This is a genomic window from Pseudoalteromonas gelatinilytica (assembly GCF_001641615.1).
In the GTDB taxonomy this organism is placed as follows: domain Bacteria; phylum Pseudomonadota; class Gammaproteobacteria; order Enterobacterales; family Alteromonadaceae; genus Pseudoalteromonas; species Pseudoalteromonas gelatinilytica.
In genome coordinates this window covers 1-57671 of sequence record NZ_LRRU01000020.1, presented here as the reverse complement: position 1 = coordinate 57671, position 57671 = coordinate 1, and the positions used below count along the sequence as shown (strand labels likewise).

At 41.5% G+C, this 57671-nt stretch carries 54 protein-coding genes and 1 rRNA gene (1 of these 55 running past the window's edge); 21 read left to right on the top strand and 34 right to left on the bottom strand.

The genetic code is table 11. The features are described 5' to 3' along the window. Positions 1–1549 carry the 5' portion of a bifunctional isocitrate dehydrogenase kinase/phosphatase gene (gene aceK, locus NH153_RS13145; RefSeq protein ID WP_063704598.1) on the bottom strand. The gene continues 281 nt to the left of window position 1, outside the view, so 1549 of the gene's 1830 nt are visible here — the first part of the coding sequence; it begins with the start codon at positions 1547–1549; its stop codon lies beyond the left edge, outside the window. Positions 1550–1654: 105 nt separating this feature from the next. Here aceK and NH153_RS13140 point away from each other — a divergent pair, with 105 nt between their 5' ends. Further along, on the top strand, positions 1655–2602 hold the full coding sequence (locus NH153_RS13140) for a LysR family transcriptional regulator (protein WP_063704596.1): 948 nt from the start codon (positions 1655–1657) through the stop codon (positions 2600–2602). A 111-nt stretch (positions 2603–2713) separates the two neighbouring features. After that, a complete protein-coding gene (locus NH153_RS13135) occupies positions 2714–3157 on the top strand; it encodes a hypothetical protein (protein WP_063704594.1) in 444 nt (147 codons plus the stop codon). 5 nt (positions 3158–3162) lie between these two features. Here the strand turns inward: NH153_RS13135 and icd are convergent, their stop codons facing one another. The 6 genes from icd to NH153_RS13105 all read right to left on the bottom strand — a co-directional run bounded on the left by icd (position 3163) and on the right by NH153_RS13105 (position 13449). Next, complete coding sequence (gene icd / locus NH153_RS13130) at positions 3163–4428, bottom strand: NADP-dependent isocitrate dehydrogenase (protein WP_063704592.1); 1266 nt, start codon at positions 4426–4428, stop codon at positions 3163–3165. Positions 4429–4520: 92 nt separating this feature from the next. Further along, positions 4521–7202 (bottom strand): 7TM diverse intracellular signaling domain-containing protein, encoded by a 2682-nt coding sequence (locus NH153_RS13125; RefSeq protein ID WP_063704590.1) that lies wholly within the window; start codon positions 7200–7202, stop codon positions 4521–4523. Positions 7203–7239: 37 nt separating this feature from the next. Further along, a complete protein-coding gene (locus NH153_RS13120; protein ID WP_240494375.1) occupies positions 7240–9504 on the bottom strand; it encodes a TonB-dependent receptor in 2265 nt (754 codons plus the stop codon). Positions 9505–9646: 142 nt separating this feature from the next. After that, on the bottom strand, positions 9647–11878 hold the full coding sequence (locus NH153_RS13115) for an NAD(P)-binding protein (protein ID WP_063704588.1): 2232 nt from the start codon (positions 11876–11878) through the stop codon (positions 9647–9649). Positions 11879–11880: 2 nt separating this feature from the next. Next, a complete protein-coding gene (locus NH153_RS13110) occupies positions 11881–12828 on the bottom strand; it encodes an acetoacetate decarboxylase (protein WP_082874067.1) in 948 nt (315 codons plus the stop codon). Between the two features lie 45 nt (positions 12829–12873). Beyond that, positions 12874–13449: a dienelactone hydrolase family protein gene (locus NH153_RS13105; RefSeq protein WP_063704584.1), complete on the bottom strand. Its 576-nt coding sequence runs from the start codon at positions 13447–13449 to the stop codon at positions 12874–12876. 362 nt (positions 13450–13811) lie between these two features. Between NH153_RS13105 and NH153_RS21860 the strand changes: the two genes are divergently transcribed. Both NH153_RS21860 and NH153_RS13095 read left to right on the top strand, forming a co-directional pair. Next, complete coding sequence (locus NH153_RS21860) at positions 13812–13979, top strand: hypothetical protein (protein ID WP_165381452.1); 168 nt, start codon at positions 13812–13814, stop codon at positions 13977–13979. 113 nt (positions 13980–14092) lie between these two features. Then, on the top strand, positions 14093–14956 hold the full coding sequence (locus NH153_RS13095; protein WP_063704582.1) for a TIGR02285 family protein: 864 nt from the start codon (positions 14093–14095) through the stop codon (positions 14954–14956). Between the two features lie 61 nt (positions 14957–15017). Here NH153_RS13095 and NH153_RS13090 read toward each other — a convergent pair whose 3' ends face one another. The 8 genes from NH153_RS13090 to rnm all read right to left on the bottom strand — a co-directional run bounded on the left by NH153_RS13090 (position 15018) and on the right by rnm (position 20729). Then, positions 15018–15596: a YceI family protein gene (locus tag NH153_RS13090; protein ID WP_063704580.1), complete on the bottom strand. Its 579-nt coding sequence runs from the start codon at positions 15594–15596 to the stop codon at positions 15018–15020. 1 nt (position 15597) lies between these two features. After that, positions 15598–16152 carry a cytochrome b gene (locus tag NH153_RS13085; protein ID WP_063704578.1) on the bottom strand — a complete coding sequence of 185 codons (555 nt, stop codon included), beginning with the start codon at positions 16150–16152 and terminating at the stop codon, positions 15598–15600. A gap of 279 nt (positions 16153–16431) precedes the next feature. After that, positions 16432–17283 (bottom strand): GNAT family N-acetyltransferase, encoded by an 852-nt coding sequence (locus NH153_RS13080; protein WP_063704576.1) that lies wholly within the window; start codon positions 17281–17283, stop codon positions 16432–16434. Positions 17284–17336: 53 nt separating this feature from the next. Continuing rightward, positions 17337–17708 (bottom strand): hypothetical protein, encoded by a 372-nt coding sequence (locus NH153_RS13075; protein ID WP_063704574.1) that lies wholly within the window; start codon positions 17706–17708, stop codon positions 17337–17339. Between the two features lie 114 nt (positions 17709–17822). After that, positions 17823–18185, bottom strand: a complete 363-nt coding sequence (locus NH153_RS13070; RefSeq protein WP_063704572.1) for a hypothetical protein — start codon at positions 18183–18185, stop codon at positions 17823–17825. 229 nt (positions 18186–18414) lie between these two features. After that, positions 18415–19218, bottom strand: a complete 804-nt coding sequence (locus tag NH153_RS13065; protein ID WP_063706122.1) for a segregation and condensation protein A — start codon at positions 19216–19218, stop codon at positions 18415–18417. 41 nt (positions 19219–19259) lie between these two features. Further along, on the bottom strand, positions 19260–19880 hold the full coding sequence (locus tag NH153_RS13060; protein ID WP_063704570.1) for an L-threonylcarbamoyladenylate synthase: 621 nt from the start codon (positions 19878–19880) through the stop codon (positions 19260–19262). Between the two features lie 9 nt (positions 19881–19889). Then, the gene (gene rnm, locus NH153_RS13055) at positions 19890–20729 is read right to left on the bottom strand and encodes an RNase RNM (RefSeq protein WP_063704567.1); all 840 of its coding nucleotides are present in this window, start codon (positions 20727–20729) and stop codon (positions 19890–19892) included. Between the two features lie 524 nt (positions 20730–21253). On the opposite strand from rnm, the gene NH153_RS13050 reads away from it, so the two are divergent. The 6 genes from NH153_RS13050 to trpA are packed head-to-tail and all read left to right on the top strand — an operon-like array spanning position 21254 to position 27814. Next, positions 21254–22822 carry an anthranilate synthase component 1 gene (locus NH153_RS13050; protein WP_063704565.1) on the top strand — a complete coding sequence of 523 codons (1569 nt, stop codon included), beginning with the start codon at positions 21254–21256 and terminating at the stop codon, positions 22820–22822. Then, on the top strand, positions 22822–23427 hold the full coding sequence (locus NH153_RS21755) for an aminodeoxychorismate/anthranilate synthase component II (protein ID WP_063704563.1): 606 nt from the start codon (positions 22822–22824) through the stop codon (positions 23425–23427). The genes NH153_RS13050 and NH153_RS21755 overlap by 1 nt, the downstream gene beginning before the upstream one ends. Positions 23428–23436: 9 nt before the next feature. Next, positions 23437–24456, top strand: a complete 1020-nt coding sequence (gene trpD, locus NH153_RS21750; protein WP_063704562.1) for an anthranilate phosphoribosyltransferase — start codon at positions 23437–23439, stop codon at positions 24454–24456. Continuing rightward, positions 24449–25813 carry a bifunctional indole-3-glycerol-phosphate synthase TrpC/phosphoribosylanthranilate isomerase TrpF gene (trpCF, locus tag NH153_RS13035; protein ID WP_063704560.1) on the top strand — a complete coding sequence of 455 codons (1365 nt, stop codon included), beginning with the start codon at positions 24449–24451 and terminating at the stop codon, positions 25811–25813. The genes trpD and trpCF overlap by 8 nt, the downstream gene beginning before the upstream one ends. Before the next feature lie 7 nt (positions 25814–25820). Continuing rightward, positions 25821–27005, top strand: a complete 1185-nt coding sequence (trpB, locus tag NH153_RS13030; RefSeq protein WP_063706120.1) for a tryptophan synthase subunit beta — start codon at positions 25821–25823, stop codon at positions 27003–27005. Then, complete coding sequence (trpA, locus tag NH153_RS13025) at positions 27002–27814, top strand: tryptophan synthase subunit alpha (protein WP_063704558.1); 813 nt, start codon at positions 27002–27004, stop codon at positions 27812–27814. Before trpB ends, trpA begins: the two co-directional genes overlap by 4 nt. Before the next feature lie 60 nt (positions 27815–27874). On the opposite strand, the gene NH153_RS13020 is transcribed toward trpA, so the two are convergent. After that, positions 27875–28447: a type 1 glutamine amidotransferase domain-containing protein gene (locus tag NH153_RS13020; protein ID WP_063704556.1), complete on the bottom strand. Its 573-nt coding sequence runs from the start codon at positions 28445–28447 to the stop codon at positions 27875–27877. A gap of 137 nt (positions 28448–28584) precedes the next feature. Next, the gene (locus NH153_RS13015) at positions 28585–28854 is read right to left on the bottom strand and encodes an HU family DNA-binding protein (protein ID WP_054561225.1); all 270 of its coding nucleotides are present in this window, start codon (positions 28852–28854) and stop codon (positions 28585–28587) included. 193 nt (positions 28855–29047) lie between these two features. Here NH153_RS13015 and NH153_RS13010 point away from each other — a divergent pair, with 193 nt between their 5' ends. Further along, positions 29048–29635 carry an inner membrane-spanning protein YciB gene (locus NH153_RS13010; protein WP_054561224.1) on the top strand — a complete coding sequence of 196 codons (588 nt, stop codon included), beginning with the start codon at positions 29048–29050 and terminating at the stop codon, positions 29633–29635. A 58-nt stretch (positions 29636–29693) separates the two neighbouring features. Beyond that, the gene (locus NH153_RS13005; RefSeq protein WP_054552911.1) at positions 29694–30332 is read left to right on the top strand and encodes a CPBP family glutamic-type intramembrane protease; all 639 of its coding nucleotides are present in this window, start codon (positions 29694–29696) and stop codon (positions 30330–30332) included. Between the two features lie 61 nt (positions 30333–30393). Here the strand turns inward: NH153_RS13005 and NH153_RS13000 are convergent, their stop codons facing one another. Continuing rightward, positions 30394–31818 carry a sodium-dependent transporter gene (locus NH153_RS13000; protein ID WP_063704554.1) on the bottom strand — a complete coding sequence of 475 codons (1425 nt, stop codon included), beginning with the start codon at positions 31816–31818 and terminating at the stop codon, positions 30394–30396. Positions 31819–31993: 175 nt separating this feature from the next. On the opposite strand from NH153_RS13000, the gene NH153_RS12995 reads away from it, so the two are divergent. The 5 genes from NH153_RS12995 (at position 31994) to NH153_RS12975 (ending at position 35107) form a co-directional block, all read left to right on the top strand. Further along, the gene (locus NH153_RS12995; protein ID WP_063704552.1) at positions 31994–32293 is read left to right on the top strand and encodes a YciI family protein; all 300 of its coding nucleotides are present in this window, start codon (positions 31994–31996) and stop codon (positions 32291–32293) included. A 151-nt stretch (positions 32294–32444) separates the two neighbouring features. Beyond that, positions 32445–32696, top strand: coding sequence for a PepSY domain-containing protein (locus NH153_RS12990; RefSeq protein ID WP_063704550.1), 252 nt, complete (start codon positions 32445–32447; stop codon positions 32694–32696). A gap of 2 nt (positions 32697–32698) precedes the next feature. Next, the gene (locus tag NH153_RS12985) at positions 32699–33373 is read left to right on the top strand and encodes a response regulator transcription factor (protein WP_063704548.1); all 675 of its coding nucleotides are present in this window, start codon (positions 32699–32701) and stop codon (positions 33371–33373) included. Then, positions 33367–34704, top strand: a complete 1338-nt coding sequence (locus NH153_RS12980) for an ATP-binding protein (RefSeq protein WP_063704546.1) — start codon at positions 33367–33369, stop codon at positions 34702–34704. The genes NH153_RS12985 and NH153_RS12980 overlap by 7 nt, the downstream gene beginning before the upstream one ends. Continuing rightward, a complete protein-coding gene (locus NH153_RS12975) occupies positions 34691–35107 on the top strand; it encodes a hypothetical protein (protein WP_063704544.1) in 417 nt (138 codons plus the stop codon). Before NH153_RS12980 ends, NH153_RS12975 begins: the two co-directional genes overlap by 14 nt. 210 nt (positions 35108–35317) lie before the next feature. On the opposite strand, the gene NH153_RS12970 is transcribed toward NH153_RS12975, so the two are convergent. Then, positions 35318–36355: an AI-2E family transporter gene (locus NH153_RS12970; protein ID WP_063704542.1), complete on the bottom strand. Its 1038-nt coding sequence runs from the start codon at positions 36353–36355 to the stop codon at positions 35318–35320. Between the two features lie 152 nt (positions 36356–36507). Between NH153_RS12970 and NH153_RS12965 the strand changes: the two genes are divergently transcribed. The 3 genes from NH153_RS12965 (at position 36508) to NH153_RS12955 (ending at position 38669) form a co-directional block, all read left to right on the top strand. Continuing rightward, the gene (locus NH153_RS12965) at positions 36508–37098 is read left to right on the top strand and encodes a hypothetical protein (protein WP_063704540.1); all 591 of its coding nucleotides are present in this window, start codon (positions 36508–36510) and stop codon (positions 37096–37098) included. Positions 37099–37161: 63 nt separating this feature from the next. After that, positions 37162–38067 (top strand): M14 family metallopeptidase, encoded by a 906-nt coding sequence (locus NH153_RS12960; protein WP_063706118.1) that lies wholly within the window; start codon positions 37162–37164, stop codon positions 38065–38067. Between the two features lie 185 nt (positions 38068–38252). Further along, a complete protein-coding gene (locus NH153_RS12955) occupies positions 38253–38669 on the top strand; it encodes a hypothetical protein (RefSeq protein ID WP_063704538.1) in 417 nt (138 codons plus the stop codon). A 37-nt stretch (positions 38670–38706) separates the two neighbouring features. Here NH153_RS12955 and ccoG read toward each other — a convergent pair whose 3' ends face one another. The 9 genes from ccoG to NH153_RS12910 all read right to left on the bottom strand — a co-directional run bounded on the left by ccoG (position 38707) and on the right by NH153_RS12910 (position 50363). After that, complete coding sequence (gene ccoG, locus NH153_RS12950) at positions 38707–40089, bottom strand: cytochrome c oxidase accessory protein CcoG (protein ID WP_063704536.1); 1383 nt, start codon at positions 40087–40089, stop codon at positions 38707–38709. A 151-nt stretch (positions 40090–40240) separates the two neighbouring features. Beyond that, the gene (locus NH153_RS12945; protein WP_054553081.1) at positions 40241–41647 is read right to left on the bottom strand and encodes a sigma-54 interaction domain-containing protein; all 1407 of its coding nucleotides are present in this window, start codon (positions 41645–41647) and stop codon (positions 40241–40243) included. A 111-nt stretch (positions 41648–41758) separates the two neighbouring features. Beyond that, positions 41759–42316, bottom strand: coding sequence for a YceB family lipoprotein (locus NH153_RS12940; protein WP_063704534.1), 558 nt, complete (start codon positions 42314–42316; stop codon positions 41759–41761). Positions 42317–42371: 55 nt separating this feature from the next. Then, on the bottom strand, positions 42372–45053 hold the full coding sequence (locus NH153_RS12935; protein ID WP_063704532.1) for a DUF349 domain-containing protein: 2682 nt from the start codon (positions 45051–45053) through the stop codon (positions 42372–42374). Continuing rightward, positions 45043–45324 (bottom strand): YeaC family protein, encoded by a 282-nt coding sequence (locus NH153_RS12930; RefSeq protein ID WP_063704530.1) that lies wholly within the window; start codon positions 45322–45324, stop codon positions 45043–45045. Before NH153_RS12930 ends, NH153_RS12935 begins: the two co-directional genes overlap by 11 nt. 1 nt (position 45325) lies before the next feature. After that, on the bottom strand, positions 45326–45652 hold the full coding sequence (locus NH153_RS12925; protein ID WP_063706116.1) for a hypothetical protein: 327 nt from the start codon (positions 45650–45652) through the stop codon (positions 45326–45328). 151 nt (positions 45653–45803) lie between these two features. Continuing rightward, positions 45804–47306, bottom strand: coding sequence for an alanine/glycine:cation symporter family protein (locus NH153_RS12920; RefSeq protein WP_063704528.1), 1503 nt, complete (start codon positions 47304–47306; stop codon positions 45804–45806). Positions 47307–47591: 285 nt separating this feature from the next. Further along, entirely contained in the window at positions 47592–48719 is a 1128-nt protein-coding gene (locus NH153_RS12915; protein WP_063704526.1) for a M14 family metallopeptidase, read from the bottom strand. 201 nt (positions 48720–48920) lie between these two features. Beyond that, positions 48921–50363: a glyceraldehyde-3-phosphate dehydrogenase gene (locus NH153_RS12910; RefSeq protein ID WP_063704524.1), complete on the bottom strand. Its 1443-nt coding sequence runs from the start codon at positions 50361–50363 to the stop codon at positions 48921–48923. A 174-nt stretch (positions 50364–50537) separates the two neighbouring features. On the opposite strand from NH153_RS12910, the gene NH153_RS12905 reads away from it, so the two are divergent. After that, positions 50538–51344 carry a DUF2989 domain-containing protein gene (locus NH153_RS12905; protein WP_063704522.1) on the top strand — a complete coding sequence of 269 codons (807 nt, stop codon included), beginning with the start codon at positions 50538–50540 and terminating at the stop codon, positions 51342–51344. Between the two features lie 56 nt (positions 51345–51400). On the opposite strand, the gene ihfA is transcribed toward NH153_RS12905, so the two are convergent. The 6 genes from ihfA to rrf form a co-directional block, all read right to left on the bottom strand. Continuing rightward, entirely contained in the window at positions 51401–51700 is a 300-nt protein-coding gene (ihfA, locus tag NH153_RS12900) for an integration host factor subunit alpha (RefSeq protein ID WP_002960690.1), read from the bottom strand. A gap of 2 nt (positions 51701–51702) precedes the next feature. Further along, positions 51703–54090 carry a phenylalanine--tRNA ligase subunit beta gene (gene pheT / locus NH153_RS12895; RefSeq protein WP_063704520.1) on the bottom strand — a complete coding sequence of 796 codons (2388 nt, stop codon included), beginning with the start codon at positions 54088–54090 and terminating at the stop codon, positions 51703–51705. Positions 54091–54105: 15 nt separating this feature from the next. Next, positions 54106–55086 carry a phenylalanine--tRNA ligase subunit alpha gene (gene pheS / locus NH153_RS12890; protein WP_062568835.1) on the bottom strand — a complete coding sequence of 327 codons (981 nt, stop codon included), beginning with the start codon at positions 55084–55086 and terminating at the stop codon, positions 54106–54108. 76 nt (positions 55087–55162) lie between these two features. After that, the gene (gene hda / locus NH153_RS12885) at positions 55163–55873 is read right to left on the bottom strand and encodes a DnaA regulatory inactivator Hda (protein ID WP_171038282.1); all 711 of its coding nucleotides are present in this window, start codon (positions 55871–55873) and stop codon (positions 55163–55165) included. After that, positions 55873–56928, bottom strand: coding sequence for a DUF2066 domain-containing protein (locus NH153_RS12880; protein WP_063704518.1), 1056 nt, complete (start codon positions 56926–56928; stop codon positions 55873–55875). Before NH153_RS12880 ends, hda begins: the two co-directional genes overlap by 1 nt. A 550-nt stretch (positions 56929–57478) precedes the next feature. Further along, positions 57479–57593, bottom strand: a 5S ribosomal RNA gene (rrf, locus tag NH153_RS12875). Between the last annotated feature and the right edge of the window lie 78 nt (positions 57594–57671).

Below are 57671 nucleotides of genomic sequence, written 5' to 3'. Positions count from 1 at the left end.
TGGGCAGCTCTCTAAATTGGCACTCTGTCATAGGGCAAATTTCATCGTAGTCGTAGAACACCACTCTTCCCCAACGAGTTACACCAAAGTTTTTCATCAGCATATCACCGGGAAAGATATTAGCGCCCGCAAGCTCTTTTATTGCTTTACCGTAATCAACCATTACTTGCTGCAGTTTTCGCTCATCACAGTCGTTGATGTACAAATTAAGCGGTGTCATTTTGCGCTCTACATACACATGGCGCAAAATAAGTGCATTACCCGAAATCACAAGGCTGTCACCAATTTGCTGTTGCATTGTTTGTATGAGCTCTTCACTAAATCGGCTCAAATCAAACGCTAAATAGCGAAATTCATGGGTATCGACTAGCCGGCCAACTCGGTCAGCTTGTTTGACAAAATCGTATTTAGCCATCACCTGCTGTTTGGTAGCCGTTTTTGGCGCACTAAATTTATCTTTTATTACCTTGTACACATAATCTGAGCCTGGGGTGGTAAATACCAGCATCACCATACCCGGCGTCCCCGGCGCAAGTGTGTATTTATCGTCAACGGGGCTATTACGCGTAGTATCAACTTTGTAACGATAAAACTCGGTTTTCGCGTGTTTGATAAAGCCTATGGCATTGAACAATTCAAAGCGTTGCTTATGAGGCATTAAAACACTGAGGTAATCAACGTATCGGGCGGGTTGGTCAGTGTCGACCATAAAATAAGTACGCGCAAAGCCAAACAACAAGCTGAGTTGATCAGCTCCCATCATCACGGCATCAATGTGCAACCCTTTTTCACTGTTTAATAGCGCAATCGCAAATGGCATGTTATCGCCGTTTTTAGCAATACAGCGGCCTATGATGTAGCAGGCTTTATTTCTAAAAAACAAAGAATTAGCGTATTCAATATAGCCATCGTTGAGAGCTAGCAGCTCATAAACTTGTGGGCATTGTTGTTGTGCTCCAGCAATCAAGGTGCGCTGTAACATGGCCACATCATCAGCAAAGTTAGCGTATTGTGAGCGAAACACATGGCGTTTAATCAAGCTGCTGATGGCACTTTCAAAGCCATTTTGCAGGGAAATGCGGCTAACCAGTGAATCAAAGGGCCTTGGCCCCAGTTGATAGCGCGCTTTTAGTACAAACAAGTGCACATTGCGGATTTTTCGTGAGTCCCAAATTGCGCCGAAGGTTGAATTAAAAAACGTATGAGCAATGGGCTGGTTTTCGTGGCTTTGCACCATTTCTGCGTATATTTGTTTGGCTAATAACCAAAGCGCTGGGTCGTCTACTTCGCTATAAGCAATAATTTTTACCGCTTGGCTTACCTTTTTGACTTGCCCTTCGTAAACTTGCAATCGCGATTTCATAGCCCCTTGAACTTGATGCCATTGGCGCTGCTCAAAGCGACTTTGAGCGCCGAGAGTTATATTTAAAAACTCTGCAAACATAGCCTCAAAGCCAGCATACACCGCACGGGCAAGCTTAGTCGCTACGACCTGATTTAACTGTTCGCTGTGTGATTTAACAGCCAAATGTGAACTCTGCTGTGGCATTATTTTTATCGCTTATGCTGATTATTTTAGTCGCCTTGTTTACACACAATAGCAAGCGCGCTTTAATTTAGGTAATTAATAAAGATAATAAATAAGATTGATCAAATGAATATTAGGCACGTCGACCTCAACCTATTGGTGTATTTAAATGTCCTCATTGATGAACAAAGTGTGTCTAAAGCCGCCAACAAACTGGCTTTGACTCAACCTGCAATGAGTAACGCCCTGAAGCGTTTGCGAGATTTGTTTGATGATCCATTGTTAGTGAGAGCCGCTGGCACAATGACGCCAACAGCAAAAGCGCTCAGCCTTAAACCAGAGATAGAATCACTATTAAAAATGGCCGAAGAAATTACTCAGCCAAGTGAAGTATTCGACCCGAGTACCGCGAATATAACGTTTCGGATCATGGCAAACGACTACCTTGAATCAACGCTTATTGCGCCGTTTATCACCCAGCAGCTAGCAAAGAACCCGGGGCTTAATTTTGATATTTTGAGCCCAAGTGATGTTAACCTTCAAGATATGGAAAAAGGCACCATCGACCTTGCCATTAACCGCTTTAACGGCCTGCCCCGCTCATTCCACCAAGCCAGTGTATGGCGCGACAATTACTGCTGTTTAACACACCCAGACAACCCTTACTTACAACGGCAAGACCTTGAAGGCTACCTTGCTCAAGAACACATTTGGGTGAATCGGGCTGGTTGGGGCGTAGAAGCGGCCGTAACGAATAAATCCGGCAGCCAAAAACTCGGCTGGGTCGACGAGGCATTATGGCAACTAGAACAAACCCGCAATATTCGTGTATTTACCCGCCATTACATGGTGGCAAGTTTGCTGTGCCAATCACCAAAACTTATCGCTACATTACCTCGTCGCCAAGCCATGTTATTAGCAAAACACACTGATTTGGTAATAAGTCCAGTGCCATTTCAAATCGTGCCTATTGAAGTAAAAATGTTATGGAGCCCTTTGCTACATCACGCAAACCCGCACCAATGGCTGCGCAGAGAGCTACTCGCCTTTGCCGGTACGGTGGCTGATCGCTAAAAACAACATAATATTGATTAAATCAATATCAGTTATTGAAAACAACAATTTCATAAATAATGAGTGAAGGGCTAGAGTGAAGTTAAGCACATAAACAAAGAGAAAATGATTATGGAAACTTCAGCGCAATTCACTCAACAGGACGGCCTTTACATCAATGGTCAATTACACTCATTTATCGAGCAGCAGCTTTGTAAAAAAAGCAATTTAGCTTGCGAAGAAATTTACCAAACGCTGGCAACAATGGTTGATGAGTTTGGCTGCCAATGCCGTAAAACCAAACATCAAGATGATGATGTTTTACAAGCAGACACGCTGTTAAAAGCATATAGCTCAGTACGCACTCACCCGCATTGTCATGTTGATGCACAAACAACAACCGCAGTACTTGATGAATACTGCTGCCAAGTTCCGGCTATTTTAGTGGTTGCGTTAATGGACACATTAACAGGCATGACAAGCAACGAGCCTGGTGCAGAACACATTTATCAACGTGCAGCACAACTAACAGGCAAACCATGTGTCTACGCTGTTAAAAGCGCCAATGCCGCTTAATATGGTTAATTATTTGAGTTACTTATTCGAGCGATGATGCTTTTTGCAAAATCACTGCAACTAAGCATCGTCGCACCGGCTACTAGGTTAGCCAAATCAAACGTCATTTCATTTGCGCTAAGCGTCTGTTCTAGGGCTTTTTCTATTTTATTCGCCGCTTCGTGCCAGCCCATAAAACGTAGCATCATGACCGCACTTAAAATGCTGCTTGTTGGATTTGCAGTGTCTTCCCCGGCAATGCGATTAAATGTGCCATGAGTCGGTTCAAAAAAAGCCACTTCATTATTTAAGTTTGCCGCAGGCATTATACCTACCCCACCAACTTGTGCGGTTAGCATATCAGCTAAGTAATCGCCGTTTTGATTGGTTGTTACCACCACATCAAATTGCCCTGGGGTGAGCAATGCTTGTTGTAGCATGTTATCGGCAATGACTTCTTTGATGATTAAATCATCTTGATCGTCTCGTTTGATCACTAACCAACGACCATTTTCATGCGCTACAGCGTTAAACTCTTGCTCAGCAAGGGCAAATGCCCAACGTTTAAAGGCGCCATCGGTAAATTTAAGTACATTGCCTTTGTGCACCACCGTCAGTGATTCACTGTGCTCTTTAAGGGCGAAGTTGAGGGCATAGCGCATTAGTCGCTCTGCCGCCTCTTTCGAGCTATTTTTTATGCCAATGCCACATTGGTTATCAAAACGAAGTCGAGTGACCCCCATTTCTTGGCACAGAAAATCAAGCATACGTTCGTTGTCAATACTGCCAGCCTGCCACTCAATGCCCGAGTAAACGTCTTCTGAGCTGTCGCGTATTACGGTGATTTGGGTTTTTTCAGGCTCTTTTAAGGGCGATGGTAAATGCGGATAACTGCGAATGGGCCGCATGTTAACGAATAAATCCATCTCATGACGAAGAGCCACATTTAATGAGCGAAAACCTCCGCCAAGGGGGGTTGTTAACGGCCCTTTGATTGCAATTTTATACTGTCTAACGGCATGTAGGGTTTCTTGCGGGAACCAGTCGCCATCGTAAAGCGCTGCTGCTTTTTCGCCATTGAATACTTCCATCCAATGTATTTGTTTATCACCTTGATAAGCATGTTTCACCGCAGCGTCGACAATATCACGCATCACCGGACTTATATCTTGACCCACACCATCGCCTTCAATGTAAGCTATAACCGGGTTATCAGGAATATGCCATTGGCCCTTACTATTAATCGTAATTTGCGCGCCATTCGAGGGTACTGAAATATGTTGATACTGCATCATGCCTTCCCAGCAAGGTGTTTTGACAATATTAATATCAAGAAATAGCTAATTTGTCTGTGCTTACAAAGAAATAGCCGCTATTCAAGCAATCAATGCGTTACCTTGGTTATTTCGTCTTGCATAGCACAAAATAAGGAAGCAATAAGCTGCGTATCGAGCGTGACGGTATCTTTTTTAAGCGCAGTATCTACTGCAACGGCTTTAACATAGAGCATTTCACACTCAAACATATTCGCAGCACCTTTGAGCATATGAACATTTCTGCTTAAGCCATCTATATCCATATTTTTGTATTGCTCGCGCATTTCTCGATACTGTTCTTCAAGACCTTTTATATAGTCATCTTTAAGCGCCTGAAACTCTTTTTCAGGTAACTTGATATCGGCCAACTCATCACAATCTAAGTAACTGGCAATTTTATGACTAAAGCCATTGCGATCAATTGGTTTGGCTATTAAATCATTAAAGCCTTGCTTCATATAACGGGCAATTTCATGCTTCATGGTATTCGCTGTCAATGCAATAATTGGCGCGCTAACCCCGGTTGCTTGCATCATTTTTAATGCCTCTTGACCGTCCATAATGGGCATTTGAATATCGAGCAAAATAAGGTCAAAGCTGTCTTCGAGGGTTGCTTGCACTGCGTCTTTACCATTTTCGACGGTGGTCACTGTCAGCCCCATCCGCTCTAATATTCGCGCAATTAAACGTCGGTTGTCTGGATGGTCTTCGGCAAGTAATACCCGTCCCTTCAAATTTTGAGGCGCATCAAGCTTACTAAACGGTGAGGTTTCAATAAGCTTCACTTCGCTCATGTCATTGAGCCAACGTGTGTTATCTGTGGTGTACACCGACATAGTGAAAATAAATTCACTGCCAGAGCCGACATTACTTTTAACGCTGATATCCCCATCCAATTTTTGCGCAAGGCTCTTTGAAATGTTAAGGCCAAGCCCGGTACCGCCATACTGGCGAGAAATACTAGAATCCGCTTGATAAAAAGCACTGAACAAAGCTTGTTGCTCTTTGTCTGTCATGCCGATACCGGTGTCTTTTACGCTTATCGACAACTTATCGTTATGACAGCTCACCGTTAAAGTTATACGCCCCACTTGAGTGAACTTAAGGGCATTAGTGGTCAAGTTTAATAAGATTTGCCTTAAACGACTCGGATCGGTGATCAAGTAGTCTGGCAATGGGAACTGGTAATCAACACTGAACTTTAAGCCCTTATCGCGAATTTGCTTGCCGATAAGTGACTCAATATTGGCAATCGTGGCAAACAAGTCTGTTTCGACTAAATCAATCTCGAGCTTGTTGGCTTCAATCTTCGACATATCAAGTATATCGTTTATTAAGCCAAGAACATGACGGCTATTTTGCAAAATAACCCCAATCCCATGGTTGCGCTCATGAGGCTTAATGTCCCCGAGCATAATGCCATCTGCATAGCCAATGATTGATGTCATTGGAGTACGAATTTCATGACTGATATTCGCTAAAAAACGGCTTTTAGCTTCATTGGCATCGCGAAGCTCTGAGGCGAGTTCTTCAAGCTCCAACGTTCTTAAATGGACTTTTTCTTCAAGGTTTTTGTTGAGCTCTACGTTGTCATCGTGAAGCAACCTAAACTTATCGGCAACAGCAAAAGCCAGCAACATGGCGTCCATGGCAGTGCCTATCAAACCCAATAAATATAAATTAATGGAGGTTGCAGGCAGCAAGCCTAAATTAGTTAAATTTCCGACCATATTCGGTAGCATCATGGCAATGTAAGCAAGCACAAAATAGCGTGCTGGCTTAAAGCCAATGAGCATACAGCGTATACCTATGTATAAGCCTAAACATAAAGCGACACCGGTGACTAACGTTGACCAATAAAAACCAAAGCTTGGCCATAAAATACAAAACGGAATACCCAGAGTAGCGATTACACCCACCGTCAGGGATAATTGCGCCAGTTTGGGAAATGTCTCTTTAAGTTTGAGTAGGTTGTTGTAAAACAGAATATTGGTTAAGGGTGTGAGGGCAAAGCCGAGCCAATGAAGATGAGGATTATAGTAACCAAACAGCTGATCAGAAATATGGAAAAAATGGCTCCAAGCAAACACCCAGGATGCAGTAAATAGCGCGTAGTAAAGGTGTGTGACATCACGAGAAACCAAGTAAATTAATAAGTTATATAAACCAAGTGCAATACCCACCCCAAAGCAAAGCATCATGATCATATTTTCAATGGTTATGTTTTGAAAATAATCTTGATAAGGCGTTAATACCAGTTTTGCGGGAGTATAAAAGTAGTCACTCTCAAAATAAGTGATAAGCGTATATTGCTTACCTTTTTCAAGAGATAAGCGATTACCATAGTGAAAAGCAAATTGATTCGCCTCGACCCCACCGGTTACAAAGTGCTGTATCGGGGCTGTTGGATCAGTTATATCGTAAATGCGGCTTTCTATTTTCGAAACCAAGGTGTTATACGGATAAAGCACTAAATCTTCGATATCACTTAGATTTTCAATTTCAACAATTAACCAATAACTACCGCCAACCGAGCTTATTCGAGATTGCGGTTTTTTGCTTGCTTGCCAAGCATCAATCGCAGCCACCGATTGCGGAAACATATTATCGTTTGCCGTAAACACTTCACCAACATCATGAAGGTTTTGATCAGCCACAGCATCAGTGTAGACAAACGTCTGTTGTGCATTAGCCGAAACACTCAATAGCAATAAAAACAGCAGAGTACTTAAATACAGCTTTAACCGCATTCACAAAACCCCTGTACCATTTTGGAGATGGCAACGACTAGAATTGCAGTGAAACATCAAAGCCATAGCGACGCCCTTCCCCTTTAAAGTCTTCAAGCATGCCTAGGAACGAGCTTAAATCGAACTTTAACTGACTGTATTCAGTATCAAATAAATTTTTGCCCCATAAAGTAAATGACCAATTTTCAACATCGTATTTTAGATTCGCATTAACAATGCTAAAGCCGTCTTGGCGGGCATATGGGTTCATGTTCTGGTCAAAATAAAACTCAGACTGATAATCGTAAATGATGTTGGCCGATAACGGATACGACGCCAAGCTGGTATCGTATTTTAATCCCGCTGATACATTCCATTTAGAGGTAAACGGCAGTTGGTTATCGGTAATACTGTTGCCAAGTGGGTCAACGTATTCTTCAAATTCAGCATGAGGGATATAGCCAACTGAAAGTAGCATGGCTAATTGTTTAGTTGCTTGGTAATTAATTTCAGTTTCAAGGCCATAAATAGTTGAGTCAGCCACATTTTCAAGTAATTGCACTGGGGGCATTTGCGGTGTTTCTGAGGCTTGATTCATAAACACTTGTTGGTCGTTATAGTCATAGTAAAACGCCGCCCAATTAATTCTAAGTTGCTTCCCTGGCCAGAACGACTTTAAGCCAATTTCATGGGCATTTAAGCGCTCTTTGCCATAGTTTGCCAAGATTGCTTGTTCTTCAGATGACAAAAAGCCACCATTGTAGCCGCCACTTTTACTACCATTTGCAAAACGATAGTAAAGATTGCTTGTATCTGAATAGCGATAATTAACGGCAAATTGGCCGCTAAAGCCGTTATCTGATTGCTCATCGGTAACGCGATAAAATGGTACAAGCACTCCGTCTAAGTCGTTCACATCAACCACCGCATTTAACGTGGCGATTGAGTCATAATCAAGTGACTCATAGTCATATCTAAGGCCTGCTGTAATCATCCATTTATCTGCGACAGGCACTTCAATTTGGCTAAATACTGCCAAATTTTGCATCTTGATTTCGTTATCGTAGATAAAGGTCGCGGTTAAGTTTGTCGGTAAAATGCCGCGGAAATCGCGCAAAATATCATTTAAATTATCTTGCTCAATCGTCTCATCGGCAAAATAAACACCACTGGTGAGTGTGTAATCAGCAAATTCGTTTAATAATCTGAATTCTTGGCTAAAAAGTTGAGTATCTAACCCTAATACCCCTTCGCACAAACGAGCTGGCGAGCCATCGCAGTTAAAAGCGTGGCTTCTTTCGAGATCGTTAAAGCTCGAGAGAGAAGTAAAAGTACTTTGCTCGTTTAAATGCCAATTCAGTTCAGCAATAAAGCCATAACCATCAGATTTATGAGGTGAGTCATTGTTAACGCTCACTGCAAAAAAATCATCACTGCCGTCATTAAAACCAAAGTTATCAAAACAGCGCGTTGACCCTGCATCTGCAGGTGAACACAACTCACCCGTTAAAGGGTTTGCGACAACACCAATATTGCCTACAGGCTGGGCAATACCATCCCAATCTTCAATATGTGCTTGCAGGTAAAGATCAACGTTATCCCACTCAGACAAAAAAGACACACGGGCATTTTTTTGCTCCATGCCTGCTGTTGGCGAGTCTGCATAGATATTATTTGTTGAGTATTCGTAGTCTTGATAGTTAACCGCAATTCGCAATGCACTAGAATCTGATAGTTGTTGGTTCCACACACCATCAACGCTGGTGGCGTTGTTATTGGCAACACCTAATGTCAACGCGCCATAGCTATAAAACTCAGGGCGATTTGAGCGTATAAGTATTGCACCACCGGTAGAATTACGACCAAACAAGGTACCCTGCGGGCCCCGTAAAATATCGAGCTGTTCAATATCGTACAAGTTAACAATTTGATTATTAGCAGACCCCACCGCAACGCCATCAAGATACATGGCAACAGGTGAAGTATTCGCCGTATTATAATCAAGTAACCCCACCCCACGGATGCTCACAGCGGGAGGCGTCCCCTCTGCAGCGTTTTGGGTAATTTTAACGTTTGGCGCAAACAAACCAATTTCAGTTGAATCTTTAAAATGCTGAGCTTTTAAAATTTCGCCATCCACTTGGCTTACCGCTACACTCACGTCTTCAATTGCTTGCGGACGCTTTTGTGCATAAACGCTAATAACTTCCATGTCTTTTTCAGTCTCAGCTCCTTGTGCAACAGCGCTTGCCATTACACATGCCGCCAAGCTGGTGCTCGACAACATCATAAGCTTAGGATCTTTAAGAAAAGGACGCTTCATTGGCTTTTAGACCTTAAAAGAGGGAAACTTGTTAAATTGTTGTAATTTAGTGGTAAGTATAGACCAAACAATAGATTAAAGTCGCATATAAATCATGAAATTTCGTGACTTATACGCATACTTTTTTACACCTTTATTCACACTAACCTTTTTCGAATGCATGCTCTCCGCTGATTTCGCTTGGCCAACCACATATTGCCCGCGCTGTTTGCATACCGGCCATCACAGCAGCCTCAACACAGCCTGCATTAACGCCGGTTTTTATCCAGTCGCCAGTGATGCGCAAATTGACAAACTGACTGCCATCTGTAGCCAGGCGGTATTTACTCGAATCAACCACAGATAAGACATAGCGCTCACTAGGATCGACATTAACGCGCCAATATTGCTGCTCAAGAACTGGTAAAATGCTATGCGGATCACTGTAAAAAACCTGCCAATCAAACTTGTTATCAATATAGGCTTCAGGCCAAAGTGGCCGCATATCTGCGCTAAACAAATTATGCATATTCAATTTTACTTCGGCTTTCATTTGCTCTGGGAATTGATGTGCACTGGCAGGTGGGTAGTTTTCGCAGCTAAACGCACTGCAAAAATAGGCAATGTTCACAGGCGCATTTTCACTTGGCCAATCTTCTTTATCGAGTAAGTTACCCATTGCCGCCCAGGTATCAAACGGCTCGACAAAGCCACTTAAAATAGGCCCTTCGTGAGCAGCATTAGTTTGCGTAAAGCCAAGTTGTGGGTCGGTTTTATTCAACCATACTTGGCAAGCCTGAGTCGCCACACTTTGCACTTTTGTTGCTTGTTGAGAAAGCGCGTAATCTACAGCTAAAAGTTCAGAGGCAACGTGTTCAAGTGAGGCAACCGACACACCTAAAATCAATGTATCAAAATCAATACCATGGCGAAGCGTCACTGTTGGCAATGGAGTACTAAAGTGTTCTTGATACACCTCGGGCCAATTACTCCAAAATGACTCTAAATTGATTTGATATTCTTGCAATAAGTGCGCTTGTTCAGGGCTGATTTGCTCATACAGGGGTTCACTTGGCCAGCATGGCAGCTGTTTTACATCTATGAGCGGTTCATAGTCTTGGCCAACTAAACTGACCTGTTGGCAAAGCTCAATCTCACTTACCTGCGGCTCACCTTGGTCAGTTTGCCCAGCAGATAAGTTAGTTAACTGATGGAAAAACTTAAACTTAACGCCGCGCTGCTTTAAAAGCTCATAAATTGGACCGAAAATGACATCGCCCATGCCTGCTTGCATTTTCCACATCACGCCGCCTTTATAGCAAAGCCCTATACGTAACATAGCAAGGGCGGCAACGCCGGCTTCAACATTAGGTTTATTAAAGTCACCTTTCGGGTAAGCAAACACCAAATCATAAAAGCCGCGCACTGGCGCTGAATCGACACTGTAAGTTTTGTTAGCACCATTTTTTTCGAGCCACTGACGAAAATCGTAGCAATTAATGACACCAAAACCGTCGCGATATACTTTGTCTTTAATCAGTCCTGTGAGCATTGCAATCGCAAGATCGGCACAAATATAAAGTCTGCGCAGCTCTGGGTTGTCATCGAGTAAATCAATAACTTGGTCTTTAAACCACCGTTTTAACTTTCTGACGATATACCAAATAACCAGTCGATCGGCCTGTTTATCTGTATGGGTGGCCTGCTTTTCGGTGAACTGCAGCAAATGAGTTATCAATGTTCGTGGGTTCGAGGCAATTTCAGTTGCGCCTGCTTCAATATCATCGATGAATTGCTTTGCGCCACTTAAATGGGTATCAATGTCTGCTTTGATTTCTTGATACATGTGTTTGAGTAACGATTGATCCCGTGACTTTTTAGTCACTAAAGTGGTTTTAGCGTCTTGCTGCTGACAAACATGTTCAATGCCTTCGGTCCATTTTTTTAGCCATGCTAATGTCATGGTGACAAAGTCCCACACTGTTATATCGAGGCTGCCATCAGCGGGGTTCCCTTCAACGGTAGGAAAATCTATCGGCCAAGTTTGCCATTCGTTATCAATAAACTCTTGTAAGGCAATAAAACTGTGTGGTTTAAATGCCTGCTGCCAAGTAGCCAATGAACAACTAGCAGGTCGATTGAGTGAGTTATACACCCCTTCTAAGGTGCGAAAGCTATTCACGTAGGCGCCAAACCAAACATGCAAACCATGCTCTTCGATTCGCTGTCCAAAATGGGCGTTTCGGCCACTCGCCCCTTTACCGCCAAGGCGCCAACCCTGTTGATAAACGGTAATCTCGCGCTGGCTTTGCCAATTAGCTTGCTCGGTTAGATACACTGCCGCAGTCATCGCTGCAACACCGCCACCGACAATGGTGATTTTTTCTTTTTCCATGGTTACCCCTGTACTGGTAACAGTTGTGTTGCGCCAAGCTGATCAAAGTCCATATTGACGTAAAAAGGTAAATGAACCGCTTGTTTGCCAAGTGCAATGCCAAACATGTCATTCAGAGGAAAGCTCGCAAGAGCTTTTACATCCAAACTAAAATCATTGTGTAAAAGTTTTAATTGGTGAATTTTTTTGATTAACGATGGTGAGTGAACCACGCTTTGATAAACGGCTTTATCTCCTTGGCCATCGGGAAATTGTTTAAACAAAATCTGATCCATCTGCGGATGAATAAACCCGTCTAACAATTGTTTAAGAAGCGATAAATCAATGCCTTTAATTTGCGCATCAAACAAATCGGTAACGTGTTTAGAAAAATGCGATAAGTTATCGAGTAGGTTTTCCTTGGTACTTGCCTGTGTTTGCTCAATGGTTAATAGCTCATGCATTGCTAATTTAGAGTCTGGGTTAAACACATCAAAACATTCTAAAGAAATACTAAAGGCGCCCGCATCACTCACAGTCGCAGGCATTTGATATTCACACAGGTATTTATTGTAGCCCCAGGCTTCTCGGCCATTAATCAAAGCATAAATGTTATTGACGCTAATAAATGCCGGATACCAATATAAATGACTAATATCTCCACCTTGCATTTTTGCTACTGGGAGCCAAATAATAATATCAGTTTCTTGCATCCAGCCATGCTCTGAAAACGGTGGCGTTAACGAAGAAATTTTTTCGATATCAGTGAAGGTAAGTAAACACGTGCTCCCTAACACATTAAACGAGGTTGATTCGGTTGCTAATAAATTTAAAGTTGCATCAACATACTGCTGCATTTTTTGCTCACACCCAGCAACAAAAAATCCGTACATTTGCGCATTGATCATTCGACAAGGTGGTTTAGCAACCGGGTTAGATAAGAAGTGGCTGTAATTTGATTGGTCCGTCATAGTCATTACTTATATTATTGTTTAGTAATGACTATAGACTAGTTTTTAATGGTTGGTGGCAACTTCTAGATGACAACTTTCTTTTAACAGTTGTTCTGTAAATTGCTGATAGCCAAGCTGATTAAAATTTTCAGATAATGGATTCATAAAACCATGTCCAAAGTCGGCTATTTCACAGCTCACCTTCGCTTTACTTTTTAATGTTGCAATCACAGGCTTTATATCAAAATGTTCTTCACTGTGAGGAAAAATAAATCGGCAAGGGACTTTGGCTTCAAGCTCAAGATGATGCCTGACTTGGGATGGATAAAAGGCAATAATTTTTTTAATGAATGAATTTTTTAACTCTGCTTGAGCTCGCCAAACAGCCGCTGCGCCTGCACTAAATGCAATAATGGTGGTTGGCTGACGAATAGCGGCCATTTTGACATGCACCCGTTCAAAATAACTATCATGACCGCAATGAGTAATAAAATGCTGATATTGAAACTGCTCGTTTATAGGGAGCTGAATTTCTCCTAAATAGGGATCGCAAAGACTCACTTTACCGCGAAGCTGCTGAGCAAGCAGCGATAAATGCGCTGTTTTACCAAATATATCTGACACCAAAAGGTAATTCATAAGCATACTTCTTATTGTTATTTTGTGCCTAATCACAATACGCCTGTTTCTGTTAAACATCCAGAAATTATTTTTGATGTTTAAAAAATAAACCTTGCGCTTAGTTAATTCTTACAGTAATCTACTTGTCTGGTTTTTAGAAACCACGCGGTTAACCCCTTACCTTGATCCAGTAATTCCCGCATATTCGTATAAATACTTGCAGCTTGTTTGCTAAATGACATTTCGATGAATTTTCAAATCATCACCAAACTGTCACAAACTTAGTCAACACTGTTAGCAAGACAACAAATGTCGGTCTGTATTTTTAAATGCCTTTTAAAGCTCTACAGACACTGACAAAAGAAAGAGTGAGTTTTATTATGTCATATAAATACAACGGATCTTTGATCCAGATCGCACATCCAGTGCAATCAATCTCGGTAAATAAACAGCGTGTAATTTTTAGTGACACGCAGGGCTTAAAAAATGCCATCTTCCAAAAGGCCAGTGATGCACGCCAATTTGTGAAGTGGTTAAAAGCCAACTAAACCCTACCGATAAACGCCAGCCAACAAGCTGGCGTTTTAGTTTTCACCACCAGCCTGCATATAGCTAAATTCCTGCTACACTTATATTTTTAGCCCATAAATAGGTAGTAAAAATGCGTTGTGTGTGGTCTATTTTACTATTACTTTTTTGCCTGCCCGTTGCTGCAACCAAGCAACCGAAGACCATTGAGTGGATCATGGTCGATTTTGCCCCCTACTACATCATGAATGATAAGTACGAAGGCACAGGTCGTGATGAAAGTGTGATCAAATTACTAGAAAAAGCACTCCCTGAAGTGTCATTTAAACGCACTTTATTGCCGGCTAGTCGTGCCGTGCATGAACTATCAAACCCGCACAACAATTACTGTATGCTGTCGTTGTATCAAAACGAACACCGTAAGCAGCATATTCAGTTTACGAAACACTCATCAACAGTGGGTTTATCACCCTCCATTGCCATACGTAAAGAGTTAGCCGCAAAGCTTGAGTTAGACGTCACAAAACCAGTGTCCTTAAAATCGTTATTAGACGATAAACACTTGGCATTAGGGGTATCAATGAGCCGCTCTTTTGGCGCCGATATTGATAGCGTGATTAACGAAAGCCATGATTCAAATATCATCTCACGCCCTGGTAGAGACACCCTCGCAAGCTTGACTTATATGCTACAAAAAAAGCGTATTGATATATTACTTGGCTACCCAAGCGAGCATTACTATTTGGCGCATTCTATGGGCTTTGAAGATGAATTGACCCAACTGTCACTCACTGAAGCACCTGCATTAAGTGTTGGTTACATAGGTTGTACAAACAACGAACAAGGTAAAGAAACAGCAAAATTATTAGATGAAACCCTTGAAAAAATAGCGCATACAGATGCTTTTCATGACGTTTTAGTACGCTGGCTACCGGATAATTTGCAACCAATTTTAGAAAAGAGGTTAAAAGATAGAAACGAAAGTGCCGCTCATTGAGCGGCACTTTTATATTGACCAATCCGAGAATAAAGCGAATTGGTGGTCGTATGAATGGTGCTTACTTACGCACACCTTCAATAAATAAACCAATATCAACATGCGTTGAAGCAGGGCCAAGATTGTAGTCGATACCAAAGTCAGCTAGTTTTAGGCTTGTTTCACCTTCAAAACCAACACGGTAACCACCCCATGGATCTTTACCTTCACCAATTTTATCAATTTCAAAAGTAATGGTTTTAGTCACACCATTTAAGGTAAATTCACCTGTTACATCTGCTTCATCACCCTCTTCATCAAATTTGATTGAGGTACTTTTAAATGTTGCAGTTGGGTATTTATCAACATTTAAGAAATCTTTGCTGCGTAAGTGCTTGTCACGCTCAGCATGGTTTGAGTCGATGCTTTTAGTTTCAATCGTTACATTAATTTTAGACGCATTTGGCGCTTTATCGTCATAGCTAAAATCACCTGAGAAAGTATTAAAACGACCATGTAACCAGCTGTAACCTAAGTGCTTAATTTTAAATGTAACAAATGCGTGGGCACCGTCTGTATCAATAACGTAGTCAGCTGCATTTGCGTTTGCTGTTGAGAAAAGTGCAGCACTTAGTGCTGTGCCTAATAGTAATTTTTTCATGTTAATCATCCTTCAATGGTTTGATCATTCTAATTAAGGTTTTATCTTTATCGATAAAATGATGTTTTAGTGCCCCTAAAGCATGTAAAACAACGACAGCTATTAGCCCATACGCGGCATAAAAGTGAATTTTACCTGCAATATCTTCTTGGTTCGCCACCGACTCTGGTAATGCCGGCACAGCAAATAAATTAAATACGTCAATTTCACGGCCATCAGCCGTAGAGATTAAATAGCCAGATGTCACAATGACGATTAAAGCTAAATAAATTAGTTTATGGACTGAGTGAGCAACATGATTCATTGCTTGTGAGCTACCTGCAACAGGCTCAGGTTGAGTACCTAATAAGCGCCAACCAAATCGAAACAACAACAATGCCGCTAAGGTAATACCCACGCTTTTATGCAAGTCCAAAGAGCCTTTGTACCAAGCGTCGTAATAAGTCAGCTCAACCATATAAACGCCTAAGCCAAACAAACCAAATACCCCAAGTGCCATTAACCAGTGCACTAAGATGGCCACCCAGCCATAACTTGACTTTGAATTCTTTAACATACTCATTTCCCATGAGAATCGTGAAACTAGATACATCTTAAATGACGGCTTATATAATTAAAATAGCGTAAAACGAACAGCTTCTGTGCGTATATGCACACCCAGGGAAAGAGGAAAGTTGTAAGGGGAAAGAAAAAAGAAGGTGCTAGGTGCTAGGTGCTAGGTGCTAGGTGCTAGGTGCTAGCAGTAGTATGAATCCTCGTTAATAAAAGCGTCTAATTCTTAACGTGATAAATTTTTAGTTTTCTCACAACCGATTAATCGCTCACCCCAATAAACTCAGCCGATTTCAAAAGAAGTAACACCGAAAATACGGTTTAATGGCAAACTCGGAGAGTCGTTGGTATACATTCTGGCGGTTTCAAATGACACCTGCATGTTGTACTTTTGTGCTAAAGCAACAGCAGCTTGATTGATTTCTGGCGTATCAAGGAAAATAGCGTCAGAGGCACCCACTTTAGATTTTAAAGCTAGAAATAGAGATTCAGCCATTTCTGGTGAGTCGGCAAATAGAGGACCAATTTTAAAGCCATTCTGACATTTGCGAATAACGCCGTATCCTGCTAATTCCCCATTTTGCATTACGCCAAAGGCATCGCACTGGGGTTGGCTTAACCACGCTTTAGTAAAGTTTGCCCTATTTACCGGGAAAAAAGCCTGTTCGTATGCGTCAATAATTTCGAATGGCACAGCATTAAGATCTACAATATCTGCATTTTGCGGTGACCTACCACCTCCTACTCCTGCAAAACGGATATTGCGATAAGCCAGATTAAAACCAGACTTTTTATAGTTTTCTTGCTGTTCCACCACACCATCAAGGCCGATATTCAACCCTTCAAGGCGTTTTAACGCGGCATTCCAGATTTGTATTCCGTAACCTTTGCCACGGTAACCGGGTTTAACAATGTAGAAACCAATAAAGCCAAATACATCGTGGTAATTAATGGCAGAAATTGTAGCGATAGGCTCATCGTCTAGAAAACCAACTAGAAATCCTTCAGGATCAGCTGCAAAATAACACTCTGCATCATTAAGGCCTGGATTCCAACCTTCTGCTGCAGCCCAATCAATCATGAGTTCGACTTCCTTTTTGGTCATGGTTTTGATTGTAAAGTGTTTACTCTGCATCTGCTTTCCTTAAAAAATTGAGATAGTTATAAGTCTATCGTTTTTATAGCTGTTTACTTGTGATACTTCTCACAGCTAGTTGACCAATCATATTTTATAAATTTAGTAAACTGAGGATAATCATCATCTGTTTTGTAGGATACGACCACTCCCCCATTACCTATAACATTTACTTTAAATGCTGGTGAATCATACGTTCGCCCTGGGACAAAACTAGCATAAGATGTTTTCCAACCATCCTTGTGTTTGACTAATACCTTTTTCAGCTCGTCATACGCAAGATCGCCCTCAGTTATTATTGTTTCGCAAAACTCAAACTCTGGAGGAATGAGATCAACCCTAATCTGTTGATCACGATTAATATATAAGTAAGTTGCAGCCAACAGAATCATTATAGATAAAATTATTAGTGATAAAGCTTTCATAGTAATCTCTTAAACTAGAATCTTTGTAAAACCTCTATCCCAGTCATTTTAATGATTTCTTGCACTACTCGGTGTTTAGTATTTTCAATAAACACCTGAGTAGATAGTTAGCAATTATATTTTACTTGCTGTTATTTCAATCCTATACACTTCAACACCCTCCGTTCCAACCTCAATCGTTGCAGGTTCGTTAAGGTTTACCATTAACTTAGGTTCTTGAAATTTATTGTAAGAGCCATTTTCAAATTTATAGAGTGCTGATGTTAGTGCCACAGTTTGGTCGTACAATGTAGGGGTTACATCAAATTTAAGAATATCATCTGCAGTCACTGTTTCAGTTTTGTCTTCTTCAGTTTTAACAACGTGCGTTTTTACAAGTTGATTATTCAAATAAAGGTTAAGGTCTAATTGCAAACTTTCTGCAGCTGAGGCACCAAATGCAGCGAGAGATAACAGTACCATTCCTAACTTTTTCATTATATTTTCCTTAATAGTTGGCTTACCCCAAAATGGGAAAACCAACTTATCAGGTACTGAGACTTGGCGCAATTGTTTAACACTCTGTAAGTTAAGTGTTTTATTCGCATATGAAGCAAATTTTCGTGACGAGCTACTTCTTCACTGATGATAGCCACTTGGCATGAAAGAAGTCACAACTTTGAAACTTAAAACTTACCGCTTAAAGCTTCTAACTATTAACTTCCAGCTATTCGCTTTCTTCCACCAAACCAACATAAATCTGGCTATTGGCATCTACCTGAAAGCAGCTGATCAGGTTTTCTTTCACCAGCTCTAACATGGCGATAAAGCTTACTACAACACCACTTCTGCCCTCTTCTACCGTAAAAAGAGTGCTAAAAGGCAGCTGTGATTGAGCCTCTGAGAGTTTATCTAAGATTAAGCTCATCCGTTCACGGGTCGATAAGGCTTCTGCGGTAATATGATGGTGTTCAAATGTTTTAGCTCGGGCCATAACGTCGCTTAGCGCAACTAACAAGTCTTTCATGTCAACGTCAGGTAACAGTACCTCACGCTCACTGAATTCTGGCACCAGTGCTTCGGCAACAAAAATATCGCGGCCTTCGCGAGGGATCTCATCAAGATTTTCTGCGGCTTTTTTAAATTGTTCGTATTCTTGTAAACGTCTGACAAGCTCAGCTCGTGGGTCTTCTTCCTCTTCAAGCTCTTCATGTTTTGGTAATAATAATCGTGATTTAATTTGTGCTAATAGCGCCGCCATCACAAGGTATTCACCTGCCAGCTCAAGCTGAAACTCGCTCATCATTTCAACATAACTCACGTATTGCTCAGTAATACTAAAAATAGAGAGCTCTAGCACATCGAGTTTATGTTTTTTGATTAAATACAGAAGTAAATCGAGAGGACCTTCAAAGGTTTCTAAAATGATCTCTAGCGCATCGGGGGGAATATATAAATCTTCAGGTTTATCAACCACTGCTTTGCCATGCAAAAAAGCCAGTGGCAGCTTTTGCTGTACTGGCTCTTGCAAATTATCTGGCGCGTCAAGCTCTGGGCTAGTCAATGAAGTCTCTACTCAAATGGTTTGGTATCACCACAACCGACACGTAAGATTTCGATGCTATCATCTGACAAATCAATTACTGTGGTTGCCTGTTCAGGAAGATAACCACCATGAATAATTAAATCAACTTGCTTTTCAATGCGATCGCGAATTTCATCAGGATCAGCCTCGGTATATTGCTCACCCGGTAAAATTAAAGAACACGACATTAACGGCTCACCTAATTCAGCCAATAAAGCGCAGGTGATTGGGTGTTCGATAACACGAATACCAATGGTTTTTTTCTTTTCGTTTAATAAACGCTTTGGTACTTCTTTAGTGCCTTTAAAGATGAATGTATAAGGCCCTGGGGTGTTATTTTTAATCAATCTGAATAACTGATTATCAACGCGAGCATAGGTAGATAGTTCCGATAAGTCACGGCAGACCAAAGTAAAGTTATGGTGTTTTTCAATGCCACGAATACGTTCGATGCGCTCTTTTGCTTGCTTATTACCAATGCTGCAACCAAGTGCGTAACCCGAATCGGTTGGGTATACAATAACACCGCCCTGCTTAATAATATCAACCGCTTGGCTGATTAAGCGTGGTTGCGGATTATCTGGATGAATATGAAAAAACTGACTCATTACACGCTCCTATTGCCCTTCCCATGCTTGCCAAACCCCTTGGCAATCTTTTGGTAAGTATAAATTTTTACCTAACTCCAACCAACTGGTCGGAAAATGAAAATCTGACCCTTGCGACGCAAGTAAACCATATTCACGGCAAAGTTCACCTAAAAACTGGCGCTCACTCGGCGCTTGCTGTGGCTGTGCAACTTCCATCGCATCACCACCTGCGTCTTTAAACTCAATAATTAACTTACGTAGCCACTTATTCGACATTTGATAACGCCCAGGATGTGCAAGAACGGCAACCCCACCCGCTTGGTGAATGGCAGCAATTGCCGTTTTCATATCACACCAACTACTTGGTACATAGCCTGTTTTTCCTCGCCCTAAGTATTTTTTAAATACCCCCGGAAAGTTTTTAGCTACACCACGTTCAATCAGTGCACGGGCAAAATGCGCGCGTGTGATCTGGGCGTTTTCGGCAAATGTTTTTGCTTGGTCGTAAATGCCTTCAAAACCATTTTTAGCGAGGCGACGACCTATCTCTATAGCGCGCTCTTCACGCTTACCTTGTTGCGCTTGTAATAGTGACAACAGTGCGTCATTTTCATCATCAACATTTAAGCCAACAATATGAATTTCAAAGCTTTCCCATTTTGTTGACACTTCAACGCCAGCAATTAATTTAAGCGGTAAATTATCATTTGCAATGACTAGGCGAGCTGGCTTTATCGCACTTAACGTGTCGTGATCGGTAATTGCAAACACATCTATGTTTTTCTCAACCGCGCGGTGTAACAATTGCTCGACTGATAGCTGACCATCTGAGTATGTGGTGTGGCTATGTAAATCGTATTTTATCAAAGGGAAAGACTGCTTTACGTAAGTTCTTGAATCAATGATGTGAGTATAACAAAAATTTACTGTGAGGGCGTGATTATCTTTTTCGGTTAGACATATATACCCTCATAAATAGGCAATTACGAGAGGTAAATGCCAAACACGTATTAATATGTAAATTAATGCTTGACAGTATCGGCATAGGTACGCTTTACTGTATGCACTTTCAGACACGTTAAATAAGTAATAACAATGAACAAAACAATTCAAATCACAATTTGGTGGTGGCACTCGTAACTAGCGGGTGACGAATTGTCGTGTCTAACGATTTCAAAACCCGCTCATATAGCGGGTTTTTTTATATCTAAATTTTAAGGTTTTATAATGAATTACATAGCAACTCTTACACATCATTGGTGGTGGCGCTTGGCTTAGCGGGACGGTAAGGGTCTATCTAATTTATAGGCATCTTTATACGAACCCCGCCAAGCATCGCTTCGCGGGGTTTTGTTTTTTAAAGAGTTTTTGGGAATGAGGGAGAATGAGGTTTGATTTTTAGTCATATAACAACGACACCGGGTGAAGTAACCAGTATCACTCAAGTGCGCGACTACATCAGTAGCCCACTTGCGTTATACAGTTTACTCGATAAGCCTAATTCACTGCTGTTAGAGTCTGCTGAAATTGATTCTAAAGACAGTGTAAAAAGTCTAATTTTGGTTGACTCAGCGCTACGTATTGTTTGCCAAGGCAAACAGGTCACACTCACTGCACAGTCAAATAACGGCAAACAATTACTGCCTTATTTACAAACTCATGTGCAAAACTGCTCTGCTGAGCTTGTAGAAGACACATTAACGTTAACCTACAACGAAGTAGCAAGTGACATTGATGAAGCCAGTAAATTAGTAGCAGATAACGCTTTTAGTGCGCTACGTAGCTGTATTAATAGTATTAAAAGCACCACAGATAACCCATTTTCTGTGTTCTTAGGCGGTGTATTTGCCTACGATATGGTTGCTAATTTCGAAACTCTTTCTGATGTGCCTGACGGCGAAAACAGCTGCCCTGATTATGTTTTCTACCTAGCCGAAACGTTAGTTGTCATCGACCATCAAGCAAAAACAACCGAACTAATTGGCAATGTATTTAACGGCCCTGAAGTTCATGCTAATTGCTTTGAGGTTGGTCAACAGTTAGAGCGTTTAAATGCCGTATGTGACAATGCACAAAGCTACCAAGGGCAAAAGCAAGCAGGCTCAAACCCAATCTGTGTGGATGTAAGCGACGAGCAATACTGCGAACACGTCATCAAGTTGAAAAAGAACATCGTTGATGGCGATATTTTCCAAGTTGTTCCGTCACGTACTTTTTCTCTCGCCTGCCCAGACTCACTTCATGCTTACAGCCAATTAAAACTACAAAACCCAAGCCCATATATGTTTTACATGCGCGATGAAGAATTTGTGTTATTCGGCGCATCACCCGAGTCAGCCCTCAAATATTGCGCAGAGAGTAAACAAGTTGAGGTATACCCAATTGCTGGTACTCGCCCTCGTGGCAAGTTTGCTAACGGGCAAATTAATCCAGACCTAGACAGCCGCATTGAACTTGAGCTTCGCAACGACCAAAAGGAACGTGCCGAGCACCTGATGTTAGTTGATTTAGCGCGAAATGATGTAGCCCGTATTAGCGTACCAGGCACACGTCACGCAAAAGAATTATTAAAAGTAGACCGCTACTCACAAGTGATGCACTTAGTTTCACGCGTGGTGGGTACTTTAAAGCCTGAACTCGATGCGCTGCATGCTTACCAAGCTTGTATGAATATGGGCACCTTAGTGGGTGCACCTAAAGTACGCGCTGCTGAGTTAGTTCGTCAAACCGAACAAAAACGCCGCGGCAGCTATGGCGGTGCTGTGGGTTATTTAACGGGCGATGGCGCCATGGATAGCTGTATTGTTATTCGCTCTGCCTTTGTTAAAAACGGCACAGCCTACGTGCAAGCAGGTGCAGGTGTGGTGTTTGATTCAGATCCACAATCAGAAGCCAATGAAACCCGCGCTAAAGCACAAGCTGTGATCACTGCGATTCAATCGACTTACGAGGCACAATAATGACGACAACATCAGCCTATAAAATCTACTTTTTAGATAACTTTGATTCATTTAGTTATAACTTAGTCGATGAACTTTCTATGTTAGGGTGCCAGTTAGTGGTATACCGTAATAACATCAGTGCACAAAGCATCTTTGACAAAATGAGCCAAGAAACCGTACCTGTGTTATTAGTACTTTCACCCGGCCCTGGCGCACCATCTGATGCGGGTTGTTTAATGGAACTCATTGAACTGTGTAAAGGCCGCTTCCCGATGCTGGGTATCTGTTTAGGGCAGCAAGCACTAACACAAAGCTACGGTGGGGTTATTGGTCATGCAGGCGAAACTGTGCACGGCAAGTCATCAATTATTACGTTGACTGAGCACCCAGTATTCGCGGGTATGGGCGATAAAATGCCGGTTGCTCGTTATCATTCATTAATGGCAACTAAAGTCCCTGATGATGTTGAAGTAATTGCTTGTTATGAAAATATTCCGATGGCAATTTACCATCAACAAGATAATGCCCTTGGTTATCAGTTTCATCCTGAGTCAATTTTAACGCCAAATGGCGCATTGCTATTACAGCAAAGCATTGAATTTTTAACCGCACGCGTGCAGTAGAGGAATAACATGGAAGCAACAACTCAAACCCAGTTAAACCAATTATTAGCAAAGCAAGATTTATCATTTTCGCAAGCAACTGCATTGTTTGACGCCATCATGAATGGCCAGCTAAATGATATTGAATTAACTGCTGCACTTATCGCCCTAAAACTGAAAGGCGAAACAAGTGATGAAATCGCCGGTGCGGCGGCATCAATGCGCGCCAATGCAGTGCCATTTAAAACCAGCAAAACCTTACTTGCTGATAGCTGTGGTACCGGTGGCGATGGCTCAAACACAATTAATATTAGTACCACAGCTGCTATTGTTGCCGCCGCTGCGGGCATCAATATGGTCAAACATGGTAATCGCAGTGTGTCGAGTAATTCGGGCTCAGCGGATTTACTTAAAGCCTTGGGTATCAATATCGATATGAGCCCTGAGCAAGCAGCGCATTGTTTAGACAATACTGGGTTTACATTTTTATTTGCACCGCATTATCACAGTGGTGTACGCCATGCGATGGGCGTGCGTACGGCTCTTAAAAGCCGCACAATTTTTAATATCTTAGGGCCACTGGCCAACCCTGCTGCCCCTGAGGTGCAATTGCTTGGTGTTTATGACCCTTCACTGTGTTTACCAATGGCCGAAACCCTAAAAACCCTTGGCACAAAACGCGCTATGGTGGTTCACGGTGCAGGCACTGACGAAATTGCCTTACATGGGACAACCAAAGTGGTTGAGCTTAATAACGGTGAACTAAGCGAATACACGCTAACAGCGAGCGATTTTGGTCTTGCAAACTATTCACTTGAACAACTAGCAGGCCAAGGCCCAGAATATAACGCAAAAGCGAGCTTAGCGATTTTACAAGGTCAAGGTGAAATGGCGCATAACGCTGCCATTATAGCCAACGTTGCCGCCCTTCTTTATTTAACCGATAAAGCAGGCGATTTAAAAGCAGCCGCAGATCAAGTAAGCGAATTATTAGCATCAGGCAAAGCGATGGACACATTGAACGCAATTATTGAGGTAAGTCATGGCTAACGTGTTAGACAAAATTGTTGCCGACAAACGCATTGAATTAGAACAAAGAAAAGCACAGCGCCCGCTTGAATCGTTCATTAGCGATGTTGTGCCAACCAAGCGAGACTTTGAAGGCGCATTAGCAGCAACCGGTACACAGTTTATTTTAGAATGTAAAAAAGCCTCGCCGTCAAAAGGGCTTATTCGCGAACCATTCAATTTAGACGAAATTACATCGGTTTATAAAAAGTACGCAACCTGTATAAGCGTGCTAACGGATGAAAAATATTTCCAAGGCAGTTATCAGTACCTTGAATACGTGCGCAGCCAAGTGGAACAGCCGCTTATTTGTAAAGATTTCTTTATTGATGAGTACCAAGTTTATTTAGCACGCTTAACTGGTGGTGATGCCATTTTATTAATGCTCTCAGTCCTTGATGACGAGCAATATTTAGCGCTTCACAAAGTGGCTGACTCTTTAAACATGTCGGTACTAACAGAAGTCAGTAATGAGCAAGAAGTAAGTCGTGCACTTGCACTTAATGCCAGCCTAATTGGTATTAATAACCGCGACCTTCGTGATTTAAGTACTGATCTTGCAACAACTGAGCGTTTACGTCAGCTTATCCCAAATGACAAAGTAGTGATTTCAGAATCGGGCATTTATACCCATAAAGATGTAAAACGTCTTGCACCATTGTGCGATGGCTTTTTAATTGGCAGCTCACTGATGGCTGAGCGCGACTTAGAAGCCGCATGCCGTAAAGTCATTTTAGGTGAGAACAAAGTGTGTGGTTTAACCCGTTCACAAGATGCGATGGCAGCCTACGCCAGTGGTGCTGTGTATGGTGGCTTAATTTTTTATCCTAAGTCACCGCGCTATGTCGATATCGACTGTGCCAAGCAAGTTACGCAAAGTGCCCCGCTCGCGTATGTGGGTGTGTTTGTCAATGCACCTCTAGAACAAGTGGTCGATTATGCACAAAGCTTAAAATTAGCTGCAGTGCAATTACATGGTGACGAGAATAGCGAGTATATTCAAAGTCTCAGAAAGCAATTACCGCTTGGCTGTGAAATTTGGAAAGCCCAAGCCGTTAAAGGCGAATTACCCAAACCGCTTGAAGGGGTTGATCGCCATTTATACGACACTTACAGCAAAAGCCAAAAAGGCGGCACAGGCGAAGCATTTGATTGGTCAGTGCTAGAGACGGCAACCGTGCCGTTTATGTTAGCCGGGGGTTTAAACCCAGAAAATATTCACGCAGCGCTTTATCGCGGTGCTAACGGCCTTGACCTAAATTCTGGCGTTGAAGCGTCAGCGGGTAAAAAGTGCCAAACAAAATTACAAAATGCGTTTTCGCATATCAGAAATTATTGAGGTTAGAATGCAAAATCCAGCTTATTTCGGTGAATTCGGTGGTATGTTTGTACCACAGCTGCTTGTGCCAGCACTCAAGCAACTAGAAGCAGAGTTTAACAAATCACAAAAAGATCCAGCTTTTCAGGCTGAGTTTGAAAAACTGTTAAATGAATACGCAGGTCGCCCTACGCCATTAACTCTGACACGTAACTTAGTTAAAAATCCTAAGGTAAAACTTTATTTAAAGCGTGAAGATTTACTCCACGGCGGTGCGCACAAAACCAACCAAGTACTTGGTCAAGCACTTCTGACCAAACGCATGGGTAAAAAAGAAGTGATTGCAGAAACAGGTGCCGGCCAACACGGTGTTGCAACGGCCCTAGCCTGTGCCCTACTTGGCTTAAAATGCCGTATTTACATGGGCGCAAAAGACGTTGAACGTCAGCAACCAAATGTATTTCGTATGAAACTAATGGGCGCAGAGGTTATTCCTGTCACGGCAGGCTCTGGTACCTTAAAAGATGCCGTAAACGAAGCACTGCGTGACTGGTCAGCTAATTACAAAGATGCTCACTATTTACTAGGCACTGCAGCAGGCCCTCACCCATTCCCTACCATGGTGCGTGAGTTCCAAAAAATGATTGGTGAAGAAGCAAAACAACAAGTGATTAAAGCTGAAGGTCGCTTACCGGATGCTGTGCTTGCTTGCGTGGGTGGTGGCTCAAACGCCATTGGTATGTTCACAGACTTTATTGATGAGCCAAGTGTAAAACTAATTGGTGTAGAGCCAGCTGGTAAAGGCTTAGATACCCATCAACACGGTGCTACGCTATGTAAGGGCACGAAAGGCATTTTACACGGTACCTATACCTATATTATGCAAAATGATGATGGTCAAATTGAAGAGTCTTACTCTGTTTCAGCAGGCCTTGATTACCCAGCTGTTGGTCCACAACATGCTTATCTTCATGAGACAGGCCGTGCAGAATATGTGGGCATTACTGATACTGAAGCACTTGAGGCATTCCAACTACTGGCTAAGAACGAAGGGATTATTCCAGCGCTTGAATCAAGCCATGCCCTCGCATATGCCCTTAAATATGCCGAGCAACAAACCGAAGACACTATTTTAGTGGTTAACCTAAGCGGCCGAGGCGATAAAGATTTGGCTCACGTACACAGTGTTTTATCAGAAGGAGGCGCACTATGAGCCAGACTAACCGTTACGGACAACTGTTCGCCACATTAAATGAAACAAACCAAGGTGCTTTTGTACCCTTCGTTACGATTGGTGATCCTAATAAAGCACTGAGTGTAGAAATCATCAAAAGCTTAATTGATGGCGGCGCTGATGCCCTTGAACTAGGTATTCCATTTTCAGATCCGATTGCAGATGGCCCGGTGATCCAAGCTGCCAACATTCGTGCACTTGATGAAAACATCAATACCCAAGATTGCTTTGATATCATCAAGCAAGTGCGTGAGTACAATGCCGATATTCCAATTGGCCTGTTATTGTATTCAAACCTAGTATTTAAGCGTGGCATCGAAAAGTTTTATCAAGATGCTAAAGAAGCCGGTGTTGATTCAATTTTAGTGGCTGACGTGCCGCTGCACGAATCAAAGCCATTTCGTAAAACAGCAATGCAAAATGGTATTGACCCAATTTTTATTGCTACACCGAATGCTGATGATGACACTTTACGAGAGTGTGCGTCATATGGCCGTGGTTACACATACCTTCTTTCACGCGCAGGTGTGACAGGCACAGCAACCAAGGCACAAATGCCAGCAGATTCATTAGTTAAAAAACTAAAAGATTACCATGCTGCACCGGCATTATTAGGCTTTGGTGTATCAACACCAGAAGATGTTAAATCAGCACTTGAGTCAGGAGCCGCTGGTGCGATTTCAGGCTCTGCGGTTGTTAAAATCATCGAGGCAAATCTTGATGACCAAGCAGTGATGCTAACTGGTTTAAAAGAGTTTGTAGCCAGTATGAAAGCAGCTACAAAGTAATTTATTGTATTGCTTAAAAAAGGGCCTTAAAGGCCCTTTTTTGTGCTTAACAATTTATGATTAATGATGGCGATGCTCGCCCTCTTTAATTTCTTCTATGAATTTTCGATTAAAGGCTTCAAGGTCGGCTGGGCTTCGGCTTGTAACTATGCCCTTATCAACACATACCTCTTGATCAACCCAATTAGCTCCTGCATTGATCAAATCCGTTTTGATACTTGGGTATGAGGTTACTTTGCGCTCCCGTAGTTTGTTAATTTCGGCTAATAGCCATGGACCGTGGCAAATCGCGGCAATGGGTTTGTTTTTACCGGCACTGAAAAATCCATCAACGAATGCTTTTGCTTCGCTATCTTGACGTAACGTATCTGGGTTGAATAAGCCTCCAGGAAGCAGTAACGCGTCATACTCTGCAGAGTCTGCTTCGCTGACTACGCGGTCAACACTGACTCGCTCACCCCATTGGTTTTCATCCCATGCGGTGATATCGCCACGCTCAAGTGACACAACTTCGACAAGTGCACCAGCTTCTAATAATGCGCTTCGTGGTGACAATAGCTCGCTTTGCTCAAAACCATTGGTTGCAAGAATGGCAATCTTTTTACCATTCAGCTGGCTGTTTAAATTTGACATGTTATCTCCTTATTTAGGTAAACCTAAACAATTAACAGCAGACAACATGCCAAACTTAATAGATTGAAAGTATTGAATAAATTCCCAAGTGCTCTATGTGTGCTCTGTAAATACTACACCCGCTTTGCAAATCCTGCTTATAAACCGTCTTTAAGTGCTTTTGCTGGTTTAAAAACTGGCTTATTAGCGCCTTCAATTTCAATTTCTTCACCGGTTTGCGGGTTGCGCCCTTTACGTGCAGGGTAATAACTTAGGGCAAACGTACCAAAACCATTAATTTGCACTTGGTCACCCTCAGAAAGAGACTTTTCAATCGCATTTAACATACTCGTTAAAGCAGCTTGAGTGTCTTTTTTTGTTAATTCACTATGGGCAGCCATTTGTGATACTAACGCGGCTTTATTCATAAAAATGCTCCAAAATACGCCGCTTAATCATCTGAGGTTAAGCGGAAAAAGATAAGGTAAAACAACCTAAACGCAGGTTTAGGCCAGATTGGCTCGGGAGGCTAAGCTTTCAGGGCTGCTAAGTCAACCTTGTATCTTGCGTGATAACTTGATACAACCCAGTATCTTTTTAAATTAGAGCATTTATAAATTTATGCATGCGATTATTGAATACATCCCGCTGATCCTGTTTTTTGCGGTTTTCAAGTTAGTTGATATTTATTGGGCAACAGCCTTGCTGATGCTAACCACCTTAATTCAAGTTGCTTACTGTTATTTTAAAGATGGTAAAGTGCCAACCCGTCATTGGGTGTTTTTTGCCATAGCGGTGGTATTAGGCACGCTCACCTTAGTGTTCCACGACGAGCAGTTCGTAAAATGGAAAGCCACCATTGTGTATGCCATTTTCAGTGTTACTTTATTAGTAAGCCGCTATGTACTTGGCAAAAACTTAGTGAAAAAAGCACTTAGCTCGATTTTAGAAAATGCCTCTGAGAGTAAACAAGAAATCAACGTACCTGAAGCGCTCTGGAATAAGCTTAACCTATTTTGGGTTGCCGTGACTGCAGGTATCTCGGCGCTGAATATCTACATTGCCTATAACTTCTCGCTCGATTTTTGGGTTAACTTTAAAGTGTTTGGCTTAATGGGCATTACCTTTGTTTGCGTGTTAGCAACGATCATCACCCTATTCAAATACTTACCTGAAGATGACGAAGAGAAAGATCCAAAGCAATCTTAATGTCATAAATTTGTCGTCTTAGCTTGTTAGCGTAAACAAAAAACACGCTGAGACAACATTGAACGCTAACCAATACCGCTGGCTTGAATTTACCCTCATATTTGTTTCTTTGCCGCTATTAGGCTTCTTTCTTCGTGCCTATCTCGCTAACTGGCTTATTCCTGCCCTTATTATTTTAATGGCCGTGTGCGGCATGTTGCTTTTATCTGATCCCCATTTTAAACGCTTTCGTTTAACCAGCCTTGGGCAATTTAGTGCGGTAAAACGTCGCTTATTTAGTTTCTTCTTTTTAGGGGCGCTATTCTCCGGAATGTTTTACGGCATCATGAATCAAGAAAATTGGTTTTCACTGCCTCGAAACTCATTTAACGATTGGCTAATGTTGTTATTGCTCTACCCTATCTTATCAGTGATGCCACAAGAGCTTATTTTTAGAACCTATTTTTTCCATCGTTATAAACGCATTATGCCAAGTAAAACAGTGCGTATTATTGTCAGCGCATCAGTGTTTGCGTTGGCGCATATTGTCTATGCGAATGTATTGGCCGTATTGTTGGCATTTTTAGGGGGGCTGTTGTTTTCTTATACGTACGCGCAAAGCCGCTCGACCTTCGTGTGTGTGATTGAACACAGCTTATGGGGACTTTGGATGTTTACCCTTGGCTTGGGTGATGTGCTTGATGCCGGGGCCTTTTAATATAAAAAAGAGAGGCATAAAAAAGCCGCGCAAAGTGCGCGGCTAAGTATTGAACTGGTTCTTAAAATCCGAAAATACTAAATGCGAAGAACTTAGTCGCCACTGTATTTACAAAGATTAGTAATAAAATGGCAGGGATAAACGTTGAAAGCGAGAAGTTCACATACTTCTCTGTAAAGCTGCCAACATAGCCGTCACAGCCTTGGCTTAGCTCTGCTGATAAGTTTGCTTTTTTCCAACGATACATAACGAATAAACACACCATTAAACCGTTAAGCGGTAAAATTGTGTCGTAAAACACATCATAAACAATATCAAATAAGCTCTTATCTGCACCGCCATAGCTAACAAACTTTGTAAGTGAGTCAACCATACCAAATGACATGGTACACAGCACAGTTAATACACCTGTAGATAAGGTTAAGATAGCCAGTGCTTTTTTGCGGCTGATACCCTTACGATCGCTTAATGTTGCTGTTGGTACTTCTACAATTGATACAAGCGACGTAATTGCAGCAAAAAAGACAAGTAAGAAGAATACAAACGCAACAATTGATGCACCCACGTAACCAATGTCAGCTTGAAGTGCTAATAAAATTTTTGGTAGGTATACAAAAATCATTGATACCGAAGAGTCTGATAAAGTACTTGGATCAGTATTCGGATTAAAACTAAAAATAGCTGGAAGCACCATAAGACCGGCAATGAATGCAACCAATGAATCGGTTACCGCAACCATTTTTGCACTGCCAACAATGTCGTCTTTCTTAGAAATATACGATGCATAGGTCATTAAAATACCCATACCTAACGACAATGAGAAAAATGCTTGAGCCAGCGCACCATTTAGTACACTCGCATTCATTTTACTGAAATCAGGAACGATATAGTACTTTACACCCGCCATCGCGTTATCAAGTGTTAATACATAAACAACCAGCGCGGTAAGTAGCACAAATAAAGCCGGCATCATAAACTTAGCCGCTTTCTCGATGCCCTCTTTAACACCACCCACTAAAATCAAGTTAACGATGATTGCAACCACAGCCATATAACCAAAAACGGTGTAGCTATTGATAAAAGTGCCAAAATTATCAGGCTGGGCCAAGGCATCTAAATTACCAAATGCAGTTTGCGATAGATAACCGAAAATCCATACTGTGATCACCATATAAAAAACAGCAATCATAAATGGCGTTAATACGGCTAAAAAGCCAGCAAAGTTCCATTTTGGATCATTGCCTGCTAATAATTTGTATGAACCAAGTGGATCTTTTTGCGCTTTACGACCCATGGCCATTTCAGCCATCATCACTGGCAAACAGATAAAAATGACAAACAATGCATAGACTAAAAGGAAAGCACCACCGCCGTTTTTTGTAGCTGAAACAGGAAAACCTACTAAGTTTCCGATACCTACAGCAGAACCGGCTGCCGCTAAAATAAAACCGAGGCGGGAGCTAAAATGCTCGCGTTTTTCGCTCATTTAAAAACCTTATTATTATTTTCTCAACCCAGCGACTCTACCAGTGTTACACCGCGTATTTCAAGCTTTATAAGTTAAAGTTATATGGGTTTGTGTAAAGATTATTACGCGAATAATCTCTCGTCTATTGCTAAGAATATGCTACTATTTTTTAAAATAACATTGAGAACACACCATGCTGTATATGATTTATTCAACGGATGTTGAAAATAGTTTAGAAGCTCGCAAATCTGCGCGCCCTGCTCACTTAGCACGCCTTCAAGAATTAGACGATCAAAATCGTTTATTTACGGCAGGCCCCCTTCCAGCGATTGATAGTGAAGATCCGGCTGATGCTGGTTTTACTGGTTCATTAGTGGTTGCAGAATTTGACTCATTAGAAGCAGCACGTGAATGGGCAGCAAACGATCCGTATATTGCTGCGGGTGTTTACGACAACTCAGTGGTAAAACCATTTAAAAAAGTATTTGGTTAATCCCTGAACTTAACTGAATCAATAATTCAGTGTTTGTTCACGGCTTATTAACTAAGATCTGGCTATCGAATTACAGAATTTAACGTAATTACTTGAATTTTAGTTAATTGGTTAATTAAACTAAATGGGTCTGGTTTAGGAGTTCCCCGTCATGCGCATAGTATTAGCCTTCAGTTTTAGTCTTTTATTTGCATTATCAAGCTTTCATGCTGATGCCAATAAGAAGCAAGCCCCAGAGGTGACTAAAAAGCAGGCTGTGATGATTGCCCAAAAATCTGAAGACGGCCGAACCCTGAAAATCACAGAGCAAGATAAAGTATTTACCGTAAGAATTTTAAAAACGAACGGCCACGTGGTTGATGTCCATGTGAACAAAAAGACTGGCGAAGTGAAAAAGGATTAAGAATGCGAATTTTAGTTATTGAAGATGATTTACACTTAGCAGATAACCTTCGTAATGCCCTAGAAAAAGAGCGTTACAGCGTAGACCTTTGTCACGATGGTGAAGCTGGTTTATTCCATATTACCGAGTACCCGCTTGATATGGCGGTAGTAGATTTAGGCTTACCAAAAATAGATGGTATCGAATTAATTACCAAAGCTCGTGCGCAAGGTATTACCATTCCTATTTTGATTTTAACGGCACGTGACCGTTGGCAAGATAAAGTAGAAGGCTTAGACGCAGGTGCAGATGACTACCTTACTAAACCTTTCCACGTTGAAGAGCTAATCGCTCGCTGTAATGCCCTTATCCGCCGCAGCGCAGGTAAAGCAAACCCAGAAATGACAGCAGGTCCTATCAAAATTCATACTCGCTCACAGCAAGTATGGGTAAACGATAAAGAACTTAGCTTAACAGCATACGAATACAAAGTTTTAGAATACCTAATGGTTAATCCACAAAAGGTAATTTCTAAATCTGAACTAACAGAGCACATCTACGACCAAGACTTCGATCTTGATTCAAACGTAATCGAAGTATTCGTGTTGCGTTTACGTAAGAAGCTTGACCCTGACGGTACCCTTAACCCAGTTGAAACATTACGCGGCCGTGGTTATAGGCTAAAAAGTCAGTGGTAGCATCGCAGATACCGCTTAAAGTAAGGCAAGGATTTATCCTTGTCTTTGTTTTATTAGTCGCCCTACCAATTCTGTTTTTCTCAATTGGTAAGGCTTACTACGCCTCCTTGGTCGAAGCGACCGAAAAAACCCTCGAAGCTCACTTATATTCATTAATCTCTGAAGTCGATTTCACTGAACGCGGCATTGTTATGCCAAGTACTATCTTAACGCCAGAGCTAAACCGACTAAATTCAGATACCTACGCGATGATTTATCGCGGTGACTTACCCGTTTGGTATTCTGAATCAGCGACCAATATCAATTTTATTCCTGATAACTTTGAAGCCCCTGCAGGCTCTGCGGATTTTCGCCGTGTTGAATACAACAATACTGTGTATTGGCAATTAACGCTTACCGTTATTTTAGAAAACATTGACCAATCTGAGCATGCGCGTTTCATTTTATTAAAGCGTAATGATGCCCTACTCAGGCTGATGGATGGCTTTAAACAAACACTCGTAAATTGGATGTATATCATGGGTGTGGCCATTGCTGCGCTAATGGCGATTGGTTTTGTTTGGAGTGCAAGACCACTGCAACGACTCGATAAAGAAATTAAAGCTATTGAATCGGGTGATAACCAACAAATTAAAGGTCTTTACCCAGTTGAGCTGCAAACCATTAAAGCCGATTTAAATTTATTACTTGAATCACAGCAGCGCCAAAAAGAGCGTTATCGCGCCTCATTGAGCGACCTTGCTCATGCATTAAAAACACCATTAGCGGTGCTTAAATCTAGTCCTTTGGCCAATGATGCTGATGCACAAGAGCAGTTAGACCGCATCAACGTGATGATCGAACACCAATTAAAACGTGCTGCCACAGGTGCGTCTGACACCTGGAAAAAACAAACTCACATCAAGCCTGTTATTGATTCAATCTTAAGCGCAATGAGCAAAGTTTATCGCGACAAAGATATTATTTTCACCTGTGAAGTCACAGAAAAAGACTATTTCTTGGGTGATAAAACCGATTTAATGGAACTACTCGGTAATTTAATCGATAATGCCTGTAAAGCTTGCCGCTCACAGGTCGATATAAAGGTTAAGCAGAACAAAAAGTTAACGCTCAGCATTAGTGATGATGGCCCAGGTGTCCCTGAACACAAGCGTGAATCATTACTGACTCGCGGTACCAGACTCGATACCTACGAAAGCGGCCACGGTGTCGGCATGGCTATCGTGTCTGATTTAGTCAACTCGTATAACGGCACCTTAACCATTAAAGATGCAGAGAAACTAGCGGGTGCTGAGTTTATATTAGAGTTTAATTACAATGATAAGAAATAAAAAATCGTTACTTATTAAAGGTATGCTACTAGCCCTATGCGCGGGTTCAGCGCATACTCAAGCTCAGCAAAGTTGTGAGCTTACGAGTAACAATACAGATGAGACTAAACGTTACATTCAATGTCTTGATCAAGTTATTGCCGATTTGCATCGCGACCAAAAGATGTGGATTAATAAGCTCACGATGGATCTTGAAAAAATTAAAGAAGATAGCGGTAACAGCCAATTGCTGCCTATATTCAATCGCAGCATCAAGAACCAGGAGCGTTATTTAGAAGACAGTTGTCGCTGGCGCTACTTACAAAAAATGCCAAATGGTACGAAAGCTGCCATTGCCTACAAGCAATGTGAAATTGAAATTCTGAAAAGCCATATACAGGTTTTACAACGGCCTCTAAAGTAATAATACCAATCCGCAATAATACTTAATCATTTTGAGGGATTAAACCTGTCGCTACCTGCGTTAAAAATTTCTGATTTAGAACAACTAAATAACGAAATTTTTGCCTTGTTATCAACGAGGTTTTATTGCCTCAAAATAGACCATTTAATTAAGCGAATTGGTATAACACTTAATCATTTTGAAAGATAAAAAGGCGCTTAAGCGCCTTTTTTAATCTTCAAGTTTTAGCTCTTCGCCATTGCCAAGCAAGGTAGCAAGCCATCTCCCTTCTTGGCTGGTTTCTAAAGCAATTTTAACTATCATGGTCAATGGAACTGATAACAGCATACCCACGGTACCCATCAACCAACCCCAGAAAATTAATGATAAAAATACCACCAACGTCGATAAACCCAGCCCTTTACCCATAAAGCGCGGTTCGACAATGTTTCCCATTACGGTATTAATCACTAAATAACCACCAGCAATAAACCCTGCAACCAATGGGCCTTGAGTGATCAAAGCAAGTAGTACAGCAGGAACAGCTGCAATGATAGACCCAATGTTAGGAATATAATTAAGCATGAACGCCACTACACCCCACAGTACAAAGTAATCAACATCAAGTGCCCACAGCATAAAGCCTGCAAGTATACCTGTGCCTAAGCTAACCATGGTTTTAATGGCAAGATAAGAATTAATAGAATCTAAAAAGCGATCAATTTGCTGCATTTTCATTTCAGGATCATCCAATGCAAGGTGCACTTTCTTGCTCAGCATAGGTCCTTCAAATAACATGAACACCACGGTTAGGATGATCAAAAACAGATTCGCCATCACCCCACCAAGGCCAGTCAGCATGTTGGTTGCAACATCAATCATTTTACCCGGATCGAATAAAGAGATGATCTGCTCTTTATCAATCAGAATGTTATAACTTGCGGCAACATTAACCACCCAGACAAACTCTTCTTTTAGTTGTGCTTTGTACTCAGGCAGTTTTTCAGAGAAATCGGTCATAGATTGCCCAACCAACCCGGCAAGGCTTATCCCTACACCGACGATCATCAGCATCACAAACACAACAGCAATCCCTTTAGGGATACCGTATTTGGCAAAGAAACGGATTAAGGGATTACAAATAATGGCAATAAAAGCCGCCAATACAAATGGAATAACAATCACACTTGCGGCTTTAATACCCGCTAAAACAACGACTAAAGCAGCAAATATCACTAAACTTTTATTTACACCAGTCAGGCTCGACAAAATAAAATCCTTGTTAGTTTTTTTAACAGTGTAAGTGAAATACGCCGCAAAATAAATCTCAAAGCAGCTGGCACAATTAATGCTCTTTATACGTGCATAATTTGAACAATTTATGATACATATAATTAAGCGTGCTTTAAAAGGAGCTTTATATGGCACATTTATCCGACCAAGAACTTACTTTTTTCAACCGTTTATTCGAGGCTGAACGGACTAACAGCGATCCAACCGACACAAAAATGTCTGTTAGGCTCAATTTACCTGATAAATTAAACGGCTTACTTACCAATGCCAAACTAACACTACTGGCTGAAGTAGGGATTTATCAGTTGTGGTTTCCGCTTGAATTTACTAATGACGAACATGGCCAACTGATCCCCGTACTTAGCGCACCAGAAGTTATCGATACTAAGGGTATCGAACGCAGCTGGCGTACCCCTGAACTTGAAATTCACACAGAGCAATTTCAGATACTGTCTTTATCAAGTACAGGCGTGTTACTCAAGCTAAAGCGTCAATCACCCGATCTTAATAAAGAGATACTGTTGGCATTTAATTTACCTACTGAAGATCACATTATTCTTAGTGTGAAGCCAATACGAACGACCAGCAAAGGAATTGCCGGAAAAATAGTGCAAGTGTGCCAAGGTGAAGATGCACTGCGTAAATACTTATTTGAGACCCATAAGCACCATCATGCAAAGCTGTACGAGCAAGGTAACTTTACGACTGAGCTTATCTAGTTGCAGCAGCTTAACAGCTTAGATAAGCTTGGCGTTTTGCAGCAAGTCAAAACAAGGTATTTTATGAGTTATCCGATTGGAACCCCTGGTAAACCGTGGAACGACGCAGATAAAAAAGCATGGTTTGAGTTACAAACAGTAAAACGTAGTTATTTAGATGATGTTGTGTCGCAACTAGACTCTTTATCAAGTGATTTCAACATTGAGCAATATGGCGCATTAAGTTACGACAGCGACAAATACCCACTTTACATTTTAAAGAGCAAGCAATGGCACGCTGATAAACCAACTGTCTTGGTTACCGGTGGTGTGCATGGCTATGAAACAAGTGGTGTGCACGGTGCTTTAGCGTTTGCTAAGAAAAACGCAAAAGATTATTTTGCTGAATTTAATATCTTAGTGGCTCCGTGTATTAGCCCGTGGGGTTATGAAACGATTAACCGCTGGAATCCAAATGCCACGGATCCAAATCGTTCATTCTATGCAGATAGTCCGGCTGAAGAGTCAGCAGCAATTATGCAGTATTTAGCCGACAACGCAATCGCACCTTATGTGCATATTGACCTGCATGAGACAACAGATACTGATAATAGTGAGTTTCGCCCTGCTTTGGCTGCACGTGATGCAACGACACACGATAACTGGAACATCCCTGATGGCTTTTATCTTGTCGCTGATAGTGAGCGCCCGCATGATGCATTTCAAACAGCGATTATAAAATCAGTTGAAAAAGTAACCCACATCGCACCAAGTGATGAGAATAACCAGTTGATTGGTGTACCACAAACCCAGTTTGGTGTAATTAATTACGAAGCGAAAAAACTGGGGTTATGTATGGGCTTAACAGATGCAGAATATGTCACAACAACAGAGGTTTACCCTGATAGTCCACTCGCAAATGATGAAATTTGTATTGATGCACAAGTCGCCTCAATTACTGGTGCTTTGAACTATATTGTTAACAAATAGTTAGTTATATTTTAAATGTGGGGTGAATGATTTATCCACCCCAAACCTAAATAACCAGATAAATTTTACACATATACAAATTTAATGAAAAAGTTATGTTTTTTAAAGTTTGTATACTAAATAACTAGACACATACATAGAATTGTATAAAATTCGCGCTCTTTTTAATTCAAAAGGGAAGCAAATTGGAATTTAAGAATCACTATGGCAGTGTCAGTATCATCACTGATGGTCCAATTATTATTGGGCAATTTTCTGGTAATATTAACGCACGTTTGGTCAATGACTTTGCAGTCGATTTAAAAAAGCATATTTCTGCTTTAGCTGGAAAGCCGTGGGCGTATATTAGTCATTCTACCCAATTACTTGCTACTACCCCTGATGCCGAACGCGGCTTCACGCATTTATTTCGTGCTCTACACGGCACTAATTGTATCGCAACTGCTTATATGTTTAGTTCGTCTATTGTGCTTAATCAGATGAAACGCATCATTGCGCAAGCGCAATCACCGATTCAAATAATGGACTGTTTATTTGATGATTTAGACAGCGCTAAAGCGTATGTCCTGAAGCAGCTCGAATTCGCAGAAATGGCTTGTTAAAAACAAGCCATTTTCGTTTCTGGAGCCGTGATTGAGGTTAATCTCGGTAAAACTTAGTTTCTTTAGTTATTGCGATATCAGCATCTTCTAATGCTTGAATGTGAAAACTGATAGGCGTTACTTTTGATTTCAATTCGTAGCCATCTGCAACCACAGTGACAGGCACACGTTTCATCTGCCCTGCTTCAATCGTAATGGTATCTGGTACTTGTAAGCTTGCTTCTTCAATACCACTGATACCAATTGAATAGCTCAAGCTATGCTGTGTTTTGTTGATAATTGATAAGGTATATGGATTCTCAACTAAGCCTTCAAAATTAACACGATACAGTGCATTACGGTCACGAATGACAGAAGCCTCTATAGGTGTACGCATTGCCATCCACACAACCATGCCCACAACAAACAGCGCCGTTAAACCACCATAGCCAAGCAGTTTTAACCTAAATGGGTTGGTCGCTTTGCCTTCCATTTGTTTTTCAGACGCGTATTTGATCAGGCCTTTTTGATAGTTGAATTTTTCCATAGTGCTATCACATGCATCAATACATAAGCCACAGTTTATGCATTCATACTGTAAGCCATTACGAATATCTATACCCGCCGGACATACTTCGACACATAGGTTACAGTCTACGCAGTCACCTAAGCCTAACTCTTTAGGATCGGCTTTACGCTTACGTGCACCACGAGACTCCCCTCGCGCTTGATCGTAGGTAACAACTAACGTGTCTTTATCAAACATCACTGATTGAAATCGTGAATATGGACATGCAACAGTACACATTTTTTCACGTAAGAATCCCGCATTGCCATAGGTACAAAATGCGAACAGGAATACCCAAAAGCTGACAATCCCAGACATTTCTAAGGTAAATAAGCTCATGTATAAAGACTTAGCGGGGATGAAATAAGCCATAAATGACATCGATGTAAGCAAAGAGATCACCAGCCAAGCTGCATGCTTAGTGATTTTCTTTTGCCATTTACTCACTGACCAATCTGCTTTATCAAGTTTAATGCGCTGATTACGATTACCTTCAACTTTGTGTTCGACCCAAGTAAACATCAGCATCCAAATTGTTTGTGGGCAAGTGTAACCACACCAAACACGCCCTAACCAATTAGTGACGAAAAACAAAGCAAACGCTCCTGTCATAAATAACATGGCTAAGATCATAAAATCTTGTGGTAACAGCGTTAAACCAAATAGGGTAAATTTTTGGCTGGCTACATCGAGTAATACGGCTTGACGGCCATCATAGGGGATCCACGGAATGGCGATAAATGTCAGCATCAGCACCCAGCCTAAATAACGACGGATGCGTTGGAAGTATCCCTTTTGCTCACGAATATAAATTGGCCCTTCTTGGTTGTAGGGCTTGATGATTAAGTCTTGCTCTTTAATATCAAATTTCATTTTGCTACTTACTTTTGTGTCGGTAATAGCCTGATAGAGCAACTATCAGGCCAACACAAAATAAAAATAAACCATTGATATTAAACGACTAAATTTACATTTAACCCCTAAAAAGCACGATATATCGCGAATGGTCGTGATATATCGCGAATTACCGTTTTATAGCTAGCTTTTTCATTTTTGATCTCAAGGTACTTTCTGGAAGTCCCAGCAAGGTTGCGGCACCATTTTCACCTGATATTTGCCCGTTACAGCGCTTTAGCACCTCACAAATATGCTGCTTTTGTACTGCATCAAGAGAAACCACCTGCTCATTTGATTGCTCGTTACTCAAAGGTGCTGAAAGCTGCAGTACCGTTTGCTTAGACAAAATAGCTTCACGCTCAAGGATATTTTGTAGCTCACGAATATTGCCTGGCCAATCATAATTCGCCAGTTTGGTGAGTGTTGCTTTGCTTAGCCCTTTTAACTGTTTACCTAAGCGCTTATTCAGCTGCGTAATAATATTTGCTGCGAGTAGTGGAATATCTTCTTTTCGCTCACGAAGCGCAGGCACACGAATAGGAAACACATTTAAGCGATAATACAAGTCCATTCGAAAACTGCCCTGCTCAACCATTTGCCACAAATTACGATTTGTTGCAGCTAACACTCGGATATCCACTTTTAAGGTTTGACTGCCCCCGACGCGCTCAAACTCTTGCTCTTGTAGCACGCGCAGTAATTTACTTTGTGCCTCTAATGGCAGCTCGGCCACTTCATCTAAAAATAGAGTGCCTTTATCAGCCAGTTCAAAACGCCCTTTTCTGCGTTCATTAGCACCGGTAAACGCCCCTTTCTCATGACCGAATAATTCAGATTCAATTAAGTTGGCTGAAAACGCCGCGCAGTTTACTTTTATGAAAGGTTGCTCAGCACGATTACTCAAACGGTGAAGGTTTCGTGCCACCAGCTCTTTACCTGTGCCGTTTTCACCTAAAATCAAAACCGTACTATTGGTTTGGCTTACCAGGGTAATTTGCTCGAGCATACTTTGAAACGAATGACTTTGGCCGACCAAACCTGAGTCTTGCCAATCTTCGTTTAACTCTGAAATAAGGTACGCATTTTCAGCTTGTAGCTGCTCAGATAAATGTTGAACTTGCGCTAGTGCGTCACGTAAAGCCACTTCTGTTTGCTGCTGTTTTGATACATCGCGAAAAATCGCGACTGCACCAATCAAGGCACCGTTTTTATAGACTGGTGTTGAAGTATACTCAACGGCAAAATAGCTTCCATCTTTACGCCAGAATACTTCATCGTTTACATGTCGATGTTTGCCATCAAACATAGTGCAATATATTTGGCATTCATCTGCGGGATATGGTGAGCCATCTTTACGTGTATGGTGATGATATTGGTGTATTTTTTTACCAAGGAGTTCGTCTGCTTTCCAGCCGGTCATGCGCTCAGCAGCAGGATTTACAAAAACCGCATTTCCCGATAAATCGAAGCCATAAATACCTTCGCCTACAGCATTTAGTAATAATGTGGGGTCGTTTAAAAATTCCTTGATCATAGCAATCACTCAACTCGCGAAATATCACGAGCAATTATGACAAGGTTAAATTTGCTTAACAAGCAATTACAAAAAAAGCGGCATGAAGCCGCTTTAAAATATCAAAGAGTTTTACAGTGTGGGCACTAAGATAATTTCACCCTGAGATACTTTCATATCTAATGGTAATTTGCTCAATAATGCGACTTTAGGGTCATTCATATTTAGCTTATAGACGGGGTTAACCGCTAAAAAGCCGTTAATCACTTGCATTGCTTGATCATCTAATAAGTTTAAGCTGCCCTTGAAACCCGCGGTGTCGATTGTTGTATCAACCAATTTTACATTACGTAAAAAGACTGCTTTTTTCTCGCTGTCATAAAATGGGCTACCTTCGATTTGCAGCTTTAAGCGTACTGGATACTTAAGTGCGAAAGCTTTAATAACAGCACTAGAATCAGCCCCTAAAACCACCACGTCACGCTTATCTGGGCCAACATTGACACTTAGGTCGTTTACAGCAAAATCAACAGGTAAGCCCATCAATTTTATCTGTTCACTTAATTTTGGTAATTGATCAGCAAGGGCTGCTTCAATTTCTGAATTGGTAAACGAGTACACCGACATCCCTTGATCTGTACTTTTACAAGCCCCTAAAAATAAACAGGTAAGTAGTAATAAAATTCTCATTGTTTTCCTCAAAAAAACACGGAAAAAAACCGCTATAAAAAGCGGTTTTTATTCGTTAAATTGCAAATATTGCTTTAAGCCTTGCTAGTGTGTCAGCTGAAACTGAACCCTCACTGACTGCAAGTAATTGCTTTAAGTAATAATAAACATCTGCGTGCTCGCCACGGTGTTTATCATCTAACATCGCAACTTGCTCTGTCATACGTAACTGACTATCGGCCGATTCAACGCCCGCTAGAATTTCGATACGAGTTAACAGCTGCGCAGCGTTTAGATTAGTTATTAATGAAGCTTGGAACTGCGATGGCAGTTCTCTGCCGCTCTCAAGAGCAGCAAATAAAGCCGTTAACTTAGACTGCTCAGCTTGCTTGCTAATTAGCGCTGTTTTTGCACTAATCGCAGCCTCTAACTGAGCTACACGCGCTGATAACGCTTTTGAGTACTCAAGCTCTGCCAGCTTTACTGTTAAATCTTTAAGCTGTGCAAGATGAACGACAACCTCAAGTGCAGATTCAAGCTCAGCTAACTGCGCTGCTGCAACTTCATCATTTTGCTGCTGAACTTGCTTTTGCTGTTCAAACTCAGCGCTACGCTTCGCAAAAGTGTCGTCATTAACACGTCTAAATTGCTGCCATAAGGTGTTTTCTGCCTTCATTCCAGCAAAGCCGATTGTTTGCCACGTTTGTTGAAGCGCTTTAAGCTCTTGGCATGCAGCCGCTAAATCATCGCTCTGCGATAACAGTGTTGCTTGCTCAACAAGTGCTGCTTTTTGTTCAGCATTTGCTTTATGAAATGCAATTAGTTGAGATTGTACTTGTGATTGTGCAGCTTTGAATTGTGCTTGCAGCTCACGATACGTTTTAGGGTCAACATTACCCGCTGAACGCCATGTCTTTGCAATTCGATTAAATTTACTTTCAAACTGCTTCCAATCGAACTCGTCAGACTGAGTATTTAGCTCAGTAAGCTGCTGCATTTGCGTGATTATTTCAACACGCTGTGCTTTAGCTTGCTCACGTTGCTGCTCTTGCTCTGCAAAATACTCGCGGCACGGCGCAAACAGTAATTCAATGTGTTGATCGAATAACTCGCCTTGTTGCTTTTCTGCATCAGTATCTAGACGCCCTAATTCATTCCAACGACGACGTAACTGTTTAACTTGTTCAGCACGTTGTTTAGGGTCAGTACACTCAGTTGCAGCAAGTTCAGTTACTTCCACGAGTAATGCATCACGCTTTGGCGCTGATGCGTATTTTTGCCAATCTTTTGCTTCTGCTAATTGTGTTTCTAAATCAGCTTTTAAGCTAGTTAATGGCTGCTTGTAATACTCTGTAAGCGTGGCATATAACTCTTCAAAGCCTTTGAATACACCAAATGCAACATTAAAGCGACCTTGCTCAATTAAACGTTTTACATCACGGCCTTTACGTTTCGCTGCTTGTTGGTTCTTCTCAAACTTATTAGTAAGCGGTGCCATCGCTTGCTGCCAGCTATTTACTGCTTCAGCTAAATTTGCTTTAAAGCGACCTTGTAAGCGATTAGGAATACTTGCCAGCTTTTTACGTGCAAGTTTTTGTTGTTGTTCAAACTGCTGTTTTAGACTATCAAACTCGTTTTCGTCTTCAGACGTTGCCACCGTGTTTAATTTATCAAATGCCTCTTTAAACTCAGCAATCGCGCTAACTAGCTGCGGTAACTGTTCAACTTGATTGAATAAATTTGTTAAGTGCTGTTTTACATCACGGACATTTTGATTTTCAGTTAAGTTAGCCTCTACTAGCGTATCTTTTGCCTCTGCAACTTTAGCCTCAAGCCAATCTTGCTGAATTTGCTCCGGCGTTTCTAAGCCTAATTGCAAAGCGTTTTCTATTTCTTCACCAATTGCTTCAAGGCTCGCAAGCGCTAATACTTGACGCTGTTGCTCAGCTAACACTTGCTGTGCAGCTTCATGCTCTTTGCTTAGTTGTGCAATATGAGACTCAAGCTTTTGCGTAATTGCTGAATACTTTTTATCAAGTGTGCTGACTTGTTCTTCGCTCAGCCACTTTAATTCGATAGCTTGCCACTGCTGTAATAATTCAGCATGTTGCATCGATACTAATTGAAAATCATGCTTATCACGCAGCGCATTCAGCTTTGCCAATACCACGCGTGTATCTGCTTCTACTTTGGCGGGCATTTCTATCGCTAAGCGTTCATTCTCAAGGTGAGTCGCCAGTTGTGTGTGTGCTTCACCTTGCGCATGTTTTAGTAGTGGTTTTGCAAGTTGGTGGTTAATAACAAGCTCAACAAGCTGTAATTGCAGCTCTTCGCGGCCTTCTTTAAAGGCTTTATCAATTAGGCTTGGATTGGCTAAACGCTTTAATAATTTAACGCGAACTTGAATTTCTTTTTCAGCAAACGCTAGCTTTTCGAGTGTTTTTACTGGCGCATAACGCTCAATAAACTCGTTTTTGATATTTGCATCTAATTTGCTATCGGTATTTAAAACCGCTTGGTTGATATGCTGCTCTGCAATTTCTTTAAGTGCTTGGTCTTGCTTATAAACTTGCCACCATAATACAAGATCATTGACTTTGTTTAAGGCTTTTTTACGGATCTCAGCTGAGCTATCTTCAAGGGCAATGCTATTTAAGATGCTAAGGTCACGTTCTGTATCAAGGCGTTCAACCGCGGCTAAACGAACTTGGCTTTTAGGGTGCTTCCATTTCGGAGTAAACAGGTGTTTAAAGATCATTTTCACTAAACCTAGCTATTTCATTTTCTGATGCGAATTCTTTTTGCAATTGAGCTTTGCTCTTTTGCACCATTTCACCATTTGCGCCAATGGTAAACTGCTCATTGGTTTGCGAAACTTTAGCTTGGTAAAGCATCACGAGTTGAACGGTTTGTTGTTTTTGTTCGTCAGTTAACGGTGTGCCATCGGGCCATTTACCCGTTGAGGCGCCATACTGAAGACGTTCAAATACTTCTGGGGTGATATTTTTTACGATGTGATCAATATTCATGTTACTTTTTCTTTTTCAAAACAACTAAATAAATGCGGCTTATGATATACCACACAAAACCTACTGCCATTGCCGCTGAATAGGCATACCACTCAGGAGATTTTGCTTCGGGGTGCATAAAATAAAAACAGAAAAAGCCCCCTAAAAATAAAATCAGTGCGAGGAAAGACTGATTCATAAACTTTTGTTGTCTACGAATACGCGTTTCTTTTTGCATTTGCTGCAACTGCTCATTGCTTAGATCGGTGACTTGGCATTCACAATGCGGACATTGTTTATGTTTGTCAGATATTGATTTTGCACATTGCGGGCAACTAATAATCGCCATATCTTTCTCCATAATACGCATAAAAAAGGCGCCTTTAGGCGCCCTTTATTGTACTTGTTTTATGAGTCGATGTCTTATTTGAATTTCACTCAATTGTGAAGATTCGAAAACCTGCACAACTAAATCCTCTACAAAAACTCAAAAACCAGATTTATTGTTTCTCTTTCGCCTTTTCAGCTAAACGCTTTTCCCAGAAAGTCGCATTTTTAATGCCTAATTTAACTGGGTCAAAAGTAATTTCACCACCGGCTTTCTTTTGATCTTCGTAATCACGTAAACAGTTAAGCGCTGGTTTTGCGACGAAGAAAATAGCTAATATACCGACAATATTGATCCATGCCATTAAGCCTACACCAATGTCACCAATGTTCCAGATATAGCCAGAGCTATTTACCATGCCGTATGCCACCATAAACATGATCACAAGTTTCACGGCAACCAGTGGAATATTACCTTTGAAGTAACGGTTCAAATAAGCAACGTTAGTTTCTGCAATATAGTAATAAGCAAGAATGGTCGTAAATGCGAAGAAGAATAAGGCAATACCTACAAACGCTTCACCAAACCCACCAAATACGCTAAATAACGCCATTTGTGTGAAAGCAGCTGAGCCTACTTCTGTTGCTGCATCAACATTTTGCACAATAAATTGACCCGCAGGTAATTCACCCACAATGTTGTATTGATTTGTGATTAAAATCATTAGCGCCGTTGCGGTACACACAAAAATAGTATCAACATACACAGAGAACGCTTGCACCAAGCCTTGCTGTGCTGGGTGATCAACTTCAGCTGCTGCAGCTGCATGCGGGCCCGTACCTTGACCAGCTTCGTTTGAGTAGATACCACGTTTAACACCCCAGCCAATGGCAGCACCAAAGCCTGCTTGTGCTGTGAATGCATCAGATAAAATCATTGAGAAGATACCTGGTACTTTATCTAAGTTTAAAAACACCACAATTAACGCTAATACGATGTAACCTAGCGCCATAAATGGCACCACGATTTGTGTAAAGTTTGCGATACGCTTAATGCCACCAAAGATAATAAACGCTAGCACAATTAAGATGATTGCAAGGGCAACTAACTTAAAGCTACCTACTTCGCCAAAGCTGGTGCTAACGAGAGTGCCTTCACCGAAAACTTGTGTAAATGCATTACCGACTGCATTCGCTTGAACACCCGGCAGGAATACACCACAGGCAATAATCGCTGAGACTGCAAATAATACAGCTAACCACTTTTGCTGTAAGCAACGGTCAAAGTAATAAGCAGGACCACCTCGGTACTGACCATCTTCTTCTGATTTATAAATTTGACCAAGGGTTGACTCGGCATACGCAGTACTTGCGCCTAAGAACGCAACTACCCACATCCAGAAAATTGCACCCGGACCACCAAAGCCAATAGCTGCTGCAACGCCAGCAATATTACCTACACCAACACGGCCCGATAATGATACAGCTAACGCTTGGAACGAAGAAATACCCGTATCTGAATTATTAGAGCTAAGCAATAACTTACACATTTCTTTAAAATGTCTAACTTGCGCGAATCGGGTTAAAACGGAATAAAACAGACCTGCACCTAGACATAAATAAATGAGTGCATTACTCCAAATTATGTCATTAACGGCGCTTACTAAAGCTTCCATGGATATCCTCTATGATTATATTTTTTATTGTTAGTTACGATACTCAGCGTGGGCTTGTGAGAATGCGCGACATGATGACTGTGAGAAATAAATTTAAAATTATATTACCTCTCAGCTGAACGTATTGAATATTAACTTAAACCAACCAAGTTTGTTAACAGTTAATTTTCAATATGACAAATGTACCTACCTAGTTAACATTCGATGCATCCTGCTCTGCACCGTCATTTTTCAGTTAGCAGATACAATTACGGGCATCAGTTTTGCTGATGCCCGTAAGGTTCGTTATCTTAATTTATCAACCACGTTAACGATAGCCGCTAACGTATCTTGACCAAATTGATACGAGCGACGATCTGACCAGCCGTAATCAGGGTCTGGTAAATCATCGTTATCTTTAAATGGCATCTCTACTGTATACGCTAATGCATTAAACTCATGCGCGACAGCAGAAGAACCAACAGTTAGATTAGCCTGGCCCGGTTCATCTTTAGGGTAACCGTGCTCGTCTTGGAACTCTGGCGTTACTGTTAAAAGCGCAGCTTTAAAGCTATCTTCTAACTCTTTTAAGCGGTCATCGTAGCCCGGGATACCTTCACTGCCCGCAACAAAGTTATAAGGAATAGCTTCGTCGCCATGAATGTCTAGGTGCATATCAAGGCCAGTTTCACGCATTTTATTTAGCACTAGGAATACTTCAGGGCTATTTTCCATGCTCGGTGTTTGCCACTCACGGTTTAGGTTAACGCCTTTAGCATTCGTGCGCAGGTGACCACGCACACTGCCATCAGGGTTCATATTTGGCACAATGTAGAATACGGCTTTTGATAATAATGCTGCTGCATGTGGATCTTCATCATCAAGTAGTTTATGAAGCAAACCTTCAACATACCACTCGGCCATTGTCTCACCTGGGTGTTGGCGTGCTGTGATCCAGATTGTTTTCTTGTCACTGCTAGGAATACCCACTCGTAATACACTCATATCGCGACCATCAAGGGTTTCGCCTAATGTTTCTAATTCACACGCATGTTGGCTTTGTGCCCATGCAAGTAAATCTAAGTGACGGTCGTAGCTGTATGGGGCAAAGTAAGCAAAGTACATGCTGCCGCACTCAGGCTCTACTTCAAATGATAGCGTGCCGTTTGCATACTCAGATGGCACACGGAACCAAGTTTGACGGTCGTATGATGCAACCGCGTGATAACCTTCCCAACCATCAGGATATGCTGAGTTTTCTAAGTTATTAATGTGTAATTTATGGCTTTGAAACGGCGTTGTTTCAAGACGAAAGTGAAACCACTGGAAAAAATCAGACTGATTGTCTTTATTAATTTCTAATTGAATATTCAGCGGATCAACGGCTTCAATAACCTTGATATTACCACTGTCAAAATTGCTGGTGATTTTCATTCTATAAACCTATTGGTTAAAAATAATTCTTAGCTATTCGCTTGTTAGTTAAGAATTAAGTCAACGCTCTTTGGTAGAACGTTTTGTTAGTAAATTAGTGTAGACGTAGCACAGCCTACCACATGAAGAAAATTTGCAAAAACTTTCACGACTAAAAAAGCCAGCATAATGCTGGCTTCTAGATTGTTTATTTTTTAGCTATTAGCGAGGTAAGCTTGGGAAAGTTACTTCAGCCATGTCACGCATACAACGTACTACCTGACAGCTATAACCAAACTCGTTATCGTACCAAACATAAAGCACAACACGGTTGTCATCTACGATTGTCGCTTGTGAGTCAACAACACCTGCGTAACGGCTACCCACTAAGTCAGTCGATACGATTTCAGTAGACGCTGTGTAATCGATTTGGTCACGAAGGTCTGAGTAAAGTGCAGTTTCACGTAAGAACGCATTTAGTTCTTCAACTGTAGTGCCTTTTTCAAGGTTTAAGTTCAAGATTGCCATTGATACGTTTGGTGTAGGAACACGGATAGCGTTACCTGTAAGTTTACCTTCAAGCTCAGGTAAAGCTTTAGAAACCGCTTTTGCAGCACCCGTTGAAGTGATAACCATGTTAAGTGCAGCAGCACGACCACGGCGCTCAGCGTTGTGGTAGTTATCAATTAAGTTTTGGTCATTTGTGTACGAGTGAACTGTTTCAACGTGACCATTCTTGATACCAAACTTATCGTTAAGTGCTTTTAACGTCGGGGTAATAGCATTGGTTGTACAGCTTGCTGCACAGACAATTTTATCTTCAGGTTTGATATCTTGGTTGTTTACACCGTATACGATGTTCTTGATGTTGCCTTTAGCTGGTGCAGTTAATAATACTTTTGCTGCGCCTTTTGCTTCTAAGTGCTGACCAAGACCTGCTTCGTCTTTCCAGATACCTGTGTTATCAACAACAAGTGCATTCTCGATGCCGTAAGCTGTGTAATCTACTTCGCTTGGAGAGTTAGCGTAGATAACTTGAATGTAGCTACCGTTAGCTTTAATTGCGTTACGCTCTTTATCAATTGTGATAGAGCCATTGAATGGACCGTGGATAGAGTCACGACGAAGTAAGCTTGCACGCTTTTCTAGGTCACCGTCTTTACCGCCACGAACAACGATTGCACGTAAACGTAAGTCTGCATAAGGACCTGATTTTTCGATTAATAGACGTGCTAATAAACGGCCGATACGCCCGAAACCGTATAACACAACATCACGTGGCTCTTTGCGCTCTGAGTTTGCGATTTCTGCTAATTCGTCAGTTAAGTATTCTTCAACTGAACGACCTTTTGCAGCATCTGTAAACAAATAACCATACGCTAGTTTACCAATATCGATACGTGCTGAGTTTAATTCCATTTTGCTAATCGCTTCTAAGAAAGGGAAGCTTTCACGTAAACGTAGTTTTGTACCTTCAAACTGAGCAACTGTTTTGTGCGCTTTGATGATATCGATTGTACTGGCATTAACGAGAGGACGGCCATATACAGCGATTTCGATACCACGATTACGATAAAGTCTACCAATGATAGGTTGCATACTTTCTGCGTAATCTTGACGTTCTTGCCAGCTGCTTGTGTATTCTAACTCGTGAGATGAGGTCATTTTTTTTACCTAATTAAACAATTTTGAACGGATAGCCTTAAAAAATGTGTTGTGATTTGAGAGCAACACATCTCAGGCAGGGGTATTCTAATTTAAACTCGAACGATTCTCCACTGTTACAGAGCAAATCATTGCGCTAGAATAAAGTAGTACAAATTAAGTTGAGGTTAAGGAATGTTATTAAGAGCAAGCGTGTTGCTTGGTTTATTGGCATTAGCAGGCTGTGAAGATCCGCTTACACTAGCGAATGTGTGCGACGAAACGCCTGGCTTCTGTAGTGATTTAAATAAAGACAGTCACTGTAAAGAGCAACGTGCCGAGGTCATCATTCAACGTTATGTTGAATATAAGTCGCCAACAGACGAAAACAAATACCAATTATTAAAAGATTTCGAGAAATACGATCAGTGTGTGTCGCTTGCGGCCAAGATTGAGCATATAAAACTAAAAGAAAAAACCACCTCTCGCGTTGAAGGTCATTTAACAAGCATTAAAGAAATGACACGTATTTTTCAAGATACCAAAAATACAAACCATCCAGGTTTGTTGTATTACCATTGGTCACGTAATAACGACCAATCAGCGTTAACTAAACTACTCGCCCTTGAAGAAAAACAAGATAAACGGGTGACCGAAGATGCTGAGATGCAGTTTTTCTTGGCAAGCTACTACGTGAAGTTTGATGATGAAAAAACCATTGATTTGCTATACAAAACGCTCGAGTTAAATAAAGCAGGTGAAACACCGAATCCAGAGATCTACCCGACTCTGGTCAGCTTATTTTACAAACACGAAAAGTATAAGCACGCATACACTTTTGCACGCGTGGCACAATTATCAGGGTATGAAAATGTCGATATTTTACCTATCGAACATCAACTCGCTGCCATTGGTAAGAGCCTAGACAGCCTAGATGATTTAGCACAAAAAACTTACGACAGTATCCAAGCCGGCACTTTTGTGTCGCCGCGCGGATTCTAGCCACTCGCAAGTAATGTTTTTAAACAAATAAAAAAGGCAGCTAACGCTGCCTTTTCTTATTTTGCTTTGCTTGTGCCAACTTCTACACGAGTCTTGAGCTTTTGACCTGGTCTAAAAGTCACTACTCGGCGTGCCGAAATAGGGATATCTTCACCTGTTTTCGGATTGCGGCCTGGACGTTCTTTCTTATCTCGAAGATCAAAGTTACCAAATCCAGAGAGCTTAACCTGCTCGCCTTTTTCTAGCGCTGAGCGGATTTCTTCAAAAAACGCTTCAACTAAATCTTTGGCATCTTTTTTATTGATCCCGAGTTTTTCAAATAGGTGTTCAGCTATGTCGGCTTTAGTAAGCGCCATATCTAGTCCCTCAACGATGCGTTAAATTGTTCGGCCAATGCGGCCACCACATTATCAACTACTTGATTGATATCTTTCTCTTCGAGCGTTCTATCAACCGCTTGCAGTGTTAGAGCAATCGCCAAACTCTTATAATTTGGCTCAATACCTTTGCCCTTATACACATCGAATAAGTTTAGGTCAACCAATTGATTTCCGCCAACTTTTTCTATGACATTTAAAATATCGCCAGATTTTACGTGATCTTCCACTAAAATCGCGATATCACGGCGGTTTGACGGGAATTTCGACACTGCTACCGCTTCTGGTAATTTTCTTTTTTCTAGTGCAGACATTTCGATTTCAAACACAAATGCTGTGTTGTTGATATCTAGTGACTTTTGCACCTGTGGGTGCACTGCACCAAAGAAGCCAACTTTTTTACCATCAACATAAATAACCGCTGATTGACCTGGGTGTAAGCCGTCAGACTGCTCTGCTTTTATCTCAAAGCGTGCAGTATCGTTGCTAATTGCTAAAAGTGCTTCAACATCACCTTTTAAGTCATAAAAATCAACGCTACGCTTTTCTTGAACCCAATGTTCACCGTGTGCAAGACCAGAGATTACACCACCGATAACAGCAACTTGGTTTACACCGTTTTCTGCATTCTCGTCACGTAAGAATTTTAAGCCATGCTCAAATAAACGTACACGTGGTTGCTGACGGTTTTGATTGTAAACTAATGACGCTAATAGACCCGGCATTAAACTTACACGCATTGCTGACATTTCAACCGAAATTGGGTGTGGCAATACAAGTGCATCACTTTGTGGGTGTAAAATAGCTTGTGCTTTTGGATCAACGAAGCTGTAAGTAATTGCTTCTTGGTAACCACGTGTTACAAGCGTATTGCGGAACTTAGTGACCGCAACATGAGACTCGTCATGGTTAGTCATTTTTAATTTAGCAGTTGGTGCAACGTTTGGAATGCTGTTATAGCCGTAAACACGTGCAACTTCTTCAATTAAGTCTTCTTCGATACGAATATCAAAGCGATAGCTAGGTACGTCAGCGCTCCATACACCATCAACAATTTTCACGTCTAAACCTAAACGGGTTAGGATGTCAGTTACTTTTGCATCATCAATGTGATGGCCAATTACGCGGTCTAAACGCTCACGACGTAAACGCACTTCTGTTACTTTTGGTAATTTATCAGTAGCGACTGCTTCAACTACAGGGCCGGCTTCGCCGCCAACAATTTCAAGTAATAATGCTGTCGCACGTTCCATTGCATCTTTTTGCAGCGCAAAATCCACACCACGCTCGTAGCGGTGTGACGCATCGGTGTGTAAACCGTAACTACGCGCTTGGCCAGCAATCGCAACCGGGTTAAAGAAGGCGCTTTCTAATAAGATATCTGACGTTGATTCCGTTACACCTGATTTTTCACCACCAAAAATACCTGCAATAGCAAGCGCTTTGTTGTGATCAGCAATTACAAGTGTAGACTCGTTAAGTTTTGCAGTGTTGCCATCAAGAAGAACGATTTCTTCACCTGCATTCGCGCTACGTACTTTAATGCCACCTTCAATTGCATTTAAATCAAATGCGTGCATTGGGTGACCAAGCTCTAATAACACGTAGTTTGTAACATCAACAACTGGGTCAATTGAGCGAATGCCACTGCGACGAAGTTTTTCTACCATCCAAAGTGGTGTTTCTGCATCAAGGTTAATACCTTTGATCACACGACCTAAATAACGAGGACACGCATCATCATTTACAAGCTCAATTGATACTTTGTCTTCAATCGTCGCCGCAACAGGTGCGATTTCAAGTGTATTAACATCAATACTATTCAGTACGCCCACTTCACGCGCTAGACCTTTAATACCTAAACAGTCACCACGGTTTGGTGTTAAGTCAACATCAATAATGCTGTCGTCCAGGTTTAAATACTCGCGTAAGTCAGTACCGATTGGCGCATCACTTGGTAATTCCATGATGCCATCGCCTTCTTCGCTGATGCCTAATTCAACGAATGCGCACAGCATACCGTGTGAAGGTTGACCACGAAGTTTGGCTTTTTTAATTTTGAAGTCGCCAGGTAATACAGCGCCAACAGTCGCAACAGCGACTTTTAAGCCTTGGCGACAGTTAGGTGCACCACACACGATATCAAGTAGCTCATCACCACCTACGTTTACTTTAGTTACACGTAACTTATCAGCATCCGGGTGTTGACCACACTCAACCACTTCACCAACAACAACGCCTGTGAACTCAGCCGCTGCAGGCTCAACACCGTCAACTTCAAGACCAGCCATTGATAACTGTTCCGAAAGAGCCTGTGTGTCGATTGCTGGGTTAACCCACTCTCTTAACCACTTTTCACTAAATTTCATTTTATATCTTCACTCTTAACGGAACTGGTTTAGGAATTTTAAATCGTTTTCGAAAAATGCACGTAAGTCATTTACGCCATAACGCAACATCGTCAAGCGCTCAACACCCATACCGAATGCAAAGCCTGTGTATTTTTCTGGATCAATACCCACTGATTTAAGAACGTTAGGGTGAACCATGCCACAGCCTAATACCTCTAACCACTTGCCGTTTTTACCCATAACATCAACCTCAGCTGATGGCTCGGTAAATGGGAAGTAAGAAGGACGGAAACGAATTTCCATATCTTCTTCAAAGAAGTTACGTAAGAAGTCGTGCAGAATACCTTTTAACTCAGTGAAGCTTACATCTGTATCAACCATTAAGCCTTCCACTTGATGGAACATTGGCGTGTGTGTTTGGTCGTAATCGTTACGATAAACACGACCTGGAGAAATGATGCGCAGTGGTGGCTGCTCAGTTTCCATCGTACGGATTTGTACACCACTTGTTTGTGTACGTAACACAAGCTTAGGGTTGAAATAGAAAGTATCGTGATCAGCACGTGCAGGATGGTGCTCAGGAATATTTAGCGCATCGAAGTTATGAAAATCATCTTCAACTTCAGGACCTGACTTAACCGCAAAACCTAACTCACCAAAAAAGCTTTCAATACGTTCAATAGTACGAGTTACTGGGTGTAAGCCACCTGTTGGCATAACACGACCCGGTAAAGTTACGTCGATCGTTTCTGCCGCTAGCTTCTCTTCAAGAGCCTTACTTGCTAGTAACTCACGCTTTTCGTTAATGGCTGTTTGTACTTCTTGTTTTGCTTGGTTAATCACTTGACCCGCTTCTTTACGCTCTTCAGGGGCAATCTTGCCTAGCGTTTTAAGTAAGTTGGTGATTTCACCTTTTTTACCAAGGTAATTAACCCTGATATCTTCTAATTGCGCGATTTCGTTCGCACTGGCAACAGCCTCAAGTGCTTGCGCTAAAATATTTTCTAAGTTCATTGAGTACCTGGTCTTTCACAGAAGGATTTTGTAATAGCTAATGATAACTGAAAGCAAGGACTAGATTCTAGCCCTACTAAAGCTTTAACGTTGATTTTATAAAAGGAATTGTTAATTTTCTTTGTGCAGCCATTGAGGCGTGGTCAAGTTTGTCTAAAACGTCCAATAATGCACGCATATCACGGCTTAATCGCGTTAATAAAAAGCGCGCACACTCATCCGTCAATTCAAGGCCACGCATATGAGCACGGCGTACGAGCGCTTCGGCTTTGTCATCATCGCTCATTGAACGGATCTGTAATGTTGTGCCCCATTTCAAACGCGAAACTAAGTCAGGTAAATTGATATGTAGCATGTCAGGTAATAAATCAGCTGTGACCACAAGGTATTTGCCAGGCTCATTGAAGCGATTGAAAAAGTTAAATAATCCTTTCTCCCATGCATCGTTGCCTGCCACCAAGTGAACGTCATCAATACATAACACGTCAAGGTTTTCGAGACCTTCAAGTACCACAGGACCGTAGTCAATCACTTCACGCATTGAAAGTAACATGGTTGATAAACCGCGCTCTTGAGCGTGAATACAGGTCGCGTACAACAGATGCGATTTACCTGAATCACCTAAACCGCATAAATAGGTATATTGAAATTTGTTACTCAGCTTTGTGAACGCATCTTTAAGGTGGCTCACTTCAAGCGAGTTTTCGCCACCAAAATAAGAAGTAAATGTTTCATCATCTGGCAAAGTAACTGGCAATGCCATTTGCATTGGTTCTTGCACTGCGATTAAAGCCCCTGCCACTGATATTCAAGCTCGTCTTTATTGACCACTTGGTAAAAATCACGCGGGTCTTGATACGCTTTAAAGGCATTATCAAGTTCTAACGCTTTTCTAAAGTCGTTCATGCTGCCTGTGTGATTTACTGTAAATTGTACGGTATCGGGTGTACGCACAGATATTACGGCACGAGTAACAACACTTAAGCTCTCTAAACGGCGTTTAGCAAATTCAATATCAACAAAGTTATTGATACCTTTTAGATAGAAGGTTGCTGTCGCAAGTTGACCAATCATCGTTGGATCAATGGCATATTCTGCTGCTAAGCCACCTGCTAGACTATCAATCATATCTGCAACAATTTGCTGTTTATCACCCATCAAACGATTAGTATCGAATAATTCCGCATTAGTGAAACGCCAATCAAGGATCCAGGTTTCTGAATCTGCTTGTTGGTACATTCTTGCAGTAATACTGCGCTCTGCACTATAACGACTCGACGCTCGCTCTACCGGCTCAGAGAAATTACCCCATACTTCTGGTATCCCAACAATAGCACGGTCTTCTAAATCAAGCAGTGGCACAACGACAGGTAAACCACGACGGCCAGCTTTGTCGTATATAAGCTGTTCAAGCTGCGGATATGACTCTTGAGTCACCAGTTCACGGCGCCAGTTATCTTCAATAGCTAACCAGATAGCCACTAAAGGACGACGTGTCCCCCAAAGAGGCAGGCCAAGATCTTTGATCAATGCATTAATTTTATTCGCTTCAAATTTAACAACTAGATTTAAACTGCCATCTGCTTTTTCATCATATTCAAATTTGAGCATGTAATCGGAAATGTCGCGGGTACGTTCTTTAGCTACAGGGTTTTGATCTGCGCTTGTGTCCCCACTTACTTTCACCAACACATTTAGCAGCGCTTCACGACTTGCTGACAAACGAGCATCACGTGATTTGTCTGCAACTTTAAGAGTATCTTGATATAGGTTAGTCACCTCAACAGCAAAGGTTGAAGCACTCGAAAAAAATAATAATAAACAAATAAGTAATCTAGACACAGGCCATTAGTTCTTGCTTTTAAACTGATTTGATCCTAAATCAAAGCCATAAACAAAGCAAAGTTAATTTAATGAACGGCAGATGAGCAACTTCGTGAGTTACAAGTTGGGAGTTAGCGAGGGGAAAGTTGAAAGAGTAAAGTTTTAAGTTCTGGTGTAGGTTGGGTAGAGCGAAGCGAAACCCAACACAGAGCTATCAGCTTTCAGCCGTCAGCGATCAGCCGCGCGGTGGGGTTGTTTTGTGCTGTGTCTTCCTCTGGTTCTAGGTTCTAGGTTCTAGGTTCTAGGTTCTAGGTTCTAGGCAAAGTGTACTTGTAGGAATGGCTTTAGCCATGAATATGTTTGTTATGGTCTAGATTCGGCACTGAAGTGCCTCCTACGGGGTTTGTTGCTGAGGGTGACTCTGTACAAATCACCCCGCAGTTCAACTAACATCTAATATCTGACCTCTGATATCTCTGTATTTCAGCTGACGTCTGACGGCTGAAAGCTGATAGCTCTAAACGCAAAAAAGCCCGACTCTTTCGAATCGGGCTTTCTTTAATTTGGAGCCTGGCGATGTCCTACTTTCACATGGCAAATGCCACACTATCATCGGCGCTGTTTCGTTTCACTACTGAGTTCGGCATGGGGTCAGGTGGGTCCAAAACGCTATTGTCACCAAGCAAATTTGGTTTTAATTCGCTCTTTTGAGCAAATTAATAAATTTGGAATTCTGATATCAAGTAAATGTCTACTTTAGT

Bases quoted from the DNA above. Each gene is read 5' to 3' on its own strand.
- NH153_RS13140 (WP_063704596.1), top strand. From the start codon at position 1,655: ATGAATATTAGGCACGTCGACCTCAACCTATTGGTGTATTTAAATGTC.
- NH153_RS13135 (WP_063704594.1), top strand. From the start codon at position 2,714: ATGGAAACTTCAGCGCAATTCACTCAACAGGACGGCCTTTACATCAAT.
- icd (WP_063704592.1), bottom strand. From the start codon at position 4,428: ATGCAGTATCAACATATTTCAGTACCCTCGAATGGCGCGCAAATTACG.
- NH153_RS13125 (WP_063704590.1), bottom strand. From the start codon at position 7,202: ATGCGGTTAAAGCTGTATTTAAGTACTCTGCTGTTTTTATTGCTATTG.
- NH153_RS13120 (WP_240494375.1), bottom strand. From the start codon at position 9,504: ATGAAGCGTCCTTTTCTTAAAGATCCTAAGCTTATGATGTTGTCGAGC.
- NH153_RS13115 (WP_063704588.1), bottom strand. From the start codon at position 11,878: ATGGAAAAAGAAAAAATCACCATTGTCGGTGGCGGTGTTGCAGCGATG.
- NH153_RS13110 (WP_082874067.1), bottom strand. From the start codon at position 12,828: ATGACGGACCAATCAAATTACAGCCACTTCTTATCTAACCCGGTTGCT.
- NH153_RS13105 (WP_063704584.1), bottom strand. From the start codon at position 13,449: ATGAATTACCTTTTGGTGTCAGATATATTTGGTAAAACAGCGCATTTA.
- NH153_RS21860 (WP_165381452.1), top strand. From the start codon at position 13,812: ATGTCATATAAATACAACGGATCTTTGATCCAGATCGCACATCCAGTG.
- NH153_RS13095 (WP_063704582.1), top strand. From the start codon at position 14,093: ATGCGTTGTGTGTGGTCTATTTTACTATTACTTTTTTGCCTGCCCGTT.
- NH153_RS13090 (WP_063704580.1), bottom strand. From the start codon at position 15,596: ATGAAAAAATTACTATTAGGCACAGCACTAAGTGCTGCACTTTTCTCA.
- NH153_RS13085 (WP_063704578.1), bottom strand. From the start codon at position 16,152: ATGTTAAAGAATTCAAAGTCAAGTTATGGCTGGGTGGCCATCTTAGTG.
- NH153_RS13080 (WP_063704576.1), bottom strand. From the start codon at position 17,283: ATGCAGAGTAAACACTTTACAATCAAAACCATGACCAAAAAGGAAGTC.
- NH153_RS13075 (WP_063704574.1), bottom strand. From the start codon at position 17,708: ATGAAAGCTTTATCACTAATAATTTTATCTATAATGATTCTGTTGGCT.
- NH153_RS13070 (WP_063704572.1), bottom strand. From the start codon at position 18,185: ATGAAAAAGTTAGGAATGGTACTGTTATCTCTCGCTGCATTTGGTGCC.
- NH153_RS13060 (WP_063704570.1), bottom strand. From the start codon at position 19,880: ATGAGTCAGTTTTTTCATATTCATCCAGATAATCCGCAACCACGCTTA.
- NH153_RS21755 (WP_063704563.1), top strand. From the start codon at position 22,822: ATGACGACAACATCAGCCTATAAAATCTACTTTTTAGATAACTTTGAT.
- trpD (WP_063704562.1), top strand. From the start codon at position 23,437: ATGGAAGCAACAACTCAAACCCAGTTAAACCAATTATTAGCAAAGCAA.
- trpCF (WP_063704560.1), top strand. From the start codon at position 24,449: ATGGCTAACGTGTTAGACAAAATTGTTGCCGACAAACGCATTGAATTA.
- trpB (WP_063706120.1), top strand. From the start codon at position 25,821: ATGCAAAATCCAGCTTATTTCGGTGAATTCGGTGGTATGTTTGTACCA.
- trpA (WP_063704558.1), top strand. From the start codon at position 27,002: ATGAGCCAGACTAACCGTTACGGACAACTGTTCGCCACATTAAATGAA.
- NH153_RS13020 (WP_063704556.1), bottom strand. From the start codon at position 28,447: ATGTCAAATTTAAACAGCCAGCTGAATGGTAAAAAGATTGCCATTCTT.
- NH153_RS13015 (WP_054561225.1), bottom strand. From the start codon at position 28,854: ATGAATAAAGCCGCGTTAGTATCACAAATGGCTGCCCATAGTGAATTA.
- NH153_RS13010 (WP_054561224.1), top strand. From the start codon at position 29,048: ATGCATGCGATTATTGAATACATCCCGCTGATCCTGTTTTTTGCGGTT.
- NH153_RS13000 (WP_063704554.1), bottom strand. From the start codon at position 31,818: ATGAGCGAAAAACGCGAGCATTTTAGCTCCCGCCTCGGTTTTATTTTA.
- NH153_RS12995 (WP_063704552.1), top strand. From the start codon at position 31,994: ATGCTGTATATGATTTATTCAACGGATGTTGAAAATAGTTTAGAAGCT.
- NH153_RS12990 (WP_063704550.1), top strand. From the start codon at position 32,445: ATGCGCATAGTATTAGCCTTCAGTTTTAGTCTTTTATTTGCATTATCA.
- NH153_RS12985 (WP_063704548.1), top strand. From the start codon at position 32,699: ATGCGAATTTTAGTTATTGAAGATGATTTACACTTAGCAGATAACCTT.
- NH153_RS12975 (WP_063704544.1), top strand. From the start codon at position 34,691: ATGATAAGAAATAAAAAATCGTTACTTATTAAAGGTATGCTACTAGCC.
- NH153_RS12965 (WP_063704540.1), top strand. From the start codon at position 36,508: ATGGCACATTTATCCGACCAAGAACTTACTTTTTTCAACCGTTTATTC.
- NH153_RS12960 (WP_063706118.1), top strand. From the start codon at position 37,162: ATGAGTTATCCGATTGGAACCCCTGGTAAACCGTGGAACGACGCAGAT.
- ccoG (WP_063704536.1), bottom strand. From the start codon at position 40,089: ATGAAATTTGATATTAAAGAGCAAGACTTAATCATCAAGCCCTACAAC.
- NH153_RS12945 (WP_054553081.1), bottom strand. From the start codon at position 41,647: ATGATCAAGGAATTTTTAAACGACCCCACATTATTACTAAATGCTGTA.
- NH153_RS12940 (WP_063704534.1), bottom strand. From the start codon at position 42,316: ATGAGAATTTTATTACTACTTACCTGTTTATTTTTAGGGGCTTGTAAA.
- NH153_RS12935 (WP_063704532.1), bottom strand. From the start codon at position 45,053: ATGATCTTTAAACACCTGTTTACTCCGAAATGGAAGCACCCTAAAAGC.
- NH153_RS12930 (WP_063704530.1), bottom strand. From the start codon at position 45,324: ATGAATATTGATCACATCGTAAAAAATATCACCCCAGAAGTATTTGAA.
- NH153_RS12925 (WP_063706116.1), bottom strand. From the start codon at position 45,652: ATGGCGATTATTAGTTGCCCGCAATGTGCAAAATCAATATCTGACAAA.
- NH153_RS12920 (WP_063704528.1), bottom strand. From the start codon at position 47,306: ATGGAAGCTTTAGTAAGCGCCGTTAATGACATAATTTGGAGTAATGCA.
- NH153_RS12915 (WP_063704526.1), bottom strand. From the start codon at position 48,719: ATGAAAATCACCAGCAATTTTGACAGTGGTAATATCAAGGTTATTGAA.
- NH153_RS12910 (WP_063704524.1), bottom strand. From the start codon at position 50,363: ATGACCTCATCTCACGAGTTAGAATACACAAGCAGCTGGCAAGAACGT.
- NH153_RS12905 (WP_063704522.1), top strand. From the start codon at position 50,538: ATGTTATTAAGAGCAAGCGTGTTGCTTGGTTTATTGGCATTAGCAGGC.
- ihfA (WP_002960690.1), bottom strand. From the start codon at position 51,700: ATGGCGCTTACTAAAGCCGACATAGCTGAACACCTATTTGAAAAACTC.
- pheT (WP_063704520.1), bottom strand. From the start codon at position 54,090: ATGAAATTTAGTGAAAAGTGGTTAAGAGAGTGGGTTAACCCAGCAATC.
- pheS (WP_062568835.1), bottom strand. From the start codon at position 55,086: ATGAACTTAGAAAATATTTTAGCGCAAGCACTTGAGGCTGTTGCCAGT.